35 protein-coding genes (1 of these 35 only partly in view) are annotated in these 57671 nt (G+C 48.0%); 21 read left to right on the forward strand and 14 right to left on the reverse strand.

The genetic code is table 11. The features are described 5' to 3' along the window. Positions 1-297 precede the first annotated feature (297 nt). The gene (locus tag AC50YL_RS33280; RefSeq protein WP_494837672.1) at positions 298-1038 is read left to right on the forward strand and encodes a hypothetical protein; all 741 of its coding nucleotides are present in this window, start codon (positions 298-300) and stop codon (positions 1036-1038) included. A gap of 358 nt (positions 1039-1396) precedes the next feature. Then, positions 1397-7168, forward strand: a complete 5772-nt coding sequence (locus AC50YL_RS33285; RefSeq protein WP_494837673.1) for a discoidin domain-containing protein — start codon at positions 1397-1399, stop codon at positions 7166-7168. A 912-nt stretch (positions 7169-8080) separates the two neighbouring features. Here the strand turns inward: AC50YL_RS33285 and AC50YL_RS33290 are convergent. The 3 genes from AC50YL_RS33290 to AC50YL_RS33300 form a co-directional block, all read right to left on the reverse strand. Continuing rightward, entirely contained in the window at positions 8081-8941 is an 861-nt protein-coding gene (locus AC50YL_RS33290; RefSeq protein WP_494837674.1) for a carbohydrate ABC transporter permease, read from the reverse strand. Then, complete coding sequence (locus AC50YL_RS33295; protein WP_494837675.1) at positions 8938-9816, reverse strand: carbohydrate ABC transporter permease; 879 nt, start codon at positions 9814-9816, stop codon at positions 8938-8940. The genes AC50YL_RS33290 and AC50YL_RS33295 overlap by 4 nt, the downstream gene beginning before the upstream one ends. A gap of 129 nt (positions 9817-9945) precedes the next feature. After that, a complete protein-coding gene (locus AC50YL_RS33300; RefSeq protein ID WP_494837676.1) occupies positions 9946-11292 on the reverse strand; it encodes an ABC transporter substrate-binding protein in 1347 nt (448 codons plus the stop codon). A gap of 204 nt (positions 11293-11496) precedes the next feature. Here AC50YL_RS33300 and AC50YL_RS33305 point away from each other — a divergent pair, with 204 nt between their 5' ends. Further along, positions 11497-13320: a sensor histidine kinase gene (locus AC50YL_RS33305; RefSeq protein WP_494837677.1), complete on the forward strand. Its 1824-nt coding sequence runs from the start codon at positions 11497-11499 to the stop codon at positions 13318-13320. Then, positions 13317-14912, forward strand: a complete 1596-nt coding sequence (locus tag AC50YL_RS33310; RefSeq protein WP_494837678.1) for a response regulator — start codon at positions 13317-13319, stop codon at positions 14910-14912. The genes AC50YL_RS33305 and AC50YL_RS33310 overlap by 4 nt, the downstream gene beginning before the upstream one ends. Before the next feature lie 84 nt (positions 14913-14996). On the opposite strand, the gene AC50YL_RS33315 is transcribed toward AC50YL_RS33310, so the two are convergent. Beyond that, entirely contained in the window at positions 14997-17099 is a 2103-nt protein-coding gene (locus AC50YL_RS33315) for a DUF5054 domain-containing protein (RefSeq protein WP_494837679.1), read from the reverse strand. A gap of 429 nt (positions 17100-17528) precedes the next feature. Here AC50YL_RS33315 and AC50YL_RS33320 point away from each other — a divergent pair, with 429 nt between their 5' ends. Both AC50YL_RS33320 and AC50YL_RS33325 read left to right on the forward strand, forming a co-directional pair. After that, entirely contained in the window at positions 17529-19223 is a 1695-nt protein-coding gene (locus AC50YL_RS33320; RefSeq protein ID WP_494837680.1) for a molecular chaperone HscC, read from the forward strand. Next, a complete protein-coding gene (locus tag AC50YL_RS33325; protein ID WP_494837681.1) occupies positions 19224-20942 on the forward strand; it encodes a hypothetical protein in 1719 nt (572 codons plus the stop codon). 272 nt (positions 20943-21214) lie between these two features. On the opposite strand, the gene AC50YL_RS33330 is transcribed toward AC50YL_RS33325, so the two are convergent. Both AC50YL_RS33330 and AC50YL_RS33335 read right to left on the reverse strand, forming a co-directional pair. Next, the gene (locus AC50YL_RS33330) at positions 21215-22444 is read right to left on the reverse strand and encodes a stalk domain-containing protein (RefSeq protein ID WP_494837682.1); all 1230 of its coding nucleotides are present in this window, start codon (positions 22442-22444) and stop codon (positions 21215-21217) included. Between the two features lie 399 nt (positions 22445-22843). Next, positions 22844-23746 carry a hypothetical protein gene (locus AC50YL_RS33335; RefSeq protein WP_494837683.1) on the reverse strand — a complete coding sequence of 301 codons (903 nt, stop codon included), beginning with the start codon at positions 23744-23746 and terminating at the stop codon, positions 22844-22846. A gap of 517 nt (positions 23747-24263) precedes the next feature. On the opposite strand from AC50YL_RS33335, the gene AC50YL_RS33340 reads away from it, so the two are divergent. The 3 genes from AC50YL_RS33340 (at position 24264) to AC50YL_RS33350 (ending at position 28759) form a co-directional block, all read left to right on the forward strand. After that, positions 24264-25310 carry a hypothetical protein gene (locus AC50YL_RS33340; protein ID WP_494837684.1) on the forward strand — a complete coding sequence of 349 codons (1047 nt, stop codon included), beginning with the start codon at positions 24264-24266 and terminating at the stop codon, positions 25308-25310. Between the two features lie 1038 nt (positions 25311-26348). Then, entirely contained in the window at positions 26349-27551 is a 1203-nt protein-coding gene (locus AC50YL_RS33345; protein ID WP_494837685.1) for a DUF3560 domain-containing protein, read from the forward strand. A gap of 467 nt (positions 27552-28018) precedes the next feature. Further along, positions 28019-28759 (forward strand): Fic family protein, encoded by a 741-nt coding sequence (locus AC50YL_RS33350; protein ID WP_494837686.1) that lies wholly within the window; start codon positions 28019-28021, stop codon positions 28757-28759. Positions 28760-28915: 156 nt separating this feature from the next. Here the strand turns inward: AC50YL_RS33350 and AC50YL_RS33355 are convergent, their stop codons facing one another. Beyond that, positions 28916-29428, reverse strand: coding sequence for an NUDIX domain-containing protein (locus tag AC50YL_RS33355; protein WP_494837687.1), 513 nt, complete (start codon positions 29426-29428; stop codon positions 28916-28918). Next, positions 29421-29921 carry an HIT family protein gene (locus AC50YL_RS33360; protein WP_494837688.1) on the reverse strand — a complete coding sequence of 167 codons (501 nt, stop codon included), beginning with the start codon at positions 29919-29921 and terminating at the stop codon, positions 29421-29423. Before AC50YL_RS33360 ends, AC50YL_RS33355 begins: the two co-directional genes overlap by 8 nt. Before the next feature lie 242 nt (positions 29922-30163). Between AC50YL_RS33360 and AC50YL_RS33365 the strand changes: the two genes are divergently transcribed. The 12 genes from AC50YL_RS33365 (at position 30164) to AC50YL_RS33420 (ending at position 50672) form a co-directional block, all read left to right on the forward strand. After that, on the forward strand, positions 30164-30376 hold the full coding sequence (locus tag AC50YL_RS33365) for a hypothetical protein (RefSeq protein ID WP_494837689.1): 213 nt from the start codon (positions 30164-30166) through the stop codon (positions 30374-30376). Between the two features lie 377 nt (positions 30377-30753). Beyond that, complete coding sequence (locus tag AC50YL_RS33370) at positions 30754-32442, forward strand: extracellular solute-binding protein (RefSeq protein ID WP_494837690.1); 1689 nt, start codon at positions 30754-30756, stop codon at positions 32440-32442. Between the two features lie 88 nt (positions 32443-32530). Next, positions 32531-33427, forward strand: a complete 897-nt coding sequence (locus AC50YL_RS33375) for an ABC transporter permease (RefSeq protein ID WP_494837691.1) — start codon at positions 32531-32533, stop codon at positions 33425-33427. A 10-nt stretch (positions 33428-33437) separates the two neighbouring features. After that, entirely contained in the window at positions 33438-34313 is an 876-nt protein-coding gene (locus AC50YL_RS33380) for a carbohydrate ABC transporter permease (RefSeq protein ID WP_494837692.1), read from the forward strand. Positions 34314-34385: 72 nt separating this feature from the next. Then, a complete protein-coding gene (locus tag AC50YL_RS33385; protein ID WP_494837693.1) occupies positions 34386-36149 on the forward strand; it encodes a cache domain-containing sensor histidine kinase in 1764 nt (587 codons plus the stop codon). Then, the gene (locus AC50YL_RS33390) at positions 36124-37800 is read left to right on the forward strand and encodes a response regulator (protein ID WP_494837694.1); all 1677 of its coding nucleotides are present in this window, start codon (positions 36124-36126) and stop codon (positions 37798-37800) included. The genes AC50YL_RS33385 and AC50YL_RS33390 overlap by 26 nt, the downstream gene beginning before the upstream one ends. Before the next feature lie 17 nt (positions 37801-37817). Further along, positions 37818-38573, forward strand: coding sequence for a phytanoyl-CoA dioxygenase family protein (locus tag AC50YL_RS33395; RefSeq protein ID WP_494837695.1), 756 nt, complete (start codon positions 37818-37820; stop codon positions 38571-38573). A 613-nt stretch (positions 38574-39186) separates the two neighbouring features. After that, complete coding sequence (locus AC50YL_RS33400; RefSeq protein WP_494837696.1) at positions 39187-44106, forward strand: sugar-binding protein; 4920 nt, start codon at positions 39187-39189, stop codon at positions 44104-44106. 505 nt (positions 44107-44611) lie between these two features. Continuing rightward, positions 44612-45850, forward strand: a complete 1239-nt coding sequence (locus AC50YL_RS33405; protein WP_494837697.1) for an MBL fold metallo-hydrolase — start codon at positions 44612-44614, stop codon at positions 45848-45850. Between the two features lie 10 nt (positions 45851-45860). Continuing rightward, positions 45861-47246 carry an ABC-three component system protein gene (locus tag AC50YL_RS33410; RefSeq protein WP_494837698.1) on the forward strand — a complete coding sequence of 462 codons (1386 nt, stop codon included), beginning with the start codon at positions 45861-45863 and terminating at the stop codon, positions 47244-47246. After that, positions 47239-47778, forward strand: a complete 540-nt coding sequence (locus tag AC50YL_RS33415; protein ID WP_494837699.1) for an ABC-three component system middle component 1 — start codon at positions 47239-47241, stop codon at positions 47776-47778. Before AC50YL_RS33410 ends, AC50YL_RS33415 begins: the two co-directional genes overlap by 8 nt. Positions 47779-47783: 5 nt before the next feature. After that, entirely contained in the window at positions 47784-50672 is a 2889-nt protein-coding gene (locus AC50YL_RS33420; protein WP_494837700.1) for an AAA family ATPase, read from the forward strand. Between the two features lie 303 nt (positions 50673-50975). Here the strand turns inward: AC50YL_RS33420 and AC50YL_RS33425 are convergent, their stop codons facing one another. The 6 genes from AC50YL_RS33425 to AC50YL_RS33450 form a co-directional block, all read right to left on the reverse strand. Further along, the gene (locus tag AC50YL_RS33425; protein WP_494837701.1) at positions 50976-51410 is read right to left on the reverse strand and encodes a hypothetical protein; all 435 of its coding nucleotides are present in this window, start codon (positions 51408-51410) and stop codon (positions 50976-50978) included. Positions 51411-52134: 724 nt separating this feature from the next. Continuing rightward, positions 52135-53259 (reverse strand): GerAB/ArcD/ProY family transporter, encoded by a 1125-nt coding sequence (locus AC50YL_RS33430; RefSeq protein ID WP_494837702.1) that lies wholly within the window; start codon positions 53257-53259, stop codon positions 52135-52137. After that, positions 53256-53471, reverse strand: a complete 216-nt coding sequence (locus AC50YL_RS33435; protein ID WP_494837703.1) for a hypothetical protein — start codon at positions 53469-53471, stop codon at positions 53256-53258. The genes AC50YL_RS33430 and AC50YL_RS33435 overlap by 4 nt, the downstream gene beginning before the upstream one ends. Beyond that, entirely contained in the window at positions 53468-54661 is a 1194-nt protein-coding gene (locus tag AC50YL_RS33440; protein ID WP_494837704.1) for a Ger(x)C family spore germination protein, read from the reverse strand. Before AC50YL_RS33440 ends, AC50YL_RS33435 begins: the two co-directional genes overlap by 4 nt. A gap of 1 nt (position 54662) precedes the next feature. Further along, the gene (locus AC50YL_RS33445) at positions 54663-56204 is read right to left on the reverse strand and encodes a spore germination protein (protein ID WP_494837705.1); all 1542 of its coding nucleotides are present in this window, start codon (positions 56202-56204) and stop codon (positions 54663-54665) included. Between the two features lie 152 nt (positions 56205-56356). Then, positions 56357-57671, reverse strand: the 3' portion of a protein-coding gene (locus AC50YL_RS33450; RefSeq protein WP_494837706.1) for an extracellular solute-binding protein. Its footprint extends 161 nt past the window's final position; only the last 1315 of its 1476 coding nucleotides appear in the window; its start codon lies beyond the right edge, outside the window; it ends in the stop codon at positions 56357-56359.

Below are 57671 nucleotides of genomic sequence, written 5' to 3' on the forward strand. Positions count from 1 at the left end.
ATAAACGTGATAAAAGGAATGCTGATTTCTGGCTTCTCCTCGGCTGGAATCTTTCAGCGAGGCATAATTACAGAAGTTCGATCAAAGAGAGGAGAAGCGGGATATATCGCCATTTTCGTCCTTTGCCAAGTACAACAAGTTGACTAGCTTGTTCATTAAAACTAAGTGTCACGAGGATTGAATATGGTATACTAACTTTACTGTAATGGTTTTTTCTAGCATCTGCATTTAAGATACAGATCACCTGCTTTTAAGAGTGAGCTTAAACCTCCAAAATTAATAGTCAAAAGGAGGGCGATGATGAAGAGACAACGGAAGATCCAAAAGACCTTGCTGCAAAAGCTTACGAAGAAAATTCATTCGCTAACGGCACCAAAGCGTGTCCCGCGAAAACGAAATAGTACACGAAAAAATGGAAGTCCTCATACTCCGCGCCCTGCTGCAGGATCGAGAGAGCTGAATAAATTAGAAAATGAGTTATCCCGGAAAATGACAGCAGACATGCAGAAGATGAAACAGGAGATGGAGCAGGATCTCCTTCAAAAATTAACAACAACGATTATTAAATCAGATGAGGGTTCTTCTACAAGCAGCAACAATGAAGGGCAAAAGAAAAGAGCTGCTAAAAAAGAACCTCCTAAGCAATCGCAGAAATTGTCCAGGTCAACATATTATTCATTTCTAAAGGTCCTTGTTTTATCGGACCTTCTTGGAAAGAAAGTCGTCGTCGGATATGAAGTAGTAGATAACAGCAGCCAAGAAATCTGGGGAATAGATATTCATGAAGGAGCCAGCTTGTGCAGGGCAAAGAAGATTGTGGATACCAAACTTAAAAGCCGTAAAGTAGATGAAGAGCGGCAATATTACCTTGTGCATATGAAGGATGAGACGCTTTACTATTCTGATGATTATGTTAAAGAAGCTATTAAACGTGGTAAAATTGCTGTTAATAACTATACGACTGACCTGGCTGAGGCGATTAAGTTTGCTGTTGAGTTAGGATACGGCAGCCCTAAGAAGAAACGCCAAACCAAATGATACGTTTAACATGGAACAAGACCTTGAGATTAATTAACTCAAGGTCTTGTGTTTTATCAAATATCATTTTGATCTGATGATTTCCTCATTGATGAGTCGGCTGCTGAAGCTGATTTGCCTGGTAGGAGTCCCAGACTATTCGTGTTGTTGTCGGATAGATGCGCAAAAAACGGCACTTTTTACAAATTCAATCCACTGTTCGAGCCACTCGCTAGTTTATATAATTAGTAATGTTAATCGGATGGAACAGGGGGGATTGGAGTGATGACAATCAAAGCAATCTTGTAATCGCTTCCAGACTTAAACAACTTGCCGGTTTAACAAGATTTCCACTATTTCATTGCGGGGAGTAGAGATAATGCACAGAAGAAGATCGAAGATTGCGGCATGGGTATTGACAGCGCTTCTGCTGTTCAACGCATTTATTACCATCATGCCGCGGCAGGCTAACGCCGAGGATGTCAACGAAGACATCAACATCGCACCTCTATCTACCGTGTCGGTCTCTTCCTTTTATGGGAACGATCCGACGTATAAGGGCGCGAATGCGGTCGATGGCAGCATGGATACGCAGTGGGCATCCGCGACCTCGTCGCCGTGGATTAATCTGGCTTGGGATCGCACGTACCGCATATCAAAGATCGTCGTGTACGATCGGACGGACGGAACGGATGCTACTGGCGGCGTGTTTATGTTCAGCAACGGCACGAAACAAACGATAACCGGCATTCCCGGTAACGGAGATGCCAAAGAGGTTGTATTGGCTACGCCAATCGTGAGCGATTCCTTGAAATTCGACATCGCGGGCAATGACTGGAACGGCGTAGGGCTGGTCGAGATCCAAGTGTTCGGCGTCGAGTCGGTTGGGAGGACGCTTGTCCAAAGCATCGGCGTATCGGGCGACGGCAACGCGGATACGATTACCGTGGATGGCGGCGCTCTGCAGATGCATTCGGCGGTTTTGCCGGAAGACGCGACAGTGAAAGGCGTAGACTGGGCGGTGTATGAAGCCGATGGCAGTACGCCGACCGCCAAGGCGAGTATCGACGCCGACGGATTGCTCACGGCTGAAGCCGACGGAACTGTTAGAGTGGTGGCTATCGCCAAGGACGGTTCCGGAATTACGGGATACAAGGATGTTCGCATTCAACAGTCGGTCCGCATCGGAACCAATCTTGCGGGCAGCGCCTCGGTATCGGCATCGTCCGAATACGACGGATCTCATAAGGGTATTCACGCCGTCGATGGCAGCCTGAACACGGACTGGGCTTCCAACGAGACGACGCCGTGGATTCAATTGAATTGGAGCGGGCCGCGCACGATTACGAAGATCGTATTGTACGATCGCGCCGATGCCAATAATGCGGCGGGCAAGCTGCAATTCAGCAATGGACAGGAAGTCGCGGTAAGCGGAATTCCGGACAACGGAACAACGCCGAAAGTCATCGTGTTTCCGAATCCGATCGTCGCGGCTTCGGTTAAATTTAACATCCAGCAAGGAAGCGGAGGCTGGAACGTCGGACTGCGGGAGTTCGAAGTTTACGGATTAGAAGGCGGAGCGGACAAGCCGGTTGAGAGTATTTCCGTCACCGAAGCGCAAGGGAAAGATGTCATCGATACGCGAAGAGGATCTTTGAACCTTTCGGCTTCCGTATTGCCCGTTGATGCGACGAACAATGCCGTATTGTGGTCGGTATTCGAATCGGATGGGGTTACTCCGACAACGAAGGCAACGATTGACGCGCAAGGCAAATTAACCGCCAGTGCCAACGGAGAGGTGAAAGTCGTTGTCAGCGCGAAGGACGGATCGGGAATCACCGGATCGATGCGGGTGACGATTACCGGGCAAGGCGAGGATGCTTCCATGGGTACGAATGTTGCAGGGAATGCTTCCGTAACGGTGTCGACCGAATATAACGCCTCGTATGCCGGTGCGAATGCAACGGATGGCGCGATCGGTACGGAGTGGGCGTCGCGGGAGACGAAGCCGTGGATTCAATTGGAGTGGCCCAAAGCGCAAACGATCCACAAAATCATTGTATACGATCGGCCAGACAATTCGGACGCCAACGGAGGCGTTATCTACTTCAGCAACGGCTCAAAGATCGACGTGAGCGGCATTCCAGGGAACGGAACGCCGAAGGAGATCGATTTTGCCGTACCGATCGTGGCGAAGTGGTTGAAGTTCGACATTAGCAGCACAACGAATTACAATTCGATCGGTCTTGCGGAGATGGAGGTCTATGGGTTTGACGATGGCCAAGTAACGCCAGTCGAACAAATCTCCGTAGCCGGAACTACGGGTCAATCGATCAACGAAAAAGGCGGAACGTTGCAGATGAAGGCGATTACGGTTCCAGACGATGCAACGGATCAACGCGTGCAATGGTCCGTGTTCGAGCCGGACGGCTCCGCAACGGTCAAAGCGACGATCGATAGCAAAGGCGTGCTTACCGCCTCCAAGAAGAAAGACGGCGAAGTCCTCGTTCGGGCCTCGGCGCTCGACGGCAGCGGGGTAACCGGGGAAGCCCTGGTTACGATCAATAATCAGGAACTGAACGCCAATACGCCTCCGGACGCCGTCGCTACGATCGACTTCTCATCCGATACGGTGAAGGGTTCTCCGTACGTATTCGGCTTTAACAAAAATCCGCAGCGCTCGCAGGCGGAAGTGATGTTCCCCAAATTGGCGGACATCGGGATGACGAGAATCAGGAATACGGTGTATTTCGATTACTTATTCAAAGGCGTATGCAACAGTCTGGACGATTGGAAGAACAACGTTAACGGGTGCCAAGACCCCGATAATTGGAATTGGGATCAATTCTGGTGGGTGGATTACGCCAAAGCGAACCAGATGAAAATATCGATGATTTTTGCTTATGCGCCGAGCTTCCTTACCTATTCGGGCGATTATTTCGGCGTTCCGAAGGATTGGGATATTTACGAGGATATCGTGCAGAAAGTGTATCTGAAGTATAAGGACGATATCGATTGGGTGGAAGTGATGAACGAGCCAGACGCGTCCTGGTTCATTAATCTTACAGGCAGCGACTATACGCACGACGAGTTCGTGAAGGAAGCTTACTATCATATCGCGAAAGCGATTCGCGAAGTGGACAGCAATGTCGTCATCGGCGGCTTAAGCACCTTTGAGCCGGTGACGGGCGAAATCACTTCCGTCATGGACGATCCGCGAATTACACCGGATCTGCTGCAATTCGGCTCGTTCCACAATTACGGTCCGAACGCCGGGGCGGCGGATATCAATATTTTCAAAAACGTGTTCGCATCCCGGGCCACGAAGGGCTTTAATCCGGATGCTCCGGTCATGCTCACGGAGTATAATACTTCCCCCGGCAATTACGAAGAGCGCGGATTTACAAGCGCCTCGTGGCTGGGCTTGCAGCTCTCGAGAATCATTAAGCAAGGGTATTACGCAGCCGATTATTATGCGGCGTTTCCTTCTTACCAGCCGATCTACGGAGAGACGGACTTCTCCAACGGAAGCGTATCGAACTTCGGCATGTACAGATGGAATGACGCGGCGAATACCGGCGAGTTTCTTCCGCTGGGTTATACGTTCAAGCTATTAAGCCGAACGCTCGGACTCGGTAAGGACGAATACCAAGTAATAGCAGCAACGACGAACAATCTGGACGACGCCTTTGGGGCAGTCAACAGCGACGGGAAACGTGTCGCTTTCGTCGTGAATGAATCGGACGAGGTTAAAAATATCGATGTCGTCTTCGACAAAGTCGATCTAGGCAGCAGCGAAGCGACGGCGACGGCGTATACGGTAAGCGGTTGGTCCGATGGTTCCGTCGGGGTTCCGGTATTTACGAGCGTCGACGGCGATCGCGTAACGGCTTCCGTTTCGTTGCCGTCGCATGCGGTAGCCGGCTTGATCCTGGAGCCTGGAACTTCTGCCGCGACTTTCCCGGTTAAAGCGGTAGAAACGGCCAATGACAGCGCGATCTCCGTGAAGCCAGGTGAATATATGAAGCTAACCGCGGATTCGCTGGACGGACCGCTCATCTGGAAATCGAGCATCCCTTATGTCGGAAATGTCGATGCCTCGGGAAGATTTTACGCCCGGGCGGAAGGGACGACGATCGTAACGGCAGAGAGCGCGCTAGATTCGAGCCGCAAAGTGCAGGTTCAAATTCATGTTGCACCACTGGCGGCCCCGCTGCTGCAGATCGAGTTGAGTCAGCATCGGATTTTCAAGACCGACAAGAGCGACATTCAACTTGCGGCTTCGACTCTAAAGCCTCAAGAGGCGATTGATAAATCCTTGGTCTGGACATCGGACAATCCGAGCGTAGCGACCGTTTCGCAGAACGGTACAGTGACCGTTCACAAGGAAGGCACGGCCAACATACGCGCGTCGAGCGCGACGAATACCGCCATCTATGACGAATGCATGATCGTCATTCTGCCGCAAGGCAACATGCTGTCCGGCTTGGGCGACAAAGTGACGGTCAGCGGCGAGGAAGCAGGCGATCCGGGCCAGAACGCGGTTGACGGCAATGTCGACAGCAGATGGTCTGAAGCGGAGAGAGATGCGTACTGGCTGCAGGCGGATTTGGGCTCGGAACAAGACATTGGCCGCTACGTAATCGTTAACGCGGGTCCGTTCGAGAGCTGGCTCGGTTCTAAAATCAATACGTATGCGATGCAGTTGCAGACGAGCAACGACGGACAGAATTGGACGATGGTCGACGACGTGAACGGAAATCAGGCAGACATTCTGGATCGGAAGCTTCCGAGCGGGATCAAAGCCAGGTACGTGCGGTTTTATATTACGAAACCCCAAGCCCCCGACACTTCATATCAAGCGGTTCGGATATACGAAATCATTCTGCTGCCGCCATCCGGCGATCAGACCGGAGGTGCGGACGGCAACGCGAACGGCGGCTGGGGAACATCGGCCGGCCAGACGACCGTCGTAACGGGGAATGGCATCGTGGAGATTCGGATCGTGCCCACGGTCGATCCGATTACCGGCAACGTTCGGGCGAAAGTGACGGAAGCGGCTATGCGGGAAGCGTTATCGGAAGCGGGGAACGCAGCCGATGGTAATCGGCAAATCGTCGTTACGGTTCCGAAAGTGGAAGGAGCCGGCAACGTAGACGTGCAATTCACTGCCGGCATGCTGAAGCAAATCGTGGAAGCGGGCAGTGGAAGCCTGCGGGTGAATGCGGGGCTGGCAAGCATGGTATTCGATAAGAAGTCACTAGCTACGATGGCCGCCGGAGCTGCAGGAGACGATATCATGATCCATGTAGGGGCGGCGGATCCTTCGAGATTCTCGGAAGAGACTCGTCAAAGAGTCGGAGACAGACCGGTATTCGACTTCAAGGTTCAAGCGGGAGAAACCGTCATCTCGACCTTCGGGGGAACGGTGCAGCTCGAGCTTCCTTATACGCCGAAGGAAGGAGAAAATCGCAATGCATTGGTCGCGTACTACATCGACGACAACGGTCAACTTCACGCGATGACGGGCAAGTATGATCCTGCGAAAGGAACGGTTTCCTTGATAACCGGACACTTCTCGACGTATGCGGTCGGCTATAATCCGGTATCGTTTAACGATGTGGCCGCATCTGCCTGGTACAAGGACGCGATCGATTTTGTCGCGGCAAGAGAAATCGTCAAGGGGATGGGGAACGGCGACTTTATTCCTGAGGGCAACGTCACTCGCGGCCAGTTGATGGTCATGCTGATGCGAGCTTACGGTATTAAGCCGGATACGGATGCGAGCGATAATTTTGCAGACGCCGGCCAAACGTATTATACGGGTTATTTGGCGGCAGCCAAGAGACTGGGGATTGCGAACGGAATCGGCAATAACCGTTACGCACCGGAGCAGGAAGTATCTCGGCAGGACTTGGCGACCATCGTATACAGGGCGTTGAAGCTGCTTGGCGAAATGTCGCCGGGCGAGACTGTCGGGACGCTTAACGATTATCGCGACGAAGATCAGATTTCCGCCTATGCGAAGGAAGCGATGGCCTGGTTCGTAAGTAACGGCATCCTCACGGGCAACGGTGGCGAGCTGATGGTCAACGACAATGCCACCCGGGCACAGATGGCAACGATTCTGTTTAAATTGCTGGACGAATAATCAAGTCTCGCCAAAAAACGTCACCGTGCAAGAGCGGTGACGTTTTTTTTGGCATGCCCAAGGCGCTCAGCCTTTCACGCCGCTGGCAGTTAACCCTCCAATAATCTGTTTCTAAGGGACGGCGTAGATGATCATGACCGGAAGGATGCTGAATACGATTCCCGCCGACAGTTGCACGTCATTCGTATCACCTAGCTGTTTTGCATATGCCGGAGCAGCTTTTTTAATTACAAACAAGAATGGCAGGATAGAAAACTGTATTTCACCTGAAATGCATTAGAATCACATCTTTATTTACATTTTAGCCGCTCTGACTGTAAGTGCCTTATGGTATAGCAAGTAGAATGATTTGACTTCAAGCCATTATTCACACTTATTGATGGCTGTATATTTTCCGCTATCCAAAATGTGCAAGAGGTACATTGAGGTTCTGGAAAATTGATATATGACAATATTGGTTATCTGTATCAGAATCGAAAAACCGCATAGATGCAATACATCCAGTCTAATACTTTATTCTCACTGAACAGGTGAATGGTATACGGAGTAAGTTTATTCTGACAAGTGCGGCATAGAGGCTGGGTGTTTAGTCTACTCAACAGCATGTCATCCTCGCTAAGTCGCGTGTTACAGAACAAAAGATGGCCCCGGTTAAGGATAAACCGGGGCCATCTTTTATAGTGATCATCCGTTAGGTCCGTGGTGGTAGAAACCTAATAAGCGTAGTTGACACATGGCCAGAAGCGTTGCGAGCTCTTTCTTCTCTCGTACATCACCTGTTGAGAAGCACGATCTTTATAGCTTTGATTAGTGGAGCTTCCGCATCCCAATCTGGGATGCGAATGGACGGCTCTTTATCATGCGTAAAACGCATAATCATTTCCCACTCTTTCCTCTCAGTCGAGCGACCCGTTAACCTTTAACAGCGCCGACGGTAAGTCCCTTGATCAGGTACTTCTGCGTAAATAGGAAGAACAATAAGATCGGAATCGTGGAGACGACGCAAATCGCCGATACCGGGCCCCAAGATGTAACGGAATAACTTAGCGTACCGACGTAGCTGCGGAAGTTGTAGATTTCCAGCATGAGGGTAGGCACTTTGCCATTGCTCAGATAGATCAGCGGACCTTGGAAGTCGTTCCAATACCAGAAGACCTCGACGACGAATACGGTGGCCGTCGCGGGCATCAGCAGCGGAAACACGATTCGGATAAACGTCTCCAGCTTCCCGCAGCCGTCGATGGCGGCCGCTTCTTCCAGCTGTCTCGGAATGGTCTTTGTAAAGCCGGCGTAAATCATCGACGTATAAGCGACGTTGCCCGACAGGTAGATCAGAATCAAGAATGGAATCGTGTTCATCATATGCAAGGCTGTCCCCATTTTGTAGAAGACGACCATGTTGGTTTGAGCCGGAATGATGAGCGCGAACACGAAGACGAAGTACATCCACTTAAAGAATCGTTCTTTCGAACGGCTGACGACGTAACCGGCCATGGACGAAACGACGACCGCGATGATCAGCGTGATCGCGCAGAGCATAACCGTGTTCAGCAAAGCGGTGAAGAACGTCGGCGACTGGAACACGACGCGATAATTATCGAAACGGGTGAAGTCCGGCTTGGAGAACGGGTCGAACACATGATCCTCGTCTTTGAACGTCGTGATGATGAGGACGAAGAACGGCGCCGTAAATACCAGGGCGACGAGGAGCATGACGACGGATCCGATCGAGCCGAACATGTTGGAAGCTTTCAAACTTAGCGGCTTACTCACATTTCCACCTCCCGGGAGCGGGTTAACCATAGCTGCAAGGCAGATACCGCGAAAATAATGAGCAACAAGAACACGCCCGTAGTGGTTGCATAGCCGGCAGCGTTATATTGGAAAGCCTGATTGTAGATGAGCATCGTCGGCGTCAAGGTAACGTCGGAAGGTCCGCCTTTCGTCATGATCAAGGGCAAATCGAACAGCTTGAGTGTCCCCGACAGCTGGAAGAAGGTGACGATGGTGACGGCTGGCATCAGCAAAGGTAAGGTAATGCGGCGGAACCGGGTCCACTTGCCGACCCCATCAATATCCGCGGCTTCATATAATTCTGCCGGAACGCTCTGCAGGCCAGCAATGTAGAAGACGGCCGAGTTGCCGACGCCTTGCCACAAAATAATAAACAAGAGCATCCAAGGCGTTTTGTCGAAATCGCCGAGCCAATCCGTCTGCAGGTTGTCCAAGCCAACGAGGCCGATCAGTTTATTCAGCAATCCGTCGTAAGAGAGAATGATGACCCAGACGTTCGAGATGACGATCAGGCTGATAATGGAAGGCAAATAAAACAAAGTCCTTAATAAGGAACGTCCTTTTATTTTGGAGTTAAGAATCAAAGCCAGTGCCATGGAGAGCGGATTGATCAGGATGATGGTGCCGAGCGTGAAGAACAGAATATTTCGTAGCGAGTGGATAAAGGTAGTATCCATCAGCAAGTTTTTGTAATTGAGCAATCCGATGAAGCTCGGCTTCGAGATGCCGTTCCAATCCGTGAACGAATAGTAGATGCTGGAGAGGAATGGATAGGCCACGAAGACGACGATTATCAGGAGCACGGGTATCATGAAGGCAACGCGTTGCAAGTAGTCTTTAGTGCTTCTTTTCATTCCGCCGGTCAACTCCTTGTACAAGAATAATGCGGTTAAATAAGGCACGGAACGCTGCCAATGTTAATCGCAGCACGCCGCGCCACAGTCCAATGCTAGTCTTCTAAGTTATAAATAGCTAATTGGTAATTATTGAATATTTACAAGCCCTTTGTCGCGTTGATACGCTTGGTCGACGGCATCCAGATCGGCTGCCGTGTAGGCTTTGCCGGCCGTGATCTTCGTGATGACCGACGACAAGGCATCTTGCGCGGAAGGTGGCAGCCATAGCGTCATTTGCATTTGCGAATCGTATGTCGACAACGCGTTGGCATAGTCCTTGCCGCCGCTCGTGTTTTGCGGGATCGTAATATTCGGCAGTCCCGTGAACGCGCTGTTCTGGAGCAAGCCAGGGAGCGTGCTGCTATCGATCAGAGCGTTAATCATATCGATGCCGCGTTGTCTGTTCGGATACTTGGCGTTCAAGGACAACGAAGCGTTCGTAGCGGTCGTTACGAAATCGTTGCCTTGCGCGTCCGGAAGCGGGAAGAAGCCGAGATCGACTTTGTACTTGTCAGCGACGACGCTGTTCATCCACGGGCCGTTAAACATCATGGCTGCTTTGCCTTCGCCGACTTGTTGCACTGCCGTATCGTAGCCGGTGCTCATGACGCTCTTCGACAAGTAGCCCTTCTCCACTAATTGCGTGTAGCCGTCGAACATGGCTTTAAATTCCGGACCGTCGACTTTCGTCTTGCCGTCGTACAGGTCTTTGGCTACGTTCTTGTTGGCGCCGTAGACGAAGGAAGCGAGCGAGATCCACGTGCCGGAGATCGGCCATCCATCCTTGAAGCCGGCCGTGAGCGGGATGATGCCCGCGGACTTCAGCTTCTCGCTGTCGTCCAGGAACTCTTGATAATTCGTAGGGACGGTGAGGCCGGCGTCGGAGAAGACTTTTTTGTTATAGAAGATTCCCCACCCGGAGACGTCCACCGGCGCTGCATAGATTTTCCCTTGGTACGCGTTGTCCGGCTTCGTGCTTTCCATGATTTGCGAAGCCCACGGCTGATCGGAGAGGTCGGCCAGGTAGCCGGCTTTCGCGAACGGAACGAGCGCGTTCTGATGGAAGAAGACGTCTGGCGCGCTGCCTGTAGCTAGTTGGGCTTTAAGCAACTCGTGATATTTCTCGCCTTGGATCGGATTCCATTTGATCGTGGCGTTCGGATATTTCTTTTTATAGAGGGCTTCGACGTTCTTCATGTATTGCTCGGCGTAGGCGTTGGAAGAACCGAGAATCCAGTGCGCGACGCTAATTTCGAAAGCTTCGTTGTCCGGGTTGCTATCTTTGTTCGTCGATGCGTTGCTGGCATTATTCGTGGAAGCCGAATTGTTGGCAGCCGCACCGGAATTATCATTCTTGTTGCTGTTGCTGCCGCATGCCGCGAGCGTGAGTACGAGACTTGCAGCGATTCCGAGCTGAACGGACTTTCTTAACATCGATGTATCCCCCTTGAATGTGTGTGTATTGGTGCCAGTCGCGCGTTCTGACATTTTTATTATAGAGGCTGCTTCCACGGCCCGAATAGTGAATACTTTTGATCAATCGTGCCATATATTGCGCTCTTCGCCGAAAGCATATCCGTCAGTCAAACGCTTCCGCTATAATGAAAAAAGACAAAATGACATCAACGGCGGGGGATTATGCTCAAAAAAATACGATCGGTCTACCGGAAAAAAGTGTTCTTCAAAATCTTCCTGCTCTTGATCCTGGCCACGTCGATCCCCGCGATCATCCTGATCACGATCTCACAGAACAGTACGCGAAAGCTGTTCCAGTCCGATTTCATCACGTACAAGAAGACGTTAAACGAGCAGATCTCCACGAACATCGACGAGAATTTGCGCAGCATACAGAAGCAATCCGAAGCGCTCGTTTATAATCTGGCCGACATTCGGAAGCTGTTGTCCTATAGCCCGGCAACGATGGACCAAGGCTACTTCGACGCCGCCAACCGGGTGAACTATTTCTTCACCAGCATCCTGAGCAATAACGATCGCTTTGACGGCGTCGGTTTAATCACGTTGGACGGAACCATCTCGACGTACGTAAATGCCGACGGGTTTACACCCAAAGACGGCGCGAAAATGACACTTCCGAAGGCGCAAGATTCGCTGGGTCCGAACGAAGCGCCCGATATTAAGCTGATCGATCTCGACCGAACGATGAAGAGTTCGATTCTCGACCATAAGAACAACCATGTCATCGGGGTTACGCGAATGCTGCTCGATTATAACGCGGACAACAAACCGATCGGGGCATCTCTATTCACGCAGGAGCTGACCAAATTCGGCGAGCTCGTCACGCATGGGAAAATCTCGGGCGACGATACGGTCGTTATTCTTGCGGAGGACGATACGGTTGTATTCAACCATGGCATCATGCCCGCCGGAATCGATAAGCTGCAGAAGGTTGCCGAGGCCAAGCTCGTGGACGATACGAAGCAGACGAGCTTCAGATGGAAAGACCAATACGTCATCTACAGCGACGCATCGGATTTCAAATTTAAAGTGTTCACGTTCATGCCCGAGCGTGTCATCGAGCAGAAGTTGCAAGTCGTGCAGCGGATCAATTTCGTTCTTATCGCCGTGTTGGTATTGTCGATTCTCCTCTTGTCGATTCTGTTGTCCAACTTCATTACTTCGCCGCTCATTCGGTTGAAGAAGTCGTTCATCCGGTTCCAGAGGGGGGACTTCGCCGTAAACGCCGAAGTGCGGGGAGAGGACGAATTCGCGGAAATCGTCAAAGGGTTCAATACGATGGTTACGAACGTCAATCTTCTTATTAAGGAGAAATACGAGATCGAGCTGTTCCGCAGGCAATCCGAGATCGAGTCGCTGCAAAGCAAGATCAATCCACATTTCCTCTACAACACGTTGTCCTCGATTAAGGCGGTCATTCAGAACGAGAATGCCGCCATGGCACGCGATATGGTGCAAGATCTGTCCGATCTGTTCCGCTATTCGCTGAATAAAGGAAGATTCATCGTGATGCTGGACGAGGAATTGGATCATGTGAAGAAGTATTTGACGCTGCAGCAGCTGCGGTTTGGGGATGCGTTCAAAGTCGTCTTCGACGTCGATGCGGACCTGCTCGCCGTGAATATTTTGCGCTTGACCGTGCAGCCGATCGTCGAGAATGCTATTTTGCACGGCCTGGAGGATAAATCCGGAGAACGGCTTATCCAAATCTATGCCCAATCCTACGCGAACGAGCTATGGATCTACATTGAAGATAACGGCAAAGGGATCGATAGCCAGCAGCTCGAAGAAATGCACAGGATGCTGGGCGAGAACGCGCAGACCGAGCTGCATAGCGCGACGCGGGACCGGGTCGGAATCTATAACGTGAATGCGAGAATTAAGCTCTACTACGGCAACGAGTATGGAATTACCGTCTCGAGCGAACCGGACGAAGGGACGGTCGTGAAGGTCGTGCTGCCATTGAACAGGGGGACGCAACGATGAGAATACTAATCGCGGAAGATGAGAAGTTGACGAGAGAATCGCTGGAGCGCGAATTGCTCGGCCTGGGGTACGAACATATCGCACAAGCCGCGGACGGCGTTGAAGCTTTGGCCGCGGTGGAAGATTTTCGGCCGGACGTGGTGCTGGCCGACATCCGCATGCCGCGAATGGACGGTCTGCGTCTCCTGCAGGAAACGAAGAAGACGAGCGTGTCTCCAATTGTCGTCATCGTCAGCAGCTACGATTCGTTCGAATATGCCAAGACCGCTTTGGAAGAAGGGGCGTTCGCGTACTTATTGAAGCCCGTCGGCAAGGGAGATCTTCAGAGCTGCCTGACCCGCGTCGAGAACCGGATTCATAAGGATGCCGAGGAGTCGAAACGGATAACAGCCACGGATCATCGGGCGAAGAAGTACGTTCAACTCGCCAGAAAACAGATGCTGCAGCAGTGGATCGAAGAAGAGAAGACGGATGAAACCGAGCTGCGGGCTCATCTCAAGGCGATGGATATCTCGCTTCCGTACAACAGGTTCGTCGTGCTGACCGTGGGAATCGACGAGTTCGAGAGGGTCGCGATCGGCAAGTCGGCCGCAGACCTGCAACTGTACAAATATTGCATCGAGAATATAACGCTCGAGATGATCGCGGAGCACGGCGTTACGGTACTGCCCTTCGATGGCGAGCATGAAATAGGGTTTCTGGTCAATGCGCCGGCCGATCCGTTGCTGGAAGAGCAAATCGCCAAGGTGTTAAGGGAAATCGTCGAAACGGCCCGGCTATATTTAAAATTCACCGTCACCGTCGGCGTTGGGGAAGCGGTCGGCTCGTTGTCTCAGATTCATAAATCGTATGACCAAGCAAGGCGAGCGGCGATGACGAGGTTGACGCAAGGCGGCAATCGCACGTACTTCTATCGGGAGATCGAATCCAAGGCGAATGCCGCCGCGGTCGTCATGGACTTCGAGACGGAGCAGAAATTGTTCTTCAGCATGGAGAAGTGCGAGAAAGACAACGCGATGGACATTCTTGAAGGATTCTACCGGCAGTCGAATCAGCAATCGGAGAACTTCATGAAGCTGAATTTCAATGTCGCGGTGACGTTAATGAAGCTGATGAACCGGCTGGGCATGAATCCCGAACCGTTTCTCGGCAGCGAGCTTAAAGTCTACCGGAAGCTAAACGGCAGCACGAGCCTCGAACAGCTGCTTTTGACCTTGAACGACCTTCTCGAGATTTGTTTCGAACAGATTCGCAAGAACGAGAAGATATGGAACAATTCCGTCATGGCCAAAGCGATGGATTACATCATCCGACATTACAACGAGGATATCAGCCTGCAATCGATTTCGGATCACATCAGCATGAGCCCGGCCTATTTAAGCAAGCAATTCAAGAAAACGTATAACCAGAATTTTATCGAGTTTCTCATTCAATACCGGATCGACAAAGCCCGGGAATTGCTGAAGTCGGGCAATTATACGGCCAATGAAGTATCTTCGCTCGTCGGAATCAAGGACGAGAAGCATTTCTTCCGCACCTTCAAGAAGATCACGGGCGTCACACCGGGAACGTACAAGAGGGGCAAAGCATAACGAACGACGAACGGCCCAAGACGATTGCTTCCTGTGAGAGAAGCAGTCGCCTTGGGCCGTTGTTATTCGCCTCTTGCTGTGGTGTTAGTTCGATTCGAGCGCAAGCGTGAACCGGAACTTGGAGTCTTCTTCATACCACATCCGGAAGTTGGTTCCCCAGACGTTGTTATGAAGGTTGAAGTGGAAGCCTCCGTTCATATCGGCGAACGTATTGTCAAAGTGGAGCAGACGCGGCTTGCCGATCGATACGACGGGCGCATCCAACGTTTGAATCGTCGCTGCACCTTCCGCGCCGCGATACGTCAGCTTCGACTCGATCGCGTGCATGTTGCGATTGCCGTCCTTGACGACTTCCAGCGGCGAGAGGCTCGCTCCCACCTTATCCATTCGCCATAGGTTGGCGTTGTTGACGATCGGGGCAATCGTGAGCCAGCTGGCTTCCGGCAAACGATGCGCATCTTTATCGAACCAATCGAGCTCAAGCTCGATGACTGCTCGTTCAAGGGCAAAGCGGTACGTCAGCTCGAGCTCACGCGGAGCGCCTTGGATCTCGCAGGCCTCTTGCGGCATGCGAAGCCTGACGATGACTTGGTCAGAGTCGTGAACGGCCAATGCCGAGATCGATTCCACGCGCGGGACGAATGTCCGATTCACTGGCGTCGGCTTGGCGAATTCGAATGCGGGCTTGCCGAAGTCACCGATGACCCAATCAGCATTGCGATCCCAATAGGTATGGTACTGCTCGTACCAGCGCTGGTAATCCGACAATCCGAATGTTTGATAGGCATAGCGTCCGATGCGAGAATGCTCATCCGCCCATACTTTATTGCGGTTATCTGTCAGGGAGCAAATTGATCCGTCATCGGCGAAGGTTACCTCAAACTGTCCAAGTCGATAAGATTGCCCGATTGCGATCGGATGATAGCTTGCTATGGACGCGCGCGAGGGGCGAAGTTTGCCTAGAGCCGTCTCGGCTTCCCGTCGCTTATCGGCGCTAAGCGACGCTAATGCCGACTGGATATACTGCCGTTGTTCGTCCCATGAACGTTCTACGCCGCTATAGGTGAATACGGCATTTCCCGTTTTCTTCGTATGCCGGGAGGACCAGTGGCTTGCAAATTCATAGGTGATTGGAAACAGGTTGTCTCCGATCACGTCTTGTTCCCGAGCGGCGGCGAACTCGGCCTTCGCGTAGTTAACGAAATCCGGCATGAACTTCTTGATTTCCATGCCCCACGTATGTTCCGGAACGAGCAGCAAATTCAGGCAATAGTTCTCATACTCATCGGAGCCGGGAACGAGCTTTCCTTCGGATACCCAGCGGTCCCGCAGACGGAGGAGTTCACGGTAGGCTGCAATTTTGCTCGGGTCGCTTGGTGGTCCGTAGATCCAGGAATCGCCGATTTCTTCCGTAACGACGGGCAAGGAAGCTTTGTGAACCCACAATTTCTCGGCGAACGCGTCCATGGTCGAAGCCTGAATGACGGCGCCGGGATAGCGTTCCCCGAGATCGCGATACAACGCCAGAATGTCCTCCATGGATGGCGGGCCGACGTTATCCAGCGTATGGGCAAAATAGAGCGCATCCTCGAAACCGGGAATCTCCATGGCGTCGCCATAAGAATCGTGATAATTGACGATGACTTCGGAGCCGTCAACCGCTTGCCAGATGAAGGCAGGCGGAACGTCAGGCGCTTTGGATGAGGAGTTTGTACCCAGATGCAAGTAACGAAGTCCTGCCGCGGCAAGCAAGGGGACGATGCCGATCGTATGTCCGGGGACATCCGTCATTTTGGCTGCGATCGTGTGTTTTCCGTAGGTTTCGTCGAGTCGCTTGCCGATGGATAACCCGAACTCAAACAGCGGTTTGTCCATCAACTCCGTATGCGTAGTGAAAGGAAGTCCGTGCCAGACGATATGGCCATTACGGATGGCTTCTTCCATTCTAGCGACTTCCCCCGGCGCGGCATGGTCCAGGTAGTGGCGAATCAGCCAAGCGCCCGTCGTCCAGATGAAACGTTCGGAGCCGGTGTGAGTTGACATCCGTTCGGCTAATTCGATGGCTCTCGGGATAAACGATTGGCTATATTGGTCGAGCACGTTTTGGGCTAAGTCGGTGAATCCGATGTCCAAATGCGTTTTGAATACGATATGTACGGTTTTAATTGCGGCGTTAATCGTGATCACTCCATCCTGTCGGTTCGCTACCTCTGAATTATATAAAGTGGGCATCGGAGCGAACAGTGGATAGGATTTTGATTAAGTGATCATTTTTGCTTTCTTATTAAGTTTCTACGTCTGTTACTACGTAGTGCCTAAGAATCTGGTGTTTGTGTTTCGGGCAAGCGCCTTAATTTAGATACCCCGTTCCTGCCGGTGTTCGCTGTTTTGAAGAAAAGGTTCTAATAGCATAAGCCATAGTTTTCAATGTCCCGTATAAGTCTGCCGGCTCTTTAATGGAGTTTAACGGGAGGACATCTTTAATACATGTGTCCTTAACATCAGCCCGAAGCCTGAGAAAACACCAAACAAAAGAGGAGATTCAGCGGATTCTGTATAAATGTACATGGAACAAACAAAACGCCATTATGATGTGAAGTGAGGGGAAAGAAAAAGATGGCGACAATTGGCATTGATTTGGGTACAACAAACAGTTTAGCCGCCTATTGGTCGGAGAATGGACCGGTTATAATACCGAATGCGCTGGGGGAGCATCTGACGCCTTCCGTCGTTAGCGTGGATGAAAGCGGGACCGTATTGGTCGGGCAGATCGCCAAGGAGCGCCTGATCACGCATCCCGATTCAACGGCTGCGGTCTTCAAGCGATTCATGGGCACGGAGAAAATGTACGGGCTCGGCAAGCATCGCTTCACGCCTGAAGCCTTGTCCGCCTTCATTATCCAATCACTAAAAGCCGACTCGGAAGCGTTTCTCGGCGAGGAAGTCACGGAAGCCGTAATCAGTGTGCCGGCGTATTTCAACGATACCCAGCGAACGGCAACGAAGCGCGCAGCGGAAATGGCCGGCTTGAAGGTCGAGCGCTTGATCAATGAGCCAACCGCGGCAGCTATCGCCTATGGCCTGCACGAGCAGCAATCTGAAACGAAAATTGTCGTGTTTGATCTGGGCGGAGGCACCTTCGATGTGTCGGTGCTGGAATTTTTCGAAGGGGTCATGGAGGTCAAATCAATTGCCGGCGACAATTATTTGGGCGGCGAAGATTTTACACGGCTGCTCTTCGAGCACGGCTTGAGGGAGTCGGGCCTCAAAGAAGACGCGCTGGAAGCAAAGATGAAATCGGCGATTTGGAAACAGGCGGAGCTGTGCAAGCAGGCGATCAGCATGCGCGGAGAGGGGCGGATGAGCTTCATGGCGGAGGATCGAACAGTCGATATTCGCGTGAATCGGGAAACGTTCGAACGGTTGGCTGGTGAGCTCGCGCTGCGTCTGCGGCATCCGATCGAGCGGGCGATGCGCGACGCGGATCAAAGGCCAGCCGACGTCGACGCCGTCATTCTGATCGGCGGCGCGACGCGAATGCCGATGGTCAAAGCGATTGTCGGCAAGCTGTTCGGGAAGCTGCCGTATACGCAAATCAATCCGGATGAAGCAGTCGCACTCGGCGCGGCTGTACAGGTTGCTTTGAAGGAACGTCACGCATCGCTACGCGACGTCGTGCTTACGGACGTTTGCCCGTACACGCTCGGGGTCGAGACGGCAATAGAGCTAGGCACCAAATACGAACAAGGGTATTTCAGTCCAATTATCGAACGGAACACGCCGATCCCCGTCAGTCGAGTGGAGAGATTTCAGACGATTCAGGATAAGCAGCGGCATCTCCGATTAAAGGTATACCAAGGCGAGAACAGGCGGGTGGAAAATAATCTGCTGCTGGGCGAGCTGCAAATCAAGGTTCCCCCTGACGCTGCCGGCAAACAAACTGTCGATGTCCGGTTTACTTACGATATTAACGGCTTGCTGGAAGTCGAGGTTACGACAAATAGCACCGGGCAGAAGCAGCGGGCGTTTCTGAACAATCGCAATCATGCATGGTCAGACCGCGAGATTGAAGAGCGGTTTCGTCAATTGAAGGACATCAAGGTCCATCCGCGTGAACAAGCTGAGAATCGGCTTTTGCTTGCCAGGGGCGAACGGCTCTATGAAGAAGCGCTCGGCGCGGAGAGAGAAGAGATATCGGCGCTTATGAACCAGTTCGAACAGGTGCTTGCTTCGCAGGACCTTAGAGAAACGAAAAAGGCGGCAGTATGGCTTAAGGGTCAGCTCAATCGCCTGGAGAGGCGGAACGACTAAGTGAGTATTTGGGAAAAGCTCGGGATCGAACAGACGGCCGACATCAAGGCGATTCGTAAGGCGTATGCCGCGCAATTAAAGCTTCATCACCCCGAGGACGATCCCGAAGGATACCAGCAGCTGCGCGAAGCGTACGAACGGGCGCAAAAGCTGGCGAAACGACTGAGTACGTCTGTGTCCACAGACGACGCCGCGGACTATGAGCGGGACGCGGGGCTTCTTCAACCTGTTCCAGTTCTAGATCCGTTTGGCGATAAGCGCTCTGTACCGCCGGATCTGTCAGCTGGAACGCTCGGCCCGCCATCCGGTGGAGGAACGAACGGGCCAGTAACTGGGAACGATGCGGAAGAGTTTCTGGATCGGGAGACCGTACCAGTGCCGAATCCCATTTCTGGCACTGGGCATAGACCGAACGGGCAAGACGCCTACACGGATCCTCTTGAACGATTTATGGATAGGGTGGCATCCCTTTACGCGGACTTTCCCGGGCGCATTGATACGGAGCGATGGACGGAACTGCTGCAGGACGACGTCGTATGGAACGTTCAGCTGCAGCCCGTGCTCGTGCGGCGGCTGCTGGTTTTTTTAGATGGACACTATTATTTGCCTCTATCAGTATGGGGCTTGCTGACACGCACTTTCCAATGGCTGGACGCTTCCCCGCCGAATCTGCATCTCCGATACCCGAATGTGTTCCACTACGCATACGACAAGGCGTATCGTGCGGCGGGCATGAATTACGACGCGCTGCTGAGCGCCGGCGACATGGATTACGAAACTTATTTTCGGCATAGGGAGACGGCTTGGCGTGCACTGCGCGACAATAACCTGCCTGTGATGAAATCCGCGCTGGACCAGGCTGCCTCGATGTATGACAGCGATCCGGACCTCATCAGTTTGCAAGCCGCCTATTATTGGCGCAGCGGCGACGACGACGGAGCACTGGTCTGCAGCGAGAGGTTCACCGCGCTGCTTTCGGAGCGTTACGATTTTACCGATGCTATGCTGCTGGCGGCAGCCGTCTTCATGAAATTCCGGCGTACTGACGCAGCACAAGCGCTGCGAGCCCGAGCCGCGTTCCTGAATCCGCAAGGCGGGGAAGCGCCGATGGCGTGGCAAAAACCGGCGAGAAGATCTTCGCCCACGCGGGTAAAGCTGTGGTCTGCGGCCAGACGCTCCTCGCAAGGGTTTCAAGTCGTGGTGTATCTTCTCATTCTTATCGCGCTCTTTTCAAGTACGATCTCTTCCCTCGGCAAACCTTCGGACGGCGTTCACACCATCGACATGGGTGACTACGATGCTATTCGCCAAATCCCCGGCGCTGAGCATGTATCTATGGGCAGTAAGGCGATATCGTTGAAATTGAGCGGTCTCTTCTTTACGGGCATACAAGAGGTGATCTCGAATGACGGGAGTGCGAAACGGCAGTATATCGTCTACGAGAATCCCGGCAGTCAGACCTTCACCCCGAATGCCGCTAATCCTTCGGGCTATATTTTTATAGGCTACAACGGGGGCATCACGTACTATGTCAGCGCCAGCTTCGAGCAAGCCGCCGTGATGGCGAAGTCGCCCCAGGCGACAGTCGCCGGAGTTAGAGATTCTTACTTTCCGGATGGACTTAAGGCCGAAATTAAGGAGAAGGGGATTGATCGGCCGCCAGCGATGAAAGCGGAACCCTTTCGCTACCTGGTGGCGATTTCGGCTACCGGGGATTAAAGACGCTGTTCCTTACGATTTCGTGGTCTGCGGTTGAATAAATCTACAGGAACTCACTTAAAGAAGGCTGCCATTGCGGCAGCCTTCTATGCTTTCATACAAATATTGCTATCGATGGCGCAGAAGAAAAAGGCATGGGTTGTTTGTTAATATCGACTACTTTAAATATCAAATGAGGGAGAAATTATTATATTAACCAATTTTTTTAAGTTAGAATAAAAAACAACTGCTGCGATTGAATTACCGCATTAGTATACATAACTATTTTTATGTCACTTCGACTGCTGTCTATCGATGTACAGTTTCTTATTCTTATTATCTAGAAAGACCTCTGCCCCTAGTAACGTTCTAAGCTCTCCAGCCGTTATATATGTTACGTTAGCATTTTTTTCGAAATCCTTCACAATTCTACCATCCAGAGTAGGTCCTTTCTTGTTTGTGTCGTAACCTACGGATAGTCCGAGTGAGTCCGAGATTACCCGGATGGGTACGTACGTCTTGCCATTGATAATAAGACCTTCCCCAACTAGCTGTCCATTGACCACAATCTTAACATAGGGGTTATTCATTTTTGAGGCATCCTTGCATGCACATCCAATGCCATCATGATAGACGATTTCATTTGCTTTCGATTTTGGTAAAACAATCACTGTGTGTTTACTTGTCACGGAACCTAGTTTTACGATTAATGAAGCTTTACCGATTCCAACTGCTTTTATACTTCCATAGGCTGGAACCGTGATAACACTAGTGTCTGACGATTCCCAGGAAGTAAATTCGGTTACGTAGGAGCTGTCGCCATTTTCGTAGAAAGCCCGGGCATTAAGTTCCATATTATTATCAATGACTATTTGAATGGGATCGGCACTGGAGTCCAAAACACCTGGAACAATGTCGATGCTTTTGGGCACTGCAGCTGAAATATTTGCGGAAGATGACGCATAACTTGCTAGCGCCTTGCCTTTATCATCAATAAGCACCGATTTACTCGCATTTACATTAATGGATGTTTTCGTATTCGAAATGTCATCCTTCACAGTCAAGACGAAAGAGAATATCTTCTCAGAAGAAGGTTTTATCGTTTTCCCTTCTTTTGCATGTGCAGATAATACAATCTCCTGCTTACCATCAAATGGGTTCAAGTCTACTAGATAGGGGAATTCGGTCGTGTATGCATCCGTACTATATTCCGCATAATCATCAGCGACATAATACATGTCACCTCTCCATACGTATTTTCCTAATTTATCATCAAAGCGTACAGCACCATCCGTTGTGAATACATTTTCATCATAACTTAACACGATGTCGGTGGACTTGAGCACAGTACTAGCGCCCGTAACTCCAACACTAACCCAGAAGCTCTGACCAGGAGCTAAAGATCCATATTGACTACTGACATTAATACTAACCTTTGATGAGGGGCTTGTGGCTGATACTGCATTGACAAATAAACTAAAAACAAATAGACAAGCAACTAAAACAAAAACCACTTTTTTCATTGTGTGTATCCCTCCGACGGATGTAATTATTTCCATTTTTAAATATCGGTAAATTAAATGTAAATGTTAATGATAATCGTATAATCTAAAGTATCCCTTCAGCTTTGTATGAGCGATGAGCGCCTTAATGAGCAGGATCATTCAGGTCGTCCGCTTAACCGGACTCAAATAGTGTTTAGCCAACCCGTTGGCATCGTCTTAAGACCTGTGGTTGGAAATGAGATTCATAGTAATTCACTTCCTGACATTTCTATATGAAATGGACCGATCTCATCAAGTTCCCTCACAGATAAAACAGAACGGCCTCAGCCCCAAGGAAATCAGGGCTAAGGCCGCTTAATAGATCTTTATTTTTGTACTGTCTACCTGACGGGGAGCAGTTCAGTCAGTCGGGTGGGCTTATTTATACCTTTTTATGAAGGCATAGCTAAAAACAACATAATGCTTCATGATGTACGAGGTTTGCTCAAAATTCCAAGGGGTAATGAAAAGACCAAGGTTTTCAAACAGTGAGGCTGCTTCTTCTGATATGGAACTTCCCGTAATATGATACCCTTTCGTCGCCAATTCCGTCAAAAAAGGTAAAATGGTATGAAGTCTGTTAAGATCTCCATTAACTGCTGATACTATTTCCGCTGTGCCTGGTCTAATGGGTTTACCATTACCATCGATGCTAAGTTCAAATGTATCTGTCGAATGTAAAAATACTCCGTCTTTTTTAAGCAAGGGATTTAACGATTTTAACAGACCATCTACAACATTAACGGCTAATTGATTCAACGCTACGTTAAATGGACTGTGTGGGGATGGAATTGATTTTAATTGAGTCATAAACAGGGGAGCTACCAACTGTGTAGTAAGATGACAGGTCATGATAAAATCAAATTGGCCATTAACTAATTCCGTCCATTTTGGATTGTAGGTTAAACTCTCCATAAGTTTAATCGTTTCTGCTTCAGATTTACCATTCAGTGAAGACGGAAGCTGATCTGCTACACCAGATAAATCCGCAATGACACAAGTGAACTTATTAGGATTTTGGACTTTTTTCTTGAACCTATCCAGTGCGTGCTTATCTATATCAACAAGTACAATTTCGTTGAAATTTTCTTCAAAAAGTTCGAGTGGAATATCATTCCCATTCCCGGCCCCAAGAAGTAAGGCTTTCCCTCCAAAAATGGGACGCTTTTCGTTAAGTCTGAAAATAATGTTCTTTATTCGTTGGCGAAAATCTTCCCATAAGAATGTATTGTCAGCGTTTTGGGAGTTGTCGTTCTTTTGTCGTGATTCTAAAATGCTCATCCGATATCCCCTCTTATCCGTTCATTTATCAATACTTGGCTTACTATTTAATCGGTAAATGTCGTTCATAACTTTAGTTTGTTCATCTAGTATTAGGACCCCAATCATAAGGAGCTCTTCCTCCACATTCATATCAACATCTTGTTAATTCGCATTGACTGTCGCGATTTTTGAGTTCTGCAGCCAACAACTTTGCCCACTACTTTTCTGATTGCAAAATTGAGCCGCTTAGAATCCTCCTCCACAAAATCCTTAGCATGATTAAGCACATTTAATAGTGCGATATGCGACTTCAGCGCGATAATTGGATCAAATTCATTCCTGCAAAAAAACATCTTTTGCTTGTTTTTCACTTCATTATATAGGAACGTGCGTTTACATTTATCGACAGTAGAGAGCTTTTTATTTTTTATGAAGTAACACAGGTTAATGTCATTATATTGGAAAATAAATGGTTTATTTTTAAGTTATATCCATTCCATAATAGCGATGCATTTTAAAGTTAAGGGGCGATAGAATGAATAAACACGGCTTGTCTAGAAATATACCTGACTCAATAGCGAGGGAAATACGTCAGCGATGCGGGTTCGGCTGCGTGATTTGCGGTTTCGCAATAACTGAGTATGAGCATGTTGATCCTGTGTATGCGGAAGCAACTCAACATGATCCAGATTGCATTGTTCTTCTTTGCAAGGAGCATCATAGCCTTGTCACAAGCGGATTCTTGGATAAAGAATCTGTGAAAAAAGAAGCCCTCAACCCAAAATGCAAACAAGAAGGATTTTCACGGGGGGATCTTTATATTGGTCGAGAAGAACATCCCGAGATTGAAATGGGCACTGTTAAATTCAAGAATGTAAAAACGCTTTTAAAAATATCCGGCGATCCAGTTTTATCAATAACCCCGCCAGAGGAGCCGGGAGGACCGTTTCTAATTAATGCACTAATGACTGATCGGGATGGAAAGGAAGTCTTTAGAATAGAGAATAGCGTTTGGAAAACATCCTCAGATAATTGGGATGTAGAAATCGTTGGTTCCGAAATAACGATCCGAAAGGGCTCAGGGGACATTGTTCTGATAATTAAAGTTGAACCGCCACGAAAACTTGTTATCAAACGACTTGATATGGAGCATAAAGGAATAAGAGTGAAGGGTAAACTTAATCATAATTTTGAAGTGATGACTCCTTTGCATACTTCTGGCGCATTATTCGCTTCGGGTGAAACGTACCTTGAAAATTGCGATGATGGTATTGTTGTTGATTCTAATGGAAATCTAACGATTGGATCAGGCGGGGGAGAAAAGCGCATGACTTTCACAGGACAGCTTTTCGCTGGATCGCCCATAAAGACTGCTATTCCAAGGGAAGCGATTGATCGCATCTTAGATGAATTAGAGCCAGGAGTATTAGTAGATTGTTATGATATTGTCGATAAGCTCCCGAAAAAGTACAGGGAGAATAGAGATTATGCCTGGAGGGAAACCGTTAAGGCTATTGGCCCGAGAATAGAATCAGGAGAATTTGAAGACATGAATGAAAGAGGATTTAGAAAGAGGCCATAATTTCACTTAAAGTAATCATTTGTTCCGATAGCATTATGTGATCTAGAAAATTCATGAATTCTAGGTCTCCTACTCCGCAATATTTTTCATTTGAAGCAGGCGGATGGCATACATAGCGATTAATAAGGTCTGGACGATCGTGTCTAGGCCTTTTTTTCATGTCTTTTGAGCCGCATCGACAGGTAAGATCGGCCAATCGCTCCGATTTATCTTCGAACCAGAAAGGAGCCGTTTACTTCCTTCAAAATCCGATTCGATTCCCCTAGCTCGTTCAGTCGGGAGCCGCAAGCGAACAACTGGGTCTACGCCGACAACAGCGGCCGGCCAAAACCCGGTAGGTTCCATTGCGGCTCTTTTCCTCCTTTGCGTTCCGAAGTCGAGCACGCGGCCATCATTTTCACTTTCGCTACCGCTTCGTTTCAATCATGGTCACGCCAATCAGAGCACGGCATCCTGTCTTGCGACAGCATGCCGGAGTGCTGTGGGGGCAGCACGAAGAAGCAACGACAAAGGCAGCCGGTGGCCAGCGCAGGAAGTATGTCGGCGCGGCCGAGCAGCATATGGCGCTTTTCAAGGCCATCATTCGGGGCTATAACGAATCCGTCATCCTAGCCAACCGCATCGAACCTAGCCGTGCAAGGGCGGCTTGTCTCTTTCGAGAACGCCGGCCCTAGCGGGCAAACCCTTGCACGGCCAGAACCGGATGCGGTAAACGGGGCTTCGACGGCTTCGTTATACGAATGATTTTGTTCCTTGAAAACTCCATTTGCTTCCTACGGATCGCCAGCGGCGGCACCCTGCGTGATCCACCGGCAAGACCTTAAAGCATTCGCTCATCGCCGCTCGGGCTAGACCGGCCATCGTTGCCGAATGAGGGGTAGGAATCACGACTTCAAAGTTTGCCGCTTTTACCTGGTTGAGGAATCGAACGGGGAGACGATCCGCCCCGCGGCTGCCGTTTCAAGGCGCTACCGTTGATTCGAAATAGGCGTGCAGTCGAGACAAGTAAAAACTTACACAGGGAAGAAGGACATGAACATGACAAAACAATACGTGTTGAATCTCGAGACCTCCAAAATTGAGTTGCAGTTTTCGAAACAAGCGTTTCAATCTTTAACCGCGGATGAGAAAAAAACGATCAAAAGCGCATTTCTCTTCGCTGGATCTCGTTCCGTTTGGGTGTCCCGTTCAACCAATAATCATTATTCAGCTATCCGTGCCGCTGAACAACTCGGCTTCACAGATGGCGGAAAAATTGGAGAGTGCTTGTCCTTTGCGGAGGAAGTCGAACGGCAAGTCGAAAAAGCAGAGGCGCGGAGCGAACGCTTCGAGAAGTATGCGGATCATGCAGAGGCAAGAGCCAAAAACCTGCAATCCGACCTAAACGGTATGCGTGGGGATATTGCCTTTTTTACGCAGCCGATTATTGCAGGACATGCAGGAAGCCAGCGCTTTGCGCGTCAAAGAGAAAGAATGTATGACCGGTATCACAGGGGATTTGAAGAGTACCGCAAGAGCGAATCTTTCCGTGATCGGGCGCTAACCGCAGTGCAAACTGCAAGTATGAGTAAATTCGAGGATCGCTCCTATTTAAGTAACCGCATCGAAGAATGCAATAAAAATATCCGCGAATTCCAACGCCGAATGGATCGCGCAGAAGAGACCCAAAACGATTCGTACATGGAAACGCTCATCGAAAAAATGGAATACGAGTTGGATAAGCTTGCTTTTTTCCACAATAAAATGGACGAGATCGGCGGTGTTCAATTTAATAAAGAAAACCTAAAGGCGGGCTATCTCGTTAAAATTCGCGGCCGCTGGGATACCGTCGTTAAAGCGAATCCCAAGACCGTCGAGGTTAAGCCTGATGTTGTTCCGTATACGCTCAAGTACGCGTATGCCGAAATCAAGGAAATGAAAATTCCAGACGGATCGGTGGAAAAGAAAGTCGAAACCGCCGTTAATCCCTTTGAGGTCGACGACATTGTCATTCGAACTTTTATTGGCAGCGATCACATTTATAAAGCTTTCCAAGTTGTTAAAAAGACTGACAAATGCGTGACCATTAAAGAAATATATATCGAAAACAATATTCCCCAGCGTAATAACTTTAAAATTGGATCTCAAGAGAGACGTGCAGTTCGGCAAAATCGAGATAAACAGTTTGTCGTTAATCATGATGATTGGTATCTCTACAAATATAGCAGCACAGAGAAACAGTCAATCGTTGCTGATCTGTAGCTGCATGTTTGGCAATTTTTTGGAAGGACGATTGAGGTCACTCGTCAAGTCGGCAAGAAGCTAAATCTTCGCCAGCGCCTAAGACTCGCTTATAAAACGGTCAGGGCGCTGGCTATTTTCTTCCGCCGTCCGGAAAAGGGTACCCAGCTATCCGCTGGCCTTTGATTGTCCAAGAGAATAAAACGCTAAGGAAGCCATCGCCGCCGCGATGAGCTTTCTTGTTGTTGTGGTATCCAACTGATCGTCCGAGTGAATTTGAGATTATCCGGATCGGTAAAGTCTTTCTATTGAAAATAAGACCTTCCCCAACTAATTGTCCATTGGCCACAATCTTAACATAGGGGACATTTATTAATAAGGCATCCTTACATCAAGTTTGAGCTGGACCTAACTCCACTATGTTCCGTCTAAAAAATATATCCTGTGATATAATGGTAATAAGGTATTCGGTTGAGAGGGAGTTTACTATGGATTTTAAGAAAATCGACCAACTTAAAAAGCAGCTTGACGAACTCAGACCTTTACCAGCCGCAGCAGTTAGAAATTTGGATGAGATTTATCGCATTGAGTGGACCTATAACTCCAATGCGATTGAGGGAAATACATTGACTCTTCTAGAAACCAAAGTTGTTCTGGAAGATGGGCTGACAATTGGCGGGAAGAAGCTAAGGGAGCACTTTGAAGTTATCAATCATGCTGAAGCGATTACCTATGTTACGGATATTGTGAATCAGCAGATCGTGCTAACCGAATATGTACTGAAGTCCATCCATCAGCTTGTACTCAAAAACATCGACGACGAAAATGCTGGACGGTATCGGATGATTAATGTCGGGATATCCGGTTCTGCTCATATGCCACCTAACTATGCAATTGTACCCGAACAAATGGAACAGCTGATTGAGTGGTATAACCAAGCAAAGCGTCATATACACCCGGTTGAATTAGCGGCCAGGGCCCATTTTCAATTCGTCTTTATCCATCCGTTTGCGGATGGAAATGGAAGGACAGCTCGTTTACTAATGAATTTAATCTTAATGGGATACGGATATCCGCCTGCAATTGTCAAAGCGGAGAATAACCTTCGGCTGCGGTATTACGAAACGCTTGAAGAAGCGAGTGTGAATGGAAACCTGAATCCGTTTATTGAGCTTATCGCTTCTTGCGTCGAAGAAAGCTTGCAGCGCTATATTAACGTCGTGCAATAACTGACCATAAGCTCGTGCGGTCTTTCGAATTGCAAAACCGTCAGGCTCTGAAAAATAAGTATTAGACTGACCCTAAAAACGGAACAGCAGCAGTCATGGACGTGAAAATAAAGTCCTAGACTGCTGCTGTTTTGTTGAATTAACGTACCCGTTAGTTTAATACGAGACCTTAATCTTTTCCCAATCTTCTAGTAAGGCCCAAGTAATTTCGGGTTCTCCTTCTACTGATTTCATAGTCCCCACATAAATTTCAGATGAAGTTTTGTTCGCAGAATAATGTTGAAGAATGTATTTCGTGGTAGCGGTCATATTTAATCCATCAGTAAATTTAAGGTCGATCCACGAGAGTTTGCCTTCCTCACTTTCACGTACAGCCATGTGCTTTACATGTGAAAAGTATACATATTGGAGTCGGATTTCTGTCTCTTTAATCCTTAATATTATGTATTTGAGCTCCAATCCTAGCAGGTCACCGCTTATTAAACCGGTCTCCTCCTCTACTTCCCTTAAACATGCTTCACTCGGATTGTTGATTTCATGCGGCTCTAAGTGCCCTCCAACTGGAACAACCATACCAGATACAAAACTGTTGTTTTGGGGCTTCTCCATTAATAACAATTGATCTTCATGAATGAGAAAAGCTACTGACATTTGCCTTAAATTAATCATGCAATCCACCTACTTTAATCTGAACATTTAGATGTACCCAAGAACGTAACTTATCAGCATACAACTGACGTTCCTCGGGATCTGATTGATAACCCTTTGTCAGATACAGTTGATCGTTCTCATATCTTGGATAAACATGAAGGTGATAATGCCATACATCTTGATTACCTGAAGGTTCATTATGCTGTCGAGTGGATATCCCATCACATTCATATGTGCTTTTCATTGCAAATGCTGCGATTTGAGCGGCGCGGTGAATTTCAGCAGCTAACTCCGCTGGGAGCTCAAAGATGTTCTCAAAATGTTGATTAGGAACAATAAGAACATGTCCTTTATTATTTGGCCACCACTTGCTCGCTATAAATGCAGTTACATATTCATTCTGGTAGATAATGTCTCTTTGTTTGGTTCCTTTATTAGGTCGCTCGATCCCCGAAACAACTCGGCAAAATGGACATTCATATCCGTCAGGCTTATGTGAATATTTTTCCATCTCCTTATTCAATCCCTTCATATGTTTTCTACTAGATCTTAGACGTATGAACTTGCAGTTAGTTACGTTAACCTGCCCGTTAGCTTAATGACCACCCGCAGTCTACAACTTTATTTTCACGGTCTAATACTTTATTTTTCAGTCTAATACTTTATTTTTTCATGACACTGGAAGCCGGGCCGGTTTGCTGCCGTTCAGAAGACGGCTAGATCGGGGATCTACTGCTGGAAGGTACGGTCAACATGAAGCCGAACGAGAACTTGGAGGTCTGCGCAATCCAGACAAAGGAAGACCGGAAGCGGCTGTACATCATGAAATGGACCTTCAACGGGGTCGAGCGGTCGAACCATTACGTCTCCGGCCATGTTGCTTACGATCTGGAGCAGTACAAAAAATGGCACGCCGTCATTGAGGCTTTGCCCGGCATATTCGACAGCTGGACATGCTTCCGGTGAACCCGGCGGATGTGAGCGCGAGGTCTAGATGACACAACCTGAGTCCCCAGAAAACATCCTCAACCATGATTGCTTATAGCTGTGGTGTTTGCTAGTCTGACAGAAGAAAAAACAAAAAGGACCGTCCCGAGTGGAGCGGTCTTTTTGCGCAGCGAATTTTTTCTCCTTTCATTTTGAATCAGTCGCGCACCGAGAGATGCGCGCTGTTATCCGGAATGGGGCGGTTTTCCGTCTGAGTTCTAATGTCCGGCGGCCTTTTCCGCGAAAAGTTAGCATTATTATACCTAGGTTATGTTTTTTATAGGTTACAAATGGGAAGCGCTTACTTACAATTTGTGTAGATCCAGTAATAACCACGAAACCGGAGGATGAAAACGATGAAATGGTTGGGAACAGGACTGAAAACGGCATCGGTTCTTGTGGTAAGTGGAACGCTGCTTATGACCGGCTGCGCGAAGGGGGATGCGCCGCAGTCGGAGGGCGAAACGCCTTCGAGTGGTACTGGCACGGAGACGCTTCAGCAAGGCGGTTCCACCAAGAAGGACGGCAAGTATGATCCTCTTGTCACGATTTCGACTGGCGCATGGATCGGCGGCGACACGAAGTTTGTTAACGGTGATACGATCGAGAGCACGCCGATCATCCGCTGGGCCCATGAGAATTTGGGCATCGATCTGAAGTACAAATGGATCGTCGCCAAGCAGGGAGAAACACTGGAAAACAAAATCAAGCTTTCGATGTCAAGCGGTGAACAACTTCCGGACGTTTTGAACTTCGGAGACAAGGTGCTGCTTAAGGATCTTGCCGATTCGGGAAAAATTCAACCGGTCGATCAGATGTTCGACAAATATGCGTCCGATCGCATCAAGCAGCTATACGCCGATAATGCAGACGTCTGGAATTCCGTCACGATCAACGGAAAACGGTACGGTATTCCGTTTATTTGGACCCACCAATTCGATAACATCTTATGGATTCGGACGGATTGGCTGAAGAAGGTCGGGATGGAAATACCAACGACTTTCGACGAGCTCGAGAAGGTCATGGATGCTTTTGTCAATCAGGACCCGGACGGCAATGACAAAAAAGATACGATAGCGCTTGCCGTGGCGGGGAAAGATTCCTTGTTTGACTGGATGGCTTCGACGGATTGGGTATTCGGCAGCTTCGGCAACGAAATCCCCGGCAATTGGACGAAAGCCGCCGACGGGTCTCTGCAATATTCATCGATTCAACCCTCGATCAAACAAGGGCTTGCCAAGCTGCATGACTGGTACCAAAAGGGCTATGTCGCCCAAGATTTATCGCTTGACGACGCATTCAAGGCAGCGGAATGGTGGCAGAAAGGTAAGGCGGGTATCATCGCTGGGCCGGCGTGGATGGGCGGTTGGCCACTTCAGGACGTAACGGCCAACGTCAATGGGGCTGCATACACCTCTATTACATTCCCTGAAGGTCCTGGCGGGCAGGTCGCCCGTAAATCGACTGCAGGCGCCAATGGATTCATGGTGTTCAGCAAGGAATTTAATCAGTATGAAGCATTCTTTGATTACTTTGACGTTCTCTACGGACCTGCATTTCTCGATCCGAACTCGCCGTTTAAATATGGATATCAGGAGGATTACGATTATAAGCTGAAGGATGGCAAGATGCTTCCGAAGGATCAGCTGCCAGGAAAAAATGCACCAATCCCGATTGTGGGCGGCGTATCGCCGGGCCAGTTCTCGAAAGAAGATCTAGTGAAAAAGGCGCTGGCCGGTGACGCTTCGACGCCTTACCTTCAGTCAAGGGCACAGGATCCCAAGCCCGTGCTGGAAGGGCTGGTTATCAATGATGATTTGATAGGTAAGAGCATCGCCAATAATTTCACGGGAGCCAGCACCAAAACCATGAGCTCTAAGGCGGAATTGCTGGACAAAAGTGAGAAGGAAACGTTTATAAAAATAGTCTATGGCAAAGCGCCGATCGACGATTTCGACCGGTTCGTCAACGAGTGGAAGTCCGGCGGCGGGGATGACATTACGAAAGAAGTCAATGAATGGTGGCAGTCCGTAATCGCTAAATAACAATCCGACAGCGGTGGATCTCCGGAGCGGCCGAACTCAACTCTGGAGGTCACCTTGCCTGCTAACGACGATGGGAAGGTGCTTGCATTTGAAGGCTTATTTTCAAAAAACATGGCAGTTACAGATTCTTTTGCTGCCGACACTCATCTTCATTGTGATTTTTAGCTATGTACCGATTTTAGGACTGGTGATTGCTTTCCAAGATTACAAGCCTTGGCTCGGCTTTACAGGTTCGCCGTGGGTGGGTTTCTCCCATTTTAAATATATGTTCACGTATCCGGACAGCATCCAGGTAATCTGGAATACCTTCTTCATTTCCTTTTCGAAAATCGTGGCAGGCTTGATCGTGCCGTTCGTGTTCGCGCTTCTTCTCAATGAAGTGGCAAAAACAGCGTTCAAGCGCACGGTGCAAACTTTTGTTTATTTACCGCACTTTCTGTCCTGGGTCATCCTTGGGGGAATTCTAACGGATATCCTTTCGGTGCAGGGTCTGATAAACCGGGTGCTGACCGCCTTGTTCGGCACCGATCCCATCATGTTTCTAGGTGACGGAAACTGGTTTCGGGCGACCGTAGTCATTAGCGACATCTGGAAGGAATTTGGCTTCTCGACGATTGTATATCTGGCGGCTTTGACGGGCGTAAATCCGTCACTGTATGAAGCTTCGAACATCGACGGGGCCAACCGTTGGCAGCAAACGCTGCACATTACGATTCCTTCGATTATGCCCATCACCATCGTGCTTGCAACATTGTCACTCGGCAATGTATTGAACGCCGGCTTCGACCAAATTTTTAATCTGTACTCGCCGTTGGTCTATGACAAGGGAGACATTATCGACACCTTTGTTTACAGAGTCGGTCTTCAAGGCTCCAACTACAGCTTTGCAACTGCAGTAGGCTTATTTAAATCGGTTGTCGGTTTCGTCCTGATCGTCTTGACGTACGGGGCGGCCAATAAAGCGGCCAACTACAGAATTTTCTAAGGGGGACACCATGAACATCTCCATTGGTTACCGCATATTTAATACGCTCAACATGGTCTTTCTCGCTGCGGTCGCGCTTCTATGTATCGCGCCTCTGCTTAATGTGCTGGCGATTTCCTTTAGTTCGAAGGAACCGGCCGATGCAGGCCTCGTCGCCTTTTGGCCGGTACAATTCACGCTCAGTGCGTACGCCAAAACATTCGACAACGAGAATTTTATACGGTCATTCTGGATTGCCGTGGAGCGTACGTCGCTCAGCACGCTGTTGACCATGGCGCTGACATGTACCGCAGCTTATTCCTTGTCCAAAGATGACCGGTCGTTCCGGGGACGTACGGCGTTTGCCTGGATTATCGTATTTACGATGCTGTTTAACGGGGGGCTGATTCCCTCCTATTTGGTCGTTTATCATCTCGGGCTGAACAATACGCTAGCCGCGCTCATCCTGCCATCGGCCGTGAACGTGTTCAACATCGTGCTGATGATGAACTTTTTTCGAGGGATTCCCAAAGAGTTAGAAGAAGCGGCGCTGATCGATGGTGCAGGCCATTTCTTAACGTTGTTCAAAATCTATTTGCCCATTTCGCTTCCTTCGCTGGCTACGATCGGACTATTCACGATCGTCGGCAATTGGAATGCTTGGTTTGACGGGCTCATTTACATGTCCGATTTCCGCAATTATCCGATGTCGACCTTTCTTCAGACAGTCGTCGCTGCAACGGATTTTACGAAGCTTAGCACGGATCCTCGGAATTTCGCGAATTTGTCCGATCGTACGCTGAAGGCGTCGCTCATTTTTATTTCCGCATTGCCTGTGCTGATCGTTTATCCGTTCCTGCAAAAATATTTCGTTCATGGCATGACGCTTGGCTCCGTGAAGGAATAATGCCGGCTGTACGAGTAAGTGAAGGCTTGGTAGAATTGGGAAAATAAGCATCGCCTGAGAGGTGAAACGTCGATGAGAGTGAAATTCAGCATATTCGGCAAAATGGCATTCCTCATTTGTGCGCTGCTGATCCCAATCCTACTTATTTTTACCTATGCCAACGATAAGAGCACGAGCCTGGTGAAGAATGAAATCCGCAAGTCCAAGCTGAAGCAGGTGTCTGTATTCATGAACCAGATGCATGGACAGATCGAGCAGCTATCCATGTATTCCATGCAGTTGATGCGGGACTCGGATGTGCTTGATTTCCAGAATGCCATGGCCTCGACGAGCGGATATGACCGGGACAAAATCATCAACACGATTTACGAGAAGCTGCTGCTGGGCAGTATATCGACAAGCTTTCAGAACAGCATTACTTTCTTGGCTCCCGCCAACGATGTAGTCATCACGACCAGCTCTGAACAGCCGTTCGATCGGCAAACCTTTATCGGAAACGTTTCAACCGAATGGAAGTTGAACCGGTCAAGCGAATCGCTGGGTGACAACAGCTACTTCAGTCGTTTTACGGTCGAACCCTATTCCGCGTACAAACAGCCCGAGCAAGCGAATGCCATCATCCAGACGCGATTTCCCGTCGCTAATATTCGTCGGATGTTAGATGAATTCAAGCTGAACGGCGGCGATGACCCGTTCCTGTTCAATCCTTCCGAGGGTCTCATCGCGAACAGAACAGCCGATCTTAAGGTTGCGTCCGAGCTTCGGAAAGCGCTTCCGGGCAGGAGCTTAAACGATGTTGAGTCCATCATGATTCCGCTGTACGGGCAAACCTATATGATCAGCGTGGCACGGATTCCGAGTTTGGGCTGGTATTTGATCGATTATGTTCCAATCGAACAGATCTTAACGCCGATTCATGAGGTCAGCAGCCTCTTCTACGTGTCTGTCTGCCTGCTGCTCATTCTTAGCATTCTTGCACTCCTGCTGCTCTATCGGAATGTTCAAATTCCAATTAAGCAGCTGATTTACAGCCTTCGTGAAATGAAACGCGGGAACTTCTCGGTCCGCATGACGCAGCGGGGGGAAAACGAATTTTCATTCGTGTTTTCGAGATTCAATGAAATGGCTCAGGAGATTCAGCGGTTGGTGGAAAAAGTATATGTGGAGGAAATTCGTACGCGCGAAGCAACGCTCAAGCAGCTGCAATCGCAGATTAACCCTCATTTTCTGTACAATTGCCTGTTTTACATTCAGAGTATGATACGGCTTGGCGATTTGGATCTGGCTGAGACGATGTCTTTAAATTTGGGGGAGTATTACAGGTACAACACTCGCGTTGAAAAGCAAACTGTCCCGCTTCGCAACGAATTGAATTTCGTGGAAAATTACTTGGAAATCCAGCGAATGAGGACAAAGCGATTCGAGTATTCGATAGATGTACCAGAAACCATGATGAATCTTCCGGTTCCAAGGCTGATCGTTCAGCCGATCGCGGAAAACGCGATTTTGCATGGCATCGAGTGCAAGCCAGGTAAAGGCCAAATTAGGATTCGAGGCAGCCAGGATGGACGGTTTCATTATTTGACAGTCGAGGACGACGGTGTGGGCATGCCGCAGCTGGCCCTTCAACAGCTGTTGGATAAAATAAAACGCGGCATAGACGAAGAAATGGGCTGCGGCGTTTGGAATGTGCATCAACGGCTTGCTTATCTATACGGCGAAGGTTCCGGCATTGATATCCGCCTTTTGAGCACCGGTGGCATCAGGGTGACACTCATCTGGAGAAGACATCATGAAGAGGGGGAGAACGATGTTTCGTCTGCTCGTTGTGGATGATGAAGAAGCGGTCGTTAATAATTTGGTGCTAACCATGCCATGGTCAGAGCTGGACATATCGGAAGTGCATAAAGCGTTCTCCGCCACCGAGGCACTGGACATTCTGGAGGTACATGCCATTCATATCGTCATTACCGACGTTCGTATGCCCGGCATGTCCGGCTTGGAGCTTGTCCGGCAAATCGGAAAACGGTGGAGCCGGATAAAATGTTTGATCTTGTCTGGTTATGCAGATTTCGATTATGCCCGGCAAGCGCTCCAAAATCAAACGGTCGATTACTTGCTGAAACCTATTCGTGAAGGCGATCTCATGAAAGCCGTTGAACGGGCCATTGTGCAAATTCGCGAGGAATGGGAGTCCATAAGCTCGCTGAAGCGGGCTCAAGCAGCGTTAACCGAGCATCTTCCTCAGCTGAAAAGTAATCTGCTGGGCGAGTTGCTGCAGGGCAAGCGCTATTCCGAAGAGGCGCTGAAGGCGAAGCTGGAACAGTACAACCTTTCCTTCCATGAAGGCGATGCGTTCTCGTTAATGCTGGTGAGAGTGGAGGAGGATTTCACGGGACGCGACTTTCAAAGCATGTCGCTGATGGAGTATGCAATTATCAACATCGCTGAGGAGCTCGGCGAGCGTGACTTTGACCTATGGGCATGTAAGGATGTGCATGAACATCTCGTACTGGGCTTGAAGCCGAAGAACCGCTTGAATGATGGTACATCAGGCCATGGAAAAGAGTTTTTAACGCGACTGGTGGAACAGTTCGCGATACAAATCCAGGAGAGTGCCAAGCTGTACTTGAAAGTAGGGGTATCGGTCATTGTGGCGCAATGGTCTGAATTCTCGGTGCGCATCGGAGAGTTGTACCAGGAGGCGCTCTCAACGATGCGTGAGCGGCTCGGGAGTGACAAAGAGCTGGTCTTCGTCTCTGGAAATCTGGATAAGGCGGAGCGAAGAACGCACATGAGCCCGCTTAACCGATTATATGAACCGCCTGCGCTTTTGCACCTGTTGGATGCAGGACGCTGGGAAACCGTTCGCGAAAAACTGCGATCAATCTTCGATGAAGCGGAAAGTATGAGTAGGATGTCGAAAGAGTACCTGATGGAAATTTACTTCGTCCTGTCTGGTTCGGCAACTTATATTGCTCATAAGAGCGGGTACTCCATTATGGAAGCGATTGGGGACGATGCCGCACAGCTTTTTCTACAGCCGCCTCGTACAATTTCGGAACTGCGGAACTGGGCGGCGCGTGTTTTCGCTAAAATCGAGAACATGTTAGAACAGGATATGAAACGCAGCCGTTTTGGCATCGTTGAACGGGTACAGTCGTTTATCGAAGCTCAACTTTCCAAGGATGTCTCCATCCAATCCATTGCCGAGCATGTATATCTTCATCCCGTCTATCTATCGCGCATCTATAAACTGGAGACGGGGGAGAGTATTGGACAATATCTGCTCCAGCTTCGAATGGAGAAAGCTGCCGCGCTATTGAAACAGGGACAAGACAAAATCATGGATGTCGCCGCGATGCTTGGTTATCAGAATGCCACTTATTTTTCGAAAGTGTTCAAGGAATATTACGGATTGACTCCGCAGCAATTCCGCGATGAGGGCATGGCCTTTAACCGGAAGGAATATACACAAGGAAGATAATTGAAGGAGGAATAGAGATGGAGTTAACATATCGGCAGAAGCGGCAATTAATTGAACACGGCTATGTGAAGGTCCCGGGCGTCGTTCCGAAAATTATGATTCGAGAAACAATGAAGGCGATCAACCATTCCATTGGCAAAGGCATTCCGGCGGGCCATCACGGCGCGAACTATTGCAGCGAGTTGGAAAAAGAGCCGTTCGTTACAGACATGTTTAACCGCACACCGGTCAAAACGATTATCGATTCGCTGATCGGAGAAGATGCTTATCATCCGATCGGTATGGGGCAACTCGCACTGCGATTCCCGGATTACATGGATAATCCGCCGGATGACCTCGGGGCGCATCTGGACGGCGTCCTCCATGTAAAGGACAGCATTGCGCAAAATTTCACGGCACTTGTCGGTGTCATCCTGAGTGATCAAAGCGAGCCGGATCACGGGAATTTTACGGTGTATCCAGGCACCCACAAGGCGTATGAGCACTACTTTAGGGAACATGGCCCGGAAGTTTTATTCCGGGACGAAGGATTTCGCACGATACATCGATCGGCTGGCGTTCCGCTTTCGAAGCCGGTGCAAATCACGGGTGAGCCAGGAGATTTGATCATTACACATTATCAATTGGTTCATGCAGGCGGCATCAACCTATCGGACCAAATCCGCTATTCTACTTATTTTCGGGTTGACCATAAAGACCGTCATCACGATTGGCAAGCACCACTAGTAGACATGTGGCGTCATTGGCCGGGTCTCCGGACGACGCTGACATGAGAGGAAAAAGCTTTTGAAGGGTGTCAATGTGGGATTGGATGACATGGCTTGAACAGTATGAATACGGACTAATCGGTCTGGCTGTATTCCTTGAAATACTCGCTTTCAATTTGGCTGCTGCCAGTGCGGCTGCCTCAACGCCAAATAACCCCTAATCTTACGTTGAACGCCAGAGACGTGTAATAGAAGCTTTGATCCGAATGGAGCACATCTTCTAATACACGTCTTTTTTCTTGTCCATTGCGTGAGATGAACAAGATAATTTTTTTGTTGCTGCAGTTTCTCGAGTAAGCTTTTCCCTCCAGTGTTACGCTTTTGGCTGTTGTACTGTTCACCTGCATTCAACCATAACTTCAAAATGCCATAAAAACCTGATGATCACCCCATACTTCCGCTGTTTGGGGAGTGGTAGGCTAGTAGTTGTAATGGTTTCCATATTTAAACAATTCAAGAAGGAGGGTAGATCTATTGACTGCGCAGTCCATACAGCCGAGCCGTGTTTGTGTGAAAAGTAATCCAGCATCCACAAATGAGAGGACGTTCTAGGATGAAGCCAAGAAAAGGATTTGTTGCATTTCTATGTTCCGCGCTCGTTGCAGGACCTTTCTCGGCCATGACTGCCTTTGCGGCAGCAGGCTCTAATCCGGGCCCTGTAGATGTGACGCTTGGCACCAACTATAGCGAGCATGGGATTTCAACCTGGAGCGGGGATGGCGGCAGCGTCAACAACGTCACGTATGACGGCATATCCGCTTGGGAGACGAACCCGGCCAGCGGGAATCATTATATCTACTTGAATGTCGCTGACGACTTTATCAATGGCGGCACCAACCATGTTAATATCACGTTCGAATATTATGACGGTGCGGCAAGCGGAGATGGCTTTAGTTTCTCGTACAATTCGACTGACACGGCCTGGGATTACAACGTGCCGAAGACGTATTTGACAGGCAGTAACACCTGGAAAACGGTCACCTACACGTTGAGCGATGCCCAATTCTCCAACATGGAAAACGGCGCGGATATGCGCTTTGACACCAACATACCGGTCGCGATTCATAAAGTCACTGTCCAAACAGCAGCGGAGGAATCCGTACCAACAGCGATCAGCGTCGAACCTTCGGAAATCGAGATGAACGTGCAGAGTGTCCAGCCGATTTCTTCAACGATTCGAGACCAGAACAACAGTGTTATGAACAAGCGGAATGTGAATTGGACAAGCAGCGACCCGGCGGTGGCAGCCGTGGACGGAAACGGGACAATCAGCGCTGTCGAAGCCGGCACAGCGACCGTAACCGCTTCGTATAACGAGCTGTCCGTGCATGTACCCGTTACAATCACCAATGGTCCGGTCAGTGCAATCTTAGGCGCCGTGAACAATAATCGCGGCATCTCGGTATGGCCGGGCGACGGCCCTGGAGCAGCAGCAGTCACCTACGCTGGCATAACTGGCTTGCAGACGAACCCATCCACCGGGGCGTTCGGCATCTATGGGAACGTCAGCGACAAGTATATCTTCGATGGCAAGCATAAAGTTACCGTCACGATTGAGTATTACGACGCGCAGGTGGACGGCAAGCAGAATTTCAATCTGCTGTACGACTCGGTCCTCTATAACTGGTCTGGTGGACCGAACACGACCACTTATTTAACGGGGACGAACACGTGGAAAACGGTGACCTATACGCTGGATGACGTTAAATTCGCCGGCCGGGAGAACAATGGCGCGGATTTCCGGATCAATACCAGTGTGCCGATCGCCTTCCATCGCATTACGATCGAGAAATTTCCGATTCTGACCATCGAAGGCAGCAGCCCGAAGACGGGCAACATCTTTCTAACCTCGGAAACGCCGGCCATCAACCTGTCGTTCGGGAATCAGTTCGATACGACCGAGGATTTAACGGTACATTACGCTGTGCTTGATTATACCGGCAGCATTGTGAAGGGCGGGCAATTTGATGTGGATCTGGCGCCGAACGAGCCGGGCTTCGTCAAGCCACTGTCTTTTGGAGCACTGCCGAAAGGAACATACACGGTTCAGGTAGACGCTTCAACGCCGGATGGGACGACACAGCTGAATGAGAGCTATCATTTCAGCGTGATCACGGACCTGACCGGAAAGCCAGTCGCACCATTCCTTGGTATGAACAGCCATTACAGCATCAGCTGGAGCAATATCGATCTCGGTCTGCCGCTCATCGTGCAGTCGGGCGCGACCAATATCCGCGATGCACATGCCGACGTATCGGACAAGGCGGCCGCATACGGCATCGGCATGCTGACGGGTCTCAGCCTCTCCGGCTTCTCTCAGGCGGCGGCAGGCTCGGAACAGTATTATTCGGATTTCAGTGCGTACGCAAAAACGTATGCCGCATCGATGAAAGGCAAAGCCGAATACATGGAAGTGGGCAACGAGTACAACTCTGGTGGATCGGCTGCTGAATATTTCAAATTTTTGAAACTGGCCTATGCCGCGGTTAAGAGTGCCGCGCCGGATATGAAGGTTGTTGCCGGCGTTGCCTTTCAATACGACGCCAACTGGCTGAAGCAGCTGATCGACCTAGGCGCGTGCGATTATGCAGACGCGATCTCCTTCCACGTTTACAGCAACAACAATCCAGAAAACGAAGGGCTCGTCAGCAGCTTCCAGGATCTGCACGACTACATCCAAGGTAAAGGCATTACGAAGCCTATCGACCTTCTGCTCACGGAGACCGGTTACGCGACGCAGGATACCGGCTACGGCGGCCTGCCGGAAAGCACGTCTGCGGCTTATGCTGCGCAGTTGTACGTGACAACCTTAGCGAACAACGATTTGATCAAGAAATTCTATTGGTACGATTTTATGAACGACGGCACGGATCCTACGTTCTATGAAACGAACGGGGGCATTGTACGCTCTGATTTGACGGCTAAGCCATCGTTTGTCGCCTTTAATGCTTCCTCGGATCTGCTGGCAGGCGCATCGTTCGTCGAAGCGTACAATACACTGGACAGCAATATCCGAATCTATAAGTTTCATAGGGCGGCAGATAACAAAGACATCCTGGTGCTTTGGGCGAATAAGAATAGCCAGATCATCCAGCTTGGCCTTGGCGAGACCTCGGTAAGCGTCGCGGATCTGTTTGGAAACGAGCAGCAATACGACGCCATCGACGGAGCGGTCACCTTGACGGCAGCTGAGCAGCCGATTTATATGGTCGGTAACTTCTATCAAGCCCCGACGCTCGGTGCAGCGCCGGCGTTTACCCTCGATGCAGCTAAAATCAGTGCAGCGCCCGGCGATACGGCGACCCTCCACATTACGAGAGCTGCTGGCGCCGAGAATCTATCCGGCACGTACGCCGTCGAGCTCCCGGCTGGCTGGGAACTGACTTCCGGCGGGCAGTTCGACGCCGGTCAGACGACCGATACGCTCACCTTCACCGCTCCGGAAACAACGGATCAGGCGACAGGTGAAATCCGTATTTATCCGACGAGTAATGCCGGCAAGCGTTATGCTAAATTGAAGGTCGACATGCAAATGTCTGAGCCTTCAATCGTCGAGATGGCGCCGCAGGTTAATACAGAGGGAACGGGGTATGATCTTGCCGTCCGCATCACGAATCTCAGCAGCAAAGGCACGCTGAGCGGCGGTACGGTAACGGTGCTGCAGCCGGCAGCCATGACGGGAAGCGAAACATTCGGCACGATCGCGCCGAATTCGGTCGGCGAAGTCAGGTTCGCCGCACCTTCGCTCGATGTGTATACCCCAACGAACGTGAAGCTTCGAATCGATCGTGTTGACGGCAGCTCGCAAGTGATCGAGCGGAATTTGACTTCGCTCACCGCGGTGAAAGCGGATGCGCCGATCGAGATCGACGGTGTAATCGATCCGGGTGAATGGAGCAATGCGCAATCGTTTGCACTGCGTGACGCCTCGCAGGTGAAGCTGATGACCGATTGGGGCGGTACGGACGATTTGAGTGCTGCCGGCTACACGAAGTGGGATTCGGATTATCTGTACCTGGCCGTGAGCGTCACGGACAACACGGATTATAATCCGTATACGCCAGGGCTCAGCTGGCAGGGAGACGGCATTCAATTCACGATCGATCCGGGAAGGGCGCAAGGCCCTGGTACGATTAAGAGCAGCGAGAACAGCTTCGCGCTCAACACCGACACGGGTGCCGTCATGAAGAGCGGCGGCTATGGAGCGGGCAACTTGGAAAATTCGCTCGCTGAAATTAAGCGCGATGGCAGTAAAACGAACTATGAATTGGCGATCAAATGGTCAGACATCCTTCCGGCGGGTATGACGGCCGGAGCGGGAACTAACGTCGGGTTCTCTTTTTTGGTCAACGACAACGACAGCGCAGGACGCAGAGGCTGGATGGAGTATATGAGCGGAATCGGCTTCTCGAAGGATCCGAATTTATATGGTGATCTGATTTTGACGGACCGAACGTCGCTCGGTGAAGATAATCCTGCACAGCCAGAGACAACAGCGGTCGTTCAACCTGCACAGCCGGATGGATTGAACGGCTGGTACGTACATCCGGTATCGGTCAGTTTGACATCAAACTCGGATACGGTGAATACCGAATACAGCCTGGACGGTGGTACGACGTGGAAGCCGTATATGGATCCGTTGACGTTTGACCAGGACGGAACATACACCGTTTCTTACCGATCATCTGAAGATGGACAAACGGAAGAAGCGAAGTCGCTCGCCTTTAAACTGGACCAAACTGCTCCAACCGGAACGATTCAGTACAGCAGCACGGAACCGACTGCCGGACCGATAACGGCGGCGCTGTCAGCAAACGAGCCCATCACCATCACGAATAACGATGGCTCGGACAGTTATCTATTCACGACTAACGGTCACTTTACGTTCGAGTTCATCGACGATGCCGGAAATGCCGGAACGGCGGCCGCCGCGGTGTCCAATATCGCGTTGAAGAATAAAGGTGTGCCTGGAATGCCCGTCTTATCAACCGATAACGGCTACGATACGGGACTGCAAGACGGCGATTATCAGGTCACCATGAACATGTGGTACGGAAACAACGGCAGCACGTACAAGCTGTACGAGAACGACGTACTGATCGACACGCAGACGCTGACGGACAATGCACCACAGGCACAAATGGCGTCTACGGCGATCAGTGGTCATAAGAACGGTACGTACATTTACGTTGCTGAACTGACGAATGCGTACGGCACAACGCGAAGCAAACCGACGACCGTTATCGTAAAAGACGCTGCTCCGGCGAAACCGATACTATCCCATGACAACTGGGATATCGACGGCAGTTTTAAGGTCAGCATGAACATGTATTGGGGAACGAACGGTACGACATATCGGCTGTACGAGAATGATGTACTTATCGATGAACAGCAGCTGACTTCGCACACACCGTTGGCACAGTCCGCCGTAACCGCAATTGCCGGAAAAGCGGCAGGAATTTACACGTACCGCGCCGATCTTGTCAACGAGGCAGGCGTCACCTCCAGCGAAGCGATGAAGGTGACGGTAGCGAAGTAACAGCCTAACAGGTATCTTAATCCCACAGCTTAAGTCCATCTATTTTATTTTATTAGACCGCCGAGACCTTCGGTGGTCTTTTTTTTCGTGCCTACGAAGACTTTAACCCTCTTGACCATTGAGCTGATAAATAAGTATCCCAAGGAGGTTTCGGTTTCATTGAGCAGTACTCATTCTTGCCATATATTTACGAACAGTCCAGGCTTTTAAGGGGGATGGTGCGGATCGCTTAAGCACGTGCAGAATACTTTGGACTATCTCGAATTTCACAGTGAAAGTGAATAGATATGATAATGGTGAGAGAACAAGCGGAAGCCATTCGAAAAAACATACTTCACTTTTTCTAGCTTCCTACCTTCCTAGTCCATCAAATTTATCTTGAGATGATGCTGAATAAACTCTGCAAGTTACGGTTTACATTCCCTATTTTTGGGTATAAGCTGAAATCGTGTGGTAATTTAGTCCTGGATACTATTGTATTGGTTTGCTTTTGAAAGTAAGTATTATGGTTCAAATCAAGGAAGAGATAGAGGTGCTTTCAATGTTAAGTTCAAAAGTAGTGATGTTTCCTGCTAAAAATGGAGATTCATTTTTGATAAGTTGCTTTGGAGATTCTAATGTAAATATTCTTGTCGATCTAGCCTACCCTCAAACCTTTAGAAAATTTGTTAGGCCAGCACTAGAAGAATTGAATGACAGGAACGAAAAGTTGGAACTAATGGTTGTGTCCCACATCGATCAGGATCATATTGCAGGTGCAATTACTTTTTTAGAGGAAAATGGAAATTCCGAAGTTTCCATTATTATTAAAATAGATGAGATTTGGCACAATAGTTATCGACATTTATCTATTAGTCAACAAGTGAAACAATTAAGTAAAACTGAGCTAGAATTGGTTGAGCGAAGATCACGTTACATAGAAAAAGATTCAGATGATAGAACACCAGTAAGTGGTAAACAAGGCTCGAGACTTGCAGGTAATATATATTTAAATAAATATAACTGGAATGGTCAGTTTGATGGACAGGCGGTTTCTTTTAGAAAAAATCCAGTAACTCTAGGTAATGGAGAGGTTATTATTACAATCCTTTCTCCTACTGATAGCGAACTAAAAAACCTTGAAAGAGTATGGAGAAAAGAACTTCACCGGACATTTCAAGGGGTCCCCTTGACTTCCGATAATTGTTTTGATGACGCTGTAGAATATGTATCTGAATATCTAGAACCGAAGGGGCCAAGAAACTATAGAGAGAATGCTTCGGGAACAAATTCATTAAAAAAGCTGTCAGTGTCCACATTTATAGAAGATACCGATGAAATTAATTGCAGTTCAATTACATTTATTTTAGAACACAAGGGTAAAAGAATGTTGTTACTAGGCGATTGTCCACCATCAATAATAATTCGCCAATTAAACAACTTTTTTTCAGTTGTAGAAATGCCTGTAAAGTTTGATTTGATTAAGGTTTCTCATCACGGGAGTCAGTTCAATACAAATCTTGAGCTATTGCAAATGATTGACTCGGAAAATTACTTAATCTCTACAAATGGTTCGGGACATGGACACCCTAGCGTAGAAACTTTAGCCAGGATTGTAACGCGAGAATCTAATTTCAAAAGAAATTTATATTTTAACTATCGTACTCCCGCAGTATCATTTTTGGAAAGAGAAGATTGGAAAAAGGAATTTAATTATGAAGTGATCTGCCCGAGTACTGAAGAAAATGTAATTGTGCACGTATAGGAGGGAGCAAATGCATAAAGAGCATTATCGATATGTTGCCAAAGTACGTTGCGGAGATGACATGGGTACTGCATTTCTTGTAAACGAAAGAATACTGATAACAGCCAGACACGTCATTGATGATAGTTTTGGACTAGAAAATTCAAAGCCTGTCTTTATTCAATTCGGTAATAATAATGAAATTGAAGTTAAAGTCCTCTTTCCAGAGGAGCCTTTTAAAGGAATTGACGTTGCAGTTTTATCATTACCTGAGCGAATAGAAAGTTATTATGCATTACCTCAATCTCTACCACTAGGTGTTCAGCAGCTGAAATCAGGGGATGAATGGATAGCTTTTGGGTTTCCGGAGACACTTGGAGATAGAGGTCAACCTTTTAAGGGAAGGATTTCTCAGGTTGAAGTAAATCGTTCGCAAGAGAGCGAAGCTGATATGGACTTAAGTTGCGAAATGCCAGATATTACAGATACCAACTTTAAAACCAGAGGAGCTTCTGGATCACCAATAATAGTTAACAACAGTATTGTTGGAATATTGCAAGATAAAGTACCTGGTGCAATTATTGGTGCTACTTCGATGAAACGTTGTCTCCCAATACTTCAATCAATGGGAATCCAAGTGGTTGCTCAAAATACAAATTATATACAAAGAGAAGTAATAGGTGTTGGTGGTATAGATAATAAGCCCTTGATCCAAAATGCTCAGTTTCTCTCGGAAAAGGAAATAGTAATTGATTTAATCAAGGATTTCCCAGAAGAAACACATAAATTTCTCACTGAGTGTTTGCAGGTTACTATAGATAATATTATCGGTTATGGAGATAACTTCACTGAATTCCTAGAAAAATATAGGCATCCTTTCAATATCAATCCCGCTAGTGCTGAATCTGGTATAGAACAACTTATGGAATTAATTATGATATTGAGATGTGGATTCAAAGAATTGCGATTGATACATGACGATATAAATGCAAACTTAATCTTAGATGAACAGAAAGATATATTTGCGTATCTTATTTTTTCAACTAAGAGGAATGCAAAAATGCCAGAATTAGTGCTCGAACTCTTTCGAAAAAGAGCTTCTACACCAACCGGAATACGAGAACTACGTCGCGGTGAAGCTGTTTTGCCATTCCCATTAATATTGGATAACTATAGTAGAAATAATAGAGTGAATTTGTGTAAGAAGTGTCAATCAGAGTTTTCATTTCAAGATATACTAATCGATTTTACCAGAGTTAATGAACAAGGATACATAAAAGGACTTGATGTGAATAGCTACAAAAGTCTAAATGAAACTAAGGTGTTATGTGGTACTTGTATACGTGAAGTAGCGAACCATGTGAACGGCGTAGAAGAATTAAAGACTTATGTTAAGGGGATGAGTAGTTTTGATTGAAGAAATTGTTGGGTTCTTCGAGGCGTACGAATATATTGAGTTAGACAAGCTTCATTTTAACTATCTGAATTCAATCTATGTGTCATCAGAGCAAATTTATGGCATTGTTCAATTTAGCAGCGAGGATGAAATGAGAGAAGTCTGGGAACAAGCAGCAGACGAGTTAGCCGTTAAATTACAAAGTCGACTTACTCGGGAATTAAGTCTTCTGAAGTGGGACATTTATCTTCTTATTACTGTTCAACAAGATCAGATCGAAACATCGTTTAGAAAACAAATTGAGAATAATAGACAATATTTTAGAAAAATAGTTATTACCAAAAATGATTTTCCATACATAGACAGAATTCCTTTTTTACTTGATCTAACTAATGATAACGAGATGCATATTTTTGATGACAACCAGTTTTTTGAACAACTTAAAGAATGTCTGCAAGAATCCACCATAAGTAAATTGCCATCAAAGTTTTTTACACCAGATATAAAGAGTGAAATGTTATACGACTTTTTTACTTCCATAAAAAAGGATTGATTTTAATGAAGATTAGATCGTTAACAATATGTGGTTTTCGTGGATTTAGTGGTAAAACTTTTTTTCAATTTGATGATGCAAAGATAATCTTATTGTATGGTCCAAATGGTCATGGGAAAACGTCCTTCTTTGATGCAATTGAGTGGGTTCTTACTGGAGAAATAAACAGATTCAATCAAGCTACTGATGAAAGAAATAGAACACGCTTTATAAGGAATCTACACACTGATCGGAACCTAGAGACATTTGTTGAAATAGAGCTAGTTACTAACATAGATAGTAAAGAAATTATATACAAAGTTAAAAGAATCTGTACAGCTAAAATTCATGATAGTACTGACTATGGCAAACATAAATTGGAGATAGAATTGCCTGTCCCAGTTAAAGATCAATTAAAACATGAAGGCGAAAATGCAGAAGTTTTACTTAATCTTCTGTTAGTTGAAAATGCATGGCAAGGAAAAGTCGATCCTTCTCGTGGATTGCACCTTACTCACATTCTTGGCCAAGAAAAGCTAAATGAATTTCTCAGAGGCATGAAAGATGGTGATAGATATAATTCTCTCTCTTTATTATTTGGGACGGAACATTTTTTAAAGTATAGGGAGTTATATAATGATGTTAATAAAAAAATTAGTGAGAGGTATCAACAATTAGAAGGTCAAATTATTGAAGGAAATCGTAAAAAGGATGAACTCAGTGACTCGGTTAATGAATTGAAGAGGAAAATCTCAACCTCAATTCATAAACCGTTATTTCAAATAATAAATGAATATACAGAAAATTTTCAAGTGCCGCATGTAATACTTGATACACATGATTGGAATTCACTAGTTCCTTATATCGAAAATGAAAGAGAGCAGATAAAACTCGAAAGGTACAAACTGGAAAATTCTGAGCGTCGTCTTAAGGATTTAGAAGAGGGTAAATTCGCCTGGTTAAGTGCAAGAGATTTTATTCAATTAGAAACCGAGAGACTTGAATTTTTAAAGAACAGCTTGGATGACTTTCATAAACTTAAGTTAGTTTCATCTCTGATTAGTCGGTATGAACAATATCGTGAATTTGAGGAAGGGATTATTACTAAAAATAATGAGATTGAGGATAACAAACAAACTTTAGAAACAATCAAATATTCACTAATTAATTCTGATACATTTATTCGGGCTGTATCTGAAAGAATAGATGAATTAAGAGACATTAAACAATCAGAAAAGCATAAACAGTTTTTATGTGAATATACTAACGCGGAAGTAAAAGAAAAAACGCTTAAACTTCTGGAACATATCTCTTTAACGCAAATCTCCGTTAGAGGTTTAAACGTAGTTAATCTTAGAACAAGATCTTCAATTAATACATTAGAAAATTCGATGAATGTTTTTCGTGGAGTAGATCAGAAATATAAAAATTTACTTAGCAGTTTATCTGCGTATATAACGATAAAAGATGAGATAAATGAATGTCCTGCTTGTGGAACTCCCGGGATTGGTAAGCCTTTTTTACATCATCGAATCGAGCATCAGCAAACTCAAATTAATGAAGAGTTACCAAAATTGGAAAAGGAACTTAGTAACTTAAAAACAGAGTATGAAGAAGAGAATCAACAAATAGCAAGCTTAAATATTAGTATCGAACAAGCCTACACAGAGGTCACTAAAATTTTAAACAATATTTTAGAAGAGTCGGGGAAAAATAAAGATCGGATAATCAGATTAGAAAAGGAACAAGAGAATTTAAAAACTCAAATCGAATTGAGAACTGAGGTTATTCAAAAGTATAAAGAGGATTTGCAAAAAGCAGAAGTGGATTTAACCGTAGAAAACATAAAAGAGGAATTATCCAAATTAGAGAGTGAGCTGAGGACTAAATTAGTTTTACTGACAGCAGCAGAGACAGTCAATTTGCCGAATACTATAAAATCTGTTGAAGAACGAGTAATAAAATCTCAGGCTTCTGTTGATGCATTTTTAAGTAAGCTGTTACTTACAGGTGTAACCCCACAAGCAAAACAATGGAGTGCGGAGGACATTATAGCCTATGTTCAAGAGTCGTTACTAAATGTTGAAAGAGATTTGAAGAAATTAAGTAATTTAGAATTAATAATAGTCAAGTCCATGAATGCAATTGAAAATGCAAGGGAAGAAATGCTATTGAAGCAACGCCAAGAGGAGATTTTGGTCCAAATACAGCATTTGGAGGATCTATCACAGCAAAAAGAAGCAACTAGAGAAGATCAGTTGGCTATTAAAGATTTAATGGACAATGTAAAGCCAGCTGTTGACAGATTAAATGATAGAATGGTATCTGACTTATTTGATACAATTCAAAAAATCTTTTCTCGGATTAATTCACACCCCGTTTATCGACAAATTGATTTCTCCAAAGAGATGAGAAATCGAGCTTATAGATTATTGATATATGTTCTCACTGGGTATCAGGATAGAGATAATCTAGCGAATGCAACATATATTTTTAGCTCAGCACAAATTAATTCTATAGCACTGTCATTTTTTATGGCGATGGGGGTACACCAACGATGGTCCAGGCTTCAAGTAATGGGGATGGATGATCCAATACAAAGTATGGACGAGATAAACGTTTTATCACTTATTGATTTAGTTCGTGTATTTATTGAGAAATATAATAAACAGTTCATTATTTCAACTCACGACTATAATTTCTACCAAATGATGTTGAGGAAATACAGAAATCAGAAAATTGCAGTTGTTGAATATGATGGATACAGTGAGAAGGGTCCCCTTATTAAGCAACAGCTCAATGAAAAAAACGCTGAACTGGAGAACGTATTGATATTACCGGCTGAGGATCCAATCTTGCTTTCAAAATTAATGGAGTTAAACGACGACATGGAATATAATTCATTGTCAAATTAAATTAAAAATGGCTACCAGATTATTCTGGTAGCCTCTTCAATTGAGGGAGCCGGCAAACAATTTACCATCAAGAGCGGCGGCGAGAATTTATAAATCGGTTAATTGGAATAACACAAAAAAGAGACCAAGTTACTATTACACAAAATCTGGATTTTATACATATGTCTATAAGTATGGGTTGCGCAGCATTCCTCTCCTGCTGCTGGTTTAGTGTCATACACCTCAGCTGTCGGATGATCCCATTAGATGAGCAAGGGCTACCGTTCATCTCAGCAGCCTTTGTTCTGGATGTCAAATATTTGGTTAGTGCACTTTTCGGACATTCGTGACTACAAATCCTTGATCGTATTCGTGACGAAAAGCAATTTGGTATTTCTCTGAAGTTTCACTTATCTCCGAATCAATGACTTTATGAGCTACAGCTATTACATCGAGCTCATATAAGCCTTTTTCATTTACACGTATATCCATTACTTGAAATGGCTCAAACGAATATAATGCATTTTTCCCAGGCTTGACGAACTGATGTTGCTGCAGAGCATATAAAATTCTGCGCTGAAGTTCGGTTGTTAACATTCGTTCTAATTGCCCTTCGCGAGTTTTAGGAAACGAGCTGAGTGCCACCCACTCCACGTTGTCTTGTTTCTGCTTCTCGTTAGGCGACGCCATGGCAGATTTTTGGAATGCAAAGATCAATGAAACTGATATAAGCAGCACTGAAAGTCGTTTAGTGTACACGTTGGTCACCTCGCAGTAAGTTTTCCCACAGAAGGCGATTGTTATGTGGCAAAAATGCTTATACCGACGTTGAACTATCGTTCTCCTTTTGTTGAACGTTGAATAAATCAATTAGTGCATCTATTCCGTCGATTGACCTGTCCTGTTAAGGCTGTTCAAAACTTCAATGATGCCAACTTACTGATTGAACAAGTTCTCTGCTGCGCGACACGGAGCTTCTTCCATGTCGGGAATGATACCAAGTTCTTGTCACTGATTGGGAATGTTATAAAGTTCTTGTCATTGCAGTTTGACAAGAACTTTATAACATTAAAACAAAAAGCCGCAACTTATGCGGCTTTCAATGTTACTATGTTCTTGTCATCCGACAACTGCAGGCTCGTACGCCGGACGAAGAATTTCCGACGTTATGTTAGGTTAGATGTGGGCTAGTAGAGAACAACTTAGGTCAACCGACCAGTCGCTGGTGTACTACTTCCCGGCTGAATTCGTTTTGTAAAGGCGAAGCGCTTTCCTTCCATGACGAAAGACAAACCGTCTCTTTCGTTGCCTGGCGTTTGAATAAACGTCTTTTTTTCAAAAATGATAGTCCGTTAAGGAAAATATTTGATCAGGCTCATCCAATAATTCGCTTGTGAGCGACGCGAAGAGCTTAGATGACGATAATCGCAAATCTGACCGCATATGTTATTCCTACCATTTTTCAGGGAATTATGGTGCCGCGCTATTTCAAATTCCAGCTTTTTCGCTTCGTCAAAGAGACGACCAGCATGAACAATGGAACGAGAAGCAGAAATGGAATCGAATACAGCGGCCAAACGTCTTTTACGAAGGCGACAACATCCAACTGATTGGGATGAATAATAATGGACCCGACCAGAATCAGCAATCCGAGGGGGATAATATAAAATCGGTAATCCCGACTGCCGATCGTCTGCGAGAAGGCCAAGGTCGTTGCAAATAAACAGACGCATAGTTTGGTGAATTCATTGAAAATCCACACCGTAAACCCGAACGGCTCGATGCGTTCAATGAAGTCCCCGACCCCGATATACGTCAAAGCGGTATAACTGGGAAACAGCTGATTGCTGGTGATTTCCCCTAAAACCAAGATAACCGCGAGAACCTGAACGACAATAAACGTCCCTACGATGGCAACCATGGAGAGCACGGTTTTTTGCACGGCGGCCGGCCGAGTGACATATGGAATCAACATGGAAAACAAAACGGTCTCTCCGAAAGTAACGGTGGCGATTTGCCCCGCGCCTTTGAGGATGGGCATCCAGCCGCTTTCAAGGACCGGCAGTACGGCCGTTGGATCCATATCCGGTATCTGTAATAGTTGTATCAGGAGCGTTGAAACGACGGTTAGCACCAGTAAAACAATCGCGCATCTGCATATGACCTCCACCCCTTTGAATACAGTCCAGGCAACCACGCAGATCATAATGCTTCCTACGATGATGGAAGGCGTTCTCGGCAGCAGAACGGACCCCGCCAAGTCCGTGAAATTGCGCAAAACATAAGCCCCGAGAAATACGCCATACCAGGTATACAATAAACCTACCCCTATACCCAGCCATGGCCCGAATAAGATGTGCGCGATTTCGACCAACGATTTTTGCGGGTATTTCTGGCACAGGAATGCGTAAATCCAATTGATTCCGAGCCCCGCTATCGTGCCAAGGACGGCAGATATCCATGAATCATGTCCCGCAGCGTAGCCGATCTGCAAATTAAGCGAGCTGCCCATCGTAAACACGAACATGAGTATCCAAAGCTCCAGATTCGAGATCCGATCATTCGGTCCATAAGTCTCCATTGAAACCTTCCTTTCCAGCAGGTTCATTCAACAAGAAACAGCAACCATCTCCTCAGAAGAACCGACGGACTGAGAATGGATACATGCCAAATCATTAGCAATCCCAGCACTGCGGAGCCGAGCAAAAGGAACGAAACGATCATCACGTCTTTTGGGGAAGCCGAATGGCGCATATAGCGGAATTGAATCCCTGCCGCGGATGAAATTCCTGCCAAAAACAGCAGCGAGAGCATGATCATTTCTTCTCCGCTCCATGATGCTCAAAGGAATTCCCGATGATTCCGGATCGGCGGAGGCTGATGTCGGCCGTTACGACGACGTCGGCTTCGGAAAAAATCGTATCCCATTGCGTGCGAACCTTCTTCCACGTCCGATAATGAAATTGATGCAGATGCAATCCAAACCCGAAAATGTCGGCTCTCCATTCGGTTTGGGCTTTTTTCACCGTGTGCAACGTTTGCCGTGCAACTAATTCTCCGAATCGTTTTTCGATGATCGTCATATTCGACAACTGGCTCAGCTTCAAATCGACGTTCGATTCATTGATCGTGCCCGTGCCCCGAAGCTGGATGCGAACCTGCGCTTGGTTGCCGTTCATGGTGACGTTGACTTTGCTTTTGATGTCGTTCATGACAATGCCGATGTTTCCGCTAAGGCCGGGGAGCGAATCTCCGAAATATTCTTCTTTGGATTCGTTTTTGATCCACCGCAGGCTTCGCGTTTCAATGTCGTTTAAATAGCCGATTAATTTATAGTCTTTAAACACGGCCGTCGAGGAAAGGCGGAACATGTTGAATTTGGATGCCGCGCCGTTACTCGAATCCACCACGGGCGGTACCAGCTCGATAGCCGCCGTCACCGGTACGATTCCATCCCTGGCTTGCGTCATCAAGAAGTCGCGGAACGTCACGGACGTGCCGACCCCGGAACGTTCCAACTCTCGCACTTCCTCTGCCGGAATACGTTCCGTGGGGTGATCGTTTTGAAGAAGCTTCGATGCTTCGCTGCCTTTCGCCACGACGATATAGGTCCGCATCCGGCTTCTCGGGTCCCGGGCATAGTTGTCCAAAATATCTTGAATGCCCTTCCTCGCGAGCGCCTCTCCGATAAACACGACGCGACGTTGGCCTTTGAAGAAATGGCGGGAATTCTTCTGCTGGATTTGTCTCTCCGCATCGAAAATGTTCGTGCCGATGGCCGAGACGGCATAGTACGTTTTTCCAAAAGTGCCCGTCGATGCCTTGCCGCTCTCGCCGCTGCTGCCGCCTCCGGCGGGAATCGGTACTTGAATCGTCGTTTTCAATCTGCCGTCTTCCGATAAATCCAAGCCCGAAGCCATAAAAAAAGCGATGTCGTTCATTTCGACCCGATCCCAGCAGCCGCTCAGCAGCGGTACGAACAGAAGCAGGAGAAGCATGCGCGCAGGCAAATCAGCCGCTCCCCTTTCTTCTTAATTTCTTGCCGCCCGTCTGCGGATGGAGATACAGCGTCCACAATGGAGCGCGGAACAGCGCGTCTTTGAGACCTTGCAAAGTAACGGGCGCCACCGGAAACAGATAGGGAACCCCGAATGATTTCAACCCGCTGAGATGGACTAATATCACCACCAAGCCGATTGAAACGCCGTAAAGACCGAACATGCCTGCAAGGATAATCAAGGGGAACCGCAGCATCCGGAAAGCGATGGAGAAATTATACCGCGGGATGGTAAACGAAGCGATGCCTGTCAGGGAAACGACAATGACCATCGGAGCGGACACGATGCCCGCCTGCACCGCAGCTTGACCGACGACGAGACCGCCAACGATACTGACCGCCTGTCCGACTTGCTTCGGCAAGCGGACGCCGGCTTCCCTTAACCCCTCGAACGTCACTTCCATTAGCATGGCTTCAACCAACGCCGGAAAAGGAACCCCTTCGCGAGCAGCGGCTATGCTAAGCAGCAGATTCGTCGGAATCATTTGCTGGTGGAAGGTCGTAAGCGCAACATAAAGAGAAGGCAGCAGTAATGCAATCATGGCAAAGATAAACCGGATCACGCGAATGGAATTGATATACAGCACGCGTTCATAATAATCCTCGCCGGCCTGCATAAACCCCCAGAACGTCATCGGAGCGCTGATCGCAAACGGGGAGCCATCGGTAAAAATAGCGACTTGCCCTTGCAGTAAGGCCGCGGCGAGATAGTCGGGGCGTTCCGTCACGAGAAATTGAGGAAACGGGGAATAGGTGTTCTCTTCGATCAATTGTTCGATGTATCCCGACTCCAGCACGACATCGATCTCAATGTCTTGAATCCGCGATCTTATTTCTTGCAAGGTGGATTCGTTCGTAATCCCTTTCAAATAGGCGATGGCCACGTTAGTTCGCGTGATTTCTCCGACCGTGAGCATTTCGATCTTCAAGCGGGAGGATCGAACCCTTCTGCGGATCAAGCTCGTATTCGTGCTAAGAATTTCGGTGAACGAGTCACGCGAACCGCGGACCGTACTTTCGGAAGCAGGCTCATCAACGGCTCTCGTGTTACCTCCCGCCAAGCCAGCTACGATTGCTTCCGCCTGGCCGTCTACGCATATCACTACTGAACCATGTAATATCTCGCGTTCGATCTGAGCAAATTCCGCCGTCTGTTTCACTTGGGAAATCATGATGAGCCGATTTTGAAGGAATGGAAGAAGTTCGGAAACATCATTGGGCATCTCGGAAGGCGTACTGGACATGAGCGGCTTCAACAGCGATTCATCCAATTGCGCGCTATCGATTAATCCATCCATATATAGAAGGAAGGCGTGTCGTTGCCCGCCAATATAAAATGGGCGAAAGACAACATCCGCGCAGCTTTCGAAGATTGCAAGAAGTTTGGTTTTGTTTTCTTCAAGAGAAGAGGAGAGACGTTCGCTCTGATGCACGGTTGATTTATCCAGAAAGACTTTCGGTATCCTTTTTCTCTTCCCAAACCCCTTCCCAATCACAATGTTTCCCCCAGTTTATGTAAACTATGCCGCGGGAATAACTTCCCCTTCCTGCCTGATTTTTATGTATCCGCGCGGATGCCGTCGCACTATGCTACTCATCTTGCGTATTGTTTACGTTGGACATACCTCTGCTCTATCCGTTTGAAGATTTATCCTCCCCAACCTCCCCAGTAATTTTCTCCGTTCGAGTACGAAGCAGGATTTCGTTTAATGTCCTGCATTAAAGCATCCCCTTCGGTTTGCCATTCCCGAAGCGCGTCTTTCGCCGTCCTTTTCCCTTCGATCACATCCTGGAACAGCGGCCGGCCGAGCTTGAACGCCGGAGACAGGTTCGGGGTTTCCCAATATAACTCTTCCCTCTCCTCCGACGGGGGGACAGGCTTAAGCGCATAGAAGGCGCCAAGGTTGTAGCTCATCCCTTCGTTCGGTTGAAGCAACGACCGACGCACCGGAAGTTTGCCGCTGCTGCGCGATTTCAGCTTCGCCATGCGCTCGCTGTTGTTATACTGAATAAAATCCCAAGCGCCCAGCTTGTTCTGCGCTTTCGCGCCGATCGCCATCAAATTGGTTAATGCGATGCTTCCCCCGACCCCCGGCGCCTCGGGAAAGGAAGGAAGCGACACGACGTCCCAGTCGAGCGACTTGATCCCGGGATTGGCAGAGTAGGTACGGGCAGCGGACAGGGTGTTGATATAGTCGTTGCCTCCGATCATCATGGCAAGGCGTCCATTCAGGAATAGGTCGCTGTTCCCCCCTCCGTTACCGTCGTTCAGATCCGTTTGCGAAGGAACGATCTTATCCACATAGAGCGTGGCGATATCGGACCATGCACGGTTCCAATGCGGCGTATCGACCGTCATTTTCCAAGCATTCTTGTCGAATAGCTTCAATTGAAGCGGAGTGGAGTATGTCATGATATCGTTGATGCCGTCAGCTCCCCACCGGTCGAAGGAGAAACCGAACTTACGCGTCTTCCCTTCGCCTGCGGCGACTTTCTTTGCAAGCAGCAACACATCCGGCCACAGCATGTTGTCCGTTGGAGGAGCAATGCCCGCATCGGCGAAAAGTCGCTTGTTATAGTAGAGCGCGGCGCCTCCGAACGTTGACGTCAAGGCATAGATGGAATGGTCGCTCGCATCTCTTAGACCGTTGACGACGTTTGGCAAGTAGTCGTCCAGATCGAATTTGTTCGCCTGTATCAAGGTATCCAGGGGAGCAAGCAGATTGTCCTGCGCCAGCCGATGCAGATACGCGGAATCATCCAACATCACCACGTCGACAGGGTCGCTGCCGCTCAGCATCTGCTTCAGCGCTTCATAATACTTAGGGCGGTCGAGGTTGCCGGCGAGCTCTTCGTTGCGTTGCTCGTCCATATCGATGGCCGCGGTCAGCTCGATATCGACGTCCGGATGAGTCAATTCGTAATCATCCGTTATTTCCTGGCGCAAGCCGGATTCATTTTCT

The organism is Paenibacillus sp. J22P277 (assembly GCF_059383675.1).

Bases quoted from the DNA above. Each gene is read 5' to 3' on its own strand.
- AC50YL_RS33335 (WP_494837683.1), bottom strand. From the start codon at position 23,746: ATGAGCATTTTAGAATCACGACAAAAGAACGACAACTCCCAAAACGCT.
- AC50YL_RS33340 (WP_494837684.1), top strand. From the start codon at position 24,264: ATGAATAAACACGGCTTGTCTAGAAATATACCTGACTCAATAGCGAGG.
- AC50YL_RS33395 (WP_494837695.1), top strand. From the start codon at position 37,818: ATGGAGTTAACATATCGGCAGAAGCGGCAATTAATTGAACACGGCTAT.
- AC50YL_RS33350 (WP_494837686.1), top strand. From the start codon at position 28,019: ATGGATTTTAAGAAAATCGACCAACTTAAAAAGCAGCTTGACGAACTC.
- AC50YL_RS33345 (WP_494837685.1), top strand. From the start codon at position 26,349: ATGACAAAACAATACGTGTTGAATCTCGAGACCTCCAAAATTGAGTTG.
- AC50YL_RS33330 (WP_494837682.1), bottom strand. From the start codon at position 22,444: ATGAAAAAAGTGGTTTTTGTTTTAGTTGCTTGTCTATTTGTTTTTAGT.
- AC50YL_RS33410 (WP_494837698.1), top strand. From the start codon at position 45,861: ATGCATAAAGAGCATTATCGATATGTTGCCAAAGTACGTTGCGGAGAT.
- AC50YL_RS33370 (WP_494837690.1), top strand. From the start codon at position 30,754: ATGAAATGGTTGGGAACAGGACTGAAAACGGCATCGGTTCTTGTGGTA.
- AC50YL_RS33295 (WP_494837675.1), bottom strand. From the start codon at position 9,816: ATGAAAAGAAGCACTAAAGACTACTTGCAACGCGTTGCCTTCATGATA.
- AC50YL_RS33430 (WP_494837702.1), bottom strand. From the start codon at position 53,259: ATGAACCTGCTGGAAAGGAAGGTTTCAATGGAGACTTATGGACCGAAT.
- AC50YL_RS33320 (WP_494837680.1), top strand. From the start codon at position 17,529: ATGGCGACAATTGGCATTGATTTGGGTACAACAAACAGTTTAGCCGCC.
- AC50YL_RS33365 (WP_494837689.1), top strand. From the start codon at position 30,164: ATGAAGCCGAACGAGAACTTGGAGGTCTGCGCAATCCAGACAAAGGAA.
- AC50YL_RS33400 (WP_494837696.1), top strand. From the start codon at position 39,187: ATGACTGCCTTTGCGGCAGCAGGCTCTAATCCGGGCCCTGTAGATGTG.
- AC50YL_RS33305 (WP_494837677.1), top strand. From the start codon at position 11,497: ATGCTCAAAAAAATACGATCGGTCTACCGGAAAAAAGTGTTCTTCAAA.
- AC50YL_RS33420 (WP_494837700.1), top strand. From the start codon at position 47,784: ATGAAGATTAGATCGTTAACAATATGTGGTTTTCGTGGATTTAGTGGT.
- AC50YL_RS33285 (WP_494837673.1), top strand. From the start codon at position 1,397: ATGCACAGAAGAAGATCGAAGATTGCGGCATGGGTATTGACAGCGCTT.
- AC50YL_RS33355 (WP_494837687.1), bottom strand. From the start codon at position 29,428: ATGATTAATTTAAGGCAAATGTCAGTAGCTTTTCTCATTCATGAAGAT.
- AC50YL_RS33300 (WP_494837676.1), bottom strand. From the start codon at position 11,292: ATGTTAAGAAAGTCCGTTCAGCTCGGAATCGCTGCAAGTCTCGTACTC.
- AC50YL_RS33360 (WP_494837688.1), bottom strand. From the start codon at position 29,921: ATGGAAAAATATTCACATAAGCCTGACGGATATGAATGTCCATTTTGC.
- AC50YL_RS33310 (WP_494837678.1), top strand. From the start codon at position 13,317: ATGAGAATACTAATCGCGGAAGATGAGAAGTTGACGAGAGAATCGCTG.
- AC50YL_RS33435 (WP_494837703.1), bottom strand. From the start codon at position 53,471: ATGATCATGCTCTCGCTGCTGTTTTTGGCAGGAATTTCATCCGCGGCA.
- AC50YL_RS33405 (WP_494837697.1), top strand. From the start codon at position 44,612: ATGGTTCAAATCAAGGAAGAGATAGAGGTGCTTTCAATGTTAAGTTCA.
- AC50YL_RS33280 (WP_494837672.1), top strand. From the start codon at position 298: ATGATGAAGAGACAACGGAAGATCCAAAAGACCTTGCTGCAAAAGCTT.
- AC50YL_RS33385 (WP_494837693.1), top strand. From the start codon at position 34,386: ATGAGAGTGAAATTCAGCATATTCGGCAAAATGGCATTCCTCATTTGT.
- AC50YL_RS33390 (WP_494837694.1), top strand. From the start codon at position 36,124: ATGTTTCGTCTGCTCGTTGTGGATGATGAAGAAGCGGTCGTTAATAAT.
- AC50YL_RS33380 (WP_494837692.1), top strand. From the start codon at position 33,438: ATGAACATCTCCATTGGTTACCGCATATTTAATACGCTCAACATGGTC.